Source organism: Aeromonas sp. s7(2024), assembly GCF_040907825.1.
Lineage (GTDB): Bacteria > Pseudomonadota > Gammaproteobacteria > Enterobacterales > Aeromonadaceae > Aeromonas > Aeromonas veronii.
Window position 1 is genome coordinate 1 of the sequence record NZ_JBFOCM010000022.1, and the last position, 56,507, is coordinate 56,507.

49 protein-coding genes (1 of these 49 running past the window's edge) are annotated in these 56,507 nt (G+C 59.0%); 28 read left to right on the forward strand and 21 right to left on the reverse strand.

What is annotated here, in order from left to right; translation table 11 throughout:
* Window positions 1-67: 67 nt before the first annotated feature.
* Window positions 68-1,030 (forward strand): IS1595 family transposase, encoded by a 963-nt coding sequence (locus AB5Y73_RS09425; protein WP_279499216.1) that lies wholly within the window; start codon window positions 68-70, stop codon window positions 1,028-1,030.
* Window positions 1,031-1,105: 75 nt separating this feature from the next.
* Here the strand turns inward: AB5Y73_RS09425 and AB5Y73_RS09430 are convergent, their stop codons facing one another.
* The gene (locus AB5Y73_RS09430; protein ID WP_042083356.1) at window positions 1,106-1,843 is read right to left on the reverse strand and encodes a TerC family protein; all 738 of its coding nucleotides are present in this window, start codon (window positions 1,841-1,843) and stop codon (window positions 1,106-1,108) included.
* A 120-nt stretch (window positions 1,844-1,963) separates the two neighbouring features.
* Between AB5Y73_RS09430 and AB5Y73_RS09435 the strand changes: the two genes are divergently transcribed.
* The 3 genes from AB5Y73_RS09435 to AB5Y73_RS09445 all read left to right on the forward strand — a co-directional run bounded on the left by AB5Y73_RS09435 (window position 1,964) and on the right by AB5Y73_RS09445 (window position 5,220).
* Window positions 1,964-3,079 (forward strand): ATP-NAD kinase family protein, encoded by a 1,116-nt coding sequence (locus AB5Y73_RS09435; RefSeq protein ID WP_181497254.1) that lies wholly within the window; start codon window positions 1,964-1,966, stop codon window positions 3,077-3,079.
* 99 nt (window positions 3,080-3,178) lie between these two features.
* Window positions 3,179-3,457 (forward strand): YfcL family protein, encoded by a 279-nt coding sequence (locus tag AB5Y73_RS09440; protein ID WP_005333639.1) that lies wholly within the window; start codon window positions 3,179-3,181, stop codon window positions 3,455-3,457.
* 98 nt (window positions 3,458-3,555) lie between these two features.
* Window positions 3,556-5,220 (forward strand): AMP-binding protein, encoded by a 1,665-nt coding sequence (locus AB5Y73_RS09445; RefSeq protein ID WP_005333638.1) that lies wholly within the window; start codon window positions 3,556-3,558, stop codon window positions 5,218-5,220.
* Between the two features lie 110 nt (window positions 5,221-5,330).
* Here the strand turns inward: AB5Y73_RS09445 and AB5Y73_RS09450 are convergent, their stop codons facing one another.
* The 3 genes from AB5Y73_RS09450 to AB5Y73_RS09460 all read right to left on the reverse strand — a co-directional run bounded on the left by AB5Y73_RS09450 (window position 5,331) and on the right by AB5Y73_RS09460 (window position 8,740).
* Window positions 5,331-6,494, reverse strand: a complete 1,164-nt coding sequence (locus tag AB5Y73_RS09450; RefSeq protein ID WP_118853719.1) for a PLP-dependent aspartate aminotransferase family protein — start codon at window positions 6,492-6,494, stop codon at window positions 5,331-5,333.
* A 137-nt stretch (window positions 6,495-6,631) separates the two neighbouring features.
* Entirely contained in the window at window positions 6,632-7,675 is a 1,044-nt protein-coding gene (locus AB5Y73_RS09455) for an isopenicillin N synthase family oxygenase (protein WP_118853720.1), read from the reverse strand.
* A gap of 426 nt (window positions 7,676-8,101) precedes the next feature.
* Window positions 8,102-8,740, reverse strand: coding sequence for an NAD(P)-dependent oxidoreductase (locus AB5Y73_RS09460; protein WP_118853721.1), 639 nt, complete (start codon window positions 8,738-8,740; stop codon window positions 8,102-8,104).
* A 101-nt stretch (window positions 8,741-8,841) separates the two neighbouring features.
* Here AB5Y73_RS09460 and AB5Y73_RS09465 point away from each other — a divergent pair, with 101 nt between their 5' ends.
* Window positions 8,842-9,732: a LysR family transcriptional regulator gene (locus AB5Y73_RS09465; protein ID WP_139731009.1), complete on the forward strand. Its 891-nt coding sequence runs from the start codon at window positions 8,842-8,844 to the stop codon at window positions 9,730-9,732.
* Window positions 9,733-9,856: 124 nt separating this feature from the next.
* On the opposite strand, the gene AB5Y73_RS09470 is transcribed toward AB5Y73_RS09465, so the two are convergent.
* From AB5Y73_RS09470 to AB5Y73_RS09485, 4 genes are all read right to left on the reverse strand, one after another.
* Window positions 9,857-10,759, reverse strand: coding sequence for a LysR family transcriptional regulator (locus tag AB5Y73_RS09470; protein ID WP_118853723.1), 903 nt, complete (start codon window positions 10,757-10,759; stop codon window positions 9,857-9,859).
* 100 nt (window positions 10,760-10,859) lie between these two features.
* Window positions 10,860-12,119 carry a CynX/NimT family MFS transporter gene (locus tag AB5Y73_RS09475; protein WP_118853724.1) on the reverse strand — a complete coding sequence of 420 codons (1,260 nt, stop codon included), beginning with the start codon at window positions 12,117-12,119 and terminating at the stop codon, window positions 10,860-10,862.
* The gene (locus AB5Y73_RS09480) at window positions 12,116-13,015 is read right to left on the reverse strand and encodes a pirin family protein (RefSeq protein WP_181497255.1); all 900 of its coding nucleotides are present in this window, start codon (window positions 13,013-13,015) and stop codon (window positions 12,116-12,118) included. Before AB5Y73_RS09480 ends, AB5Y73_RS09475 begins: the two co-directional genes overlap by 4 nt.
* A gap of 59 nt (window positions 13,016-13,074) precedes the next feature.
* Window positions 13,075-13,812: an isochorismatase family protein gene (locus AB5Y73_RS09485; RefSeq protein WP_041210334.1), complete on the reverse strand. Its 738-nt coding sequence runs from the start codon at window positions 13,810-13,812 to the stop codon at window positions 13,075-13,077.
* A 191-nt stretch (window positions 13,813-14,003) separates the two neighbouring features.
* On the opposite strand from AB5Y73_RS09485, the gene AB5Y73_RS09490 reads away from it, so the two are divergent.
* Window positions 14,004-14,939 (forward strand): LysR substrate-binding domain-containing protein, encoded by a 936-nt coding sequence (locus tag AB5Y73_RS09490; protein WP_118853727.1) that lies wholly within the window; start codon window positions 14,004-14,006, stop codon window positions 14,937-14,939.
* Between the two features lie 6 nt (window positions 14,940-14,945).
* On the opposite strand, the gene AB5Y73_RS09495 is transcribed toward AB5Y73_RS09490, so the two are convergent.
* The gene (locus tag AB5Y73_RS09495) at window positions 14,946-15,854 is read right to left on the reverse strand and encodes a LysR substrate-binding domain-containing protein (RefSeq protein ID WP_064337771.1); all 909 of its coding nucleotides are present in this window, start codon (window positions 15,852-15,854) and stop codon (window positions 14,946-14,948) included.
* Between the two features lie 276 nt (window positions 15,855-16,130).
* Here AB5Y73_RS09495 and metE point away from each other — a divergent pair, with 276 nt between their 5' ends.
* Together metE and AB5Y73_RS09505 are read left to right on the forward strand one after the other, a co-directional pair.
* On the forward strand, window positions 16,131-18,395 hold the full coding sequence (gene metE, locus AB5Y73_RS09500; protein WP_236095739.1) for a 5-methyltetrahydropteroyltriglutamate--homocysteine S-methyltransferase: 2,265 nt from the start codon (window positions 16,131-16,133) through the stop codon (window positions 18,393-18,395).
* 187 nt (window positions 18,396-18,582) lie between these two features.
* Window positions 18,583-19,320, forward strand: a complete 738-nt coding sequence (locus AB5Y73_RS09505; RefSeq protein ID WP_181497257.1) for an ABC transporter substrate-binding protein — start codon at window positions 18,583-18,585, stop codon at window positions 19,318-19,320.
* Window positions 19,321-19,356: 36 nt separating this feature from the next.
* Here the strand turns inward: AB5Y73_RS09505 and AB5Y73_RS09510 are convergent, their stop codons facing one another.
* On the reverse strand, window positions 19,357-20,220 hold the full coding sequence (locus tag AB5Y73_RS09510) for a LysR family transcriptional regulator (RefSeq protein ID WP_021231364.1): 864 nt from the start codon (window positions 20,218-20,220) through the stop codon (window positions 19,357-19,359).
* 166 nt (window positions 20,221-20,386) lie between these two features.
* On the opposite strand from AB5Y73_RS09510, the gene AB5Y73_RS09515 reads away from it, so the two are divergent.
* The 4 genes from AB5Y73_RS09515 (at window position 20,387) to pflB (ending at window position 27,333) form a co-directional block, all read left to right on the forward strand.
* Window positions 20,387-21,820 carry a glycoside hydrolase family 1 protein gene (locus AB5Y73_RS09515; RefSeq protein ID WP_181497258.1) on the forward strand — a complete coding sequence of 478 codons (1,434 nt, stop codon included), beginning with the start codon at window positions 20,387-20,389 and terminating at the stop codon, window positions 21,818-21,820.
* Between the two features lie 193 nt (window positions 21,821-22,013).
* Window positions 22,014-23,774 carry a 30S ribosomal protein S12 methylthiotransferase accessory factor YcaO gene (ycaO, locus tag AB5Y73_RS09520; RefSeq protein WP_103251413.1) on the forward strand — a complete coding sequence of 587 codons (1,761 nt, stop codon included), beginning with the start codon at window positions 22,014-22,016 and terminating at the stop codon, window positions 23,772-23,774.
* Between the two features lie 381 nt (window positions 23,775-24,155).
* Window positions 24,156-25,004 carry a formate transporter FocA gene (gene focA, locus AB5Y73_RS09525; protein ID WP_005333620.1) on the forward strand — a complete coding sequence of 283 codons (849 nt, stop codon included), beginning with the start codon at window positions 24,156-24,158 and terminating at the stop codon, window positions 25,002-25,004.
* Window positions 25,005-25,050: 46 nt separating this feature from the next.
* On the forward strand, window positions 25,051-27,333 hold the full coding sequence (gene pflB / locus AB5Y73_RS09530) for a formate C-acetyltransferase (protein ID WP_005352571.1): 2,283 nt from the start codon (window positions 25,051-25,053) through the stop codon (window positions 27,331-27,333).
* 647 nt (window positions 27,334-27,980) lie between these two features.
* Here pflB and AB5Y73_RS09535 read toward each other — a convergent pair.
* Both AB5Y73_RS09535 and AB5Y73_RS09540 read right to left on the reverse strand, forming a co-directional pair.
* Window positions 27,981-28,415: a YcgN family cysteine cluster protein gene (locus AB5Y73_RS09535; protein WP_005352569.1), complete on the reverse strand. Its 435-nt coding sequence runs from the start codon at window positions 28,413-28,415 to the stop codon at window positions 27,981-27,983.
* 412 nt (window positions 28,416-28,827) lie between these two features.
* A complete protein-coding gene (locus AB5Y73_RS09540) occupies window positions 28,828-29,313 on the reverse strand; it encodes a cell division inhibitor (RefSeq protein ID WP_005333614.1) in 486 nt (161 codons plus the stop codon).
* Between the two features lie 230 nt (window positions 29,314-29,543).
* On the opposite strand from AB5Y73_RS09540, the gene AB5Y73_RS09545 reads away from it, so the two are divergent.
* Entirely contained in the window at window positions 29,544-29,741 is a 198-nt protein-coding gene (locus AB5Y73_RS09545) for a DUF4250 domain-containing protein (protein WP_005333612.1), read from the forward strand.
* A 375-nt stretch (window positions 29,742-30,116) separates the two neighbouring features.
* Window positions 30,117-32,591, forward strand: a complete 2,475-nt coding sequence (locus AB5Y73_RS09550; RefSeq protein ID WP_279499566.1) for a glycogen/starch/alpha-glucan phosphorylase — start codon at window positions 30,117-30,119, stop codon at window positions 32,589-32,591.
* Window positions 32,592-32,655: 64 nt separating this feature from the next.
* On the opposite strand, the gene AB5Y73_RS09555 is transcribed toward AB5Y73_RS09550, so the two are convergent.
* Together AB5Y73_RS09555 and trxC are read right to left on the reverse strand one after the other, a co-directional pair.
* Window positions 32,656-34,038 carry a DASS family sodium-coupled anion symporter gene (locus AB5Y73_RS09555; RefSeq protein ID WP_005333606.1) on the reverse strand — a complete coding sequence of 461 codons (1,383 nt, stop codon included), beginning with the start codon at window positions 34,036-34,038 and terminating at the stop codon, window positions 32,656-32,658.
* Window positions 34,039-34,199: 161 nt separating this feature from the next.
* Complete coding sequence (trxC, locus tag AB5Y73_RS09560; protein ID WP_279499567.1) at window positions 34,200-34,634, reverse strand: thioredoxin TrxC; 435 nt, start codon at window positions 34,632-34,634, stop codon at window positions 34,200-34,202.
* A 187-nt stretch (window positions 34,635-34,821) separates the two neighbouring features.
* Here trxC and AB5Y73_RS09565 point away from each other — a divergent pair, with 187 nt between their 5' ends.
* The 4 genes from AB5Y73_RS09565 (at window position 34,822) to AB5Y73_RS09580 (ending at window position 41,917) form a co-directional block, all read left to right on the forward strand.
* On the forward strand, window positions 34,822-37,626 hold the full coding sequence (locus AB5Y73_RS09565) for a response regulator (protein ID WP_279499568.1): 2,805 nt from the start codon (window positions 34,822-34,824) through the stop codon (window positions 37,624-37,626).
* Between the two features lie 166 nt (window positions 37,627-37,792).
* Window positions 37,793-39,529 carry an ABC transporter transmembrane domain-containing protein gene (locus AB5Y73_RS09570; protein WP_120414116.1) on the forward strand — a complete coding sequence of 579 codons (1,737 nt, stop codon included), beginning with the start codon at window positions 37,793-37,795 and terminating at the stop codon, window positions 39,527-39,529.
* Complete coding sequence (locus tag AB5Y73_RS09575; protein WP_042083406.1) at window positions 39,526-41,277, forward strand: ABC transporter transmembrane domain-containing protein; 1,752 nt, start codon at window positions 39,526-39,528, stop codon at window positions 41,275-41,277. The genes AB5Y73_RS09570 and AB5Y73_RS09575 overlap by 4 nt, the downstream gene beginning before the upstream one ends.
* Window positions 41,278-41,443: 166 nt before the next feature.
* Entirely contained in the window at window positions 41,444-41,917 is a 474-nt protein-coding gene (locus tag AB5Y73_RS09580; protein WP_019446113.1) for a DUF4442 domain-containing protein, read from the forward strand.
* A gap of 33 nt (window positions 41,918-41,950) precedes the next feature.
* Here AB5Y73_RS09580 and ybcJ read toward each other — a convergent pair whose 3' ends face one another.
* Entirely contained in the window at window positions 41,951-42,184 is a 234-nt protein-coding gene (gene ybcJ / locus AB5Y73_RS09585) for a ribosome-associated protein YbcJ (protein WP_005361116.1), read from the reverse strand.
* Window positions 42,185-42,444: 260 nt separating this feature from the next.
* Here ybcJ and AB5Y73_RS09590 point away from each other — a divergent pair, with 260 nt between their 5' ends.
* The 3 genes from AB5Y73_RS09590 to pdxY all read left to right on the forward strand — a co-directional run bounded on the left by AB5Y73_RS09590 (window position 42,445) and on the right by pdxY (window position 44,906).
* Window positions 42,445-43,008 (forward strand): hypothetical protein, encoded by a 564-nt coding sequence (locus AB5Y73_RS09590; protein WP_005352548.1) that lies wholly within the window; start codon window positions 42,445-42,447, stop codon window positions 43,006-43,008.
* An 83-nt stretch (window positions 43,009-43,091) separates the two neighbouring features.
* Window positions 43,092-43,868: a DUF429 domain-containing protein gene (locus AB5Y73_RS09595; protein ID WP_279499569.1), complete on the forward strand. Its 777-nt coding sequence runs from the start codon at window positions 43,092-43,094 to the stop codon at window positions 43,866-43,868.
* Window positions 43,869-44,042: 174 nt separating this feature from the next.
* Window positions 44,043-44,906: a pyridoxal kinase PdxY gene (gene pdxY / locus AB5Y73_RS09600; RefSeq protein ID WP_019446110.1), complete on the forward strand. Its 864-nt coding sequence runs from the start codon at window positions 44,043-44,045 to the stop codon at window positions 44,904-44,906.
* Window positions 44,907-45,012: 106 nt separating this feature from the next.
* Here the strand turns inward: pdxY and AB5Y73_RS09605 are convergent, their stop codons facing one another.
* The 3 genes from AB5Y73_RS09605 to AB5Y73_RS09615 form a co-directional block, all read right to left on the reverse strand.
* Window positions 45,013-46,131 carry a glycerol dehydrogenase gene (locus AB5Y73_RS09605; protein ID WP_279499570.1) on the reverse strand — a complete coding sequence of 373 codons (1,119 nt, stop codon included), beginning with the start codon at window positions 46,129-46,131 and terminating at the stop codon, window positions 45,013-45,015.
* 297 nt (window positions 46,132-46,428) lie between these two features.
* Complete coding sequence (locus tag AB5Y73_RS09610; protein ID WP_279499571.1) at window positions 46,429-46,935, reverse strand: GNAT family N-acetyltransferase; 507 nt, start codon at window positions 46,933-46,935, stop codon at window positions 46,429-46,431.
* Window positions 46,936-47,026: 91 nt separating this feature from the next.
* Window positions 47,027-47,419, reverse strand: a complete 393-nt coding sequence (locus AB5Y73_RS09615; protein WP_236272498.1) for an NUDIX domain-containing protein — start codon at window positions 47,417-47,419, stop codon at window positions 47,027-47,029.
* Window positions 47,420-47,757: 338 nt separating this feature from the next.
* Between AB5Y73_RS09615 and AB5Y73_RS09620 the strand changes: the two genes are divergently transcribed.
* Window positions 47,758-48,603 carry a DUF5718 family protein gene (locus AB5Y73_RS09620; RefSeq protein ID WP_103251154.1) on the forward strand — a complete coding sequence of 282 codons (846 nt, stop codon included), beginning with the start codon at window positions 47,758-47,760 and terminating at the stop codon, window positions 48,601-48,603.
* Window positions 48,604-48,660: 57 nt separating this feature from the next.
* A complete protein-coding gene (locus tag AB5Y73_RS09625; RefSeq protein WP_279499572.1) occupies window positions 48,661-49,101 on the forward strand; it encodes an acetyltransferase in 441 nt (146 codons plus the stop codon).
* 78 nt (window positions 49,102-49,179) lie between these two features.
* Here the strand turns inward: AB5Y73_RS09625 and AB5Y73_RS09630 are convergent, their stop codons facing one another.
* The 3 genes from AB5Y73_RS09630 to AB5Y73_RS09640 all read right to left on the reverse strand — a co-directional run bounded on the left by AB5Y73_RS09630 (window position 49,180) and on the right by AB5Y73_RS09640 (window position 51,257).
* A complete protein-coding gene (locus AB5Y73_RS09630; protein WP_270905425.1) occupies window positions 49,180-49,500 on the reverse strand; it encodes a DUF4377 domain-containing protein in 321 nt (106 codons plus the stop codon).
* A 92-nt stretch (window positions 49,501-49,592) separates the two neighbouring features.
* A complete protein-coding gene (locus AB5Y73_RS09635; protein WP_005333572.1) occupies window positions 49,593-50,879 on the reverse strand; it encodes a citrate synthase in 1,287 nt (428 codons plus the stop codon).
* Window positions 50,880-51,056: 177 nt separating this feature from the next.
* On the reverse strand, window positions 51,057-51,257 hold the full coding sequence (locus AB5Y73_RS09640; RefSeq protein WP_124929313.1) for a hypothetical protein: 201 nt from the start codon (window positions 51,255-51,257) through the stop codon (window positions 51,057-51,059).
* Window positions 51,258-51,321: 64 nt separating this feature from the next.
* Between AB5Y73_RS09640 and sdhC the strand changes: the two genes are divergently transcribed.
* From sdhC to sucA, 5 genes are all read left to right on the forward strand, one after another.
* Window positions 51,322-51,699: a succinate dehydrogenase cytochrome b556 subunit gene (gene sdhC, locus AB5Y73_RS09645; RefSeq protein WP_005333571.1), complete on the forward strand. Its 378-nt coding sequence runs from the start codon at window positions 51,322-51,324 to the stop codon at window positions 51,697-51,699.
* Window positions 51,693-52,037 carry a succinate dehydrogenase, hydrophobic membrane anchor protein gene (gene sdhD, locus AB5Y73_RS09650; RefSeq protein WP_005333558.1) on the forward strand — a complete coding sequence of 115 codons (345 nt, stop codon included), beginning with the start codon at window positions 51,693-51,695 and terminating at the stop codon, window positions 52,035-52,037. Before sdhC ends, sdhD begins: the two co-directional genes overlap by 7 nt.
* 1 nt (window position 52,038) lies before the next feature.
* On the forward strand, window positions 52,039-53,805 hold the full coding sequence (gene sdhA, locus AB5Y73_RS09655; RefSeq protein WP_040066317.1) for a succinate dehydrogenase flavoprotein subunit: 1,767 nt from the start codon (window positions 52,039-52,041) through the stop codon (window positions 53,803-53,805).
* A 16-nt stretch (window positions 53,806-53,821) separates the two neighbouring features.
* Window positions 53,822-54,538: a succinate dehydrogenase iron-sulfur subunit gene (locus AB5Y73_RS09660; protein ID WP_005333549.1), complete on the forward strand. Its 717-nt coding sequence runs from the start codon at window positions 53,822-53,824 to the stop codon at window positions 54,536-54,538.
* A 115-nt stretch (window positions 54,539-54,653) separates the two neighbouring features.
* On the forward strand, window positions 54,654-56,507 hold the 5' portion of the coding sequence (gene sucA / locus AB5Y73_RS09665) for a 2-oxoglutarate dehydrogenase E1 component (protein WP_005333548.1). The gene runs 954 nt beyond the window's last position; the window shows 1,854 of its 2,808 coding nt (coding positions 1-1,854); it begins with the start codon at window positions 54,654-54,656; its stop codon lies off the right edge, out of view.

The window sequence follows — 56,507 nt, forward strand, 5'->3', positions numbered from 1 at the left end:
GGCTCTGTCCCAATTACGTGTTGAAAGGCTAATCTTGAAGTAGGCCATCACCTTGAGGTCTACCATCATGGATACCCCAGCCTTTCAACACCTGTTGTCCCTTTTTCCCCAGTTAACCCTGCGCCAGCGCCGTGTTGCTCAGCAGGAGCTTACTGCACCCCACACCATTACCTCGCTCAATACTCAGTTACCGGCATGCAGTGGCTGCCCCCATTGTCAGGCCGATGTTACCCAGCTGGCGCCTTGGGGATGGAGTCGGGGACTGCGCCGCTACCGTTGCAAACTGTGTCTGCGCACCAGCACCGTTCTGACCAAGACGCCCTTGGCCAGATTGCGTAAAGCACAGTGCTGGGAAGACTACGCGCAAGCTCTCATCGAAGGACTGACTGTCCGCCAGGCCGCGCGGCGCTGTGGGGTCAGCAAAAACACCGCGTTCCTCTGGCGTCACCGATTCTTGCGCGCGATGGCAACCCATCAGGCCACCCGGGAAGAGGGCATTGTTGAGGTGGATGAGACCTTCTTCCTTGAATCGTTCAAGGGGCAGCGGGGACTGCCGCGTCCACCACGTCATCGCGGTGGTAAAGGTCGAACTCGTGGAACCGGGCCAGATTACATCCCGGTGATGGTGGTACAAGACCGTGCAGGCCACCATGCGGATTTCCAGTTGGAGAAAATAAATGCCGATACGGTCATCGCAGTGTTGAAGCCGTTGGTGTCACCGGATGCGGTGCTGTGTAGCGATGGGGCGGGTGTGTATGCCTGTTTCAGCAAGGAACAGGGTATAACCCATCAGGTGGTGCGCAATCGTCAAGGCGAACGGGTAGTCGGTGCGTATCACATCCAGCATGTGAACGGATATCACCATCGGTTGAAAGAGTGGATGGAGCGGTTCCATGGCGTGGCGACGCACTACCTGAAGAACTACTTGGGTTGGCGCCGGATGCTGGAGCGTTACGGAAAAGGCGTAAATATCAAAACATGTTTGCATGAGGCGCTGGGGCGCCCCATGCAACACGTAATTGGGACATAACCTAAAAAAAGAGCGCCCGACCGGCGCTCTTTTTGATCGCGACAGCTGGGGTCGCGAGGGCATGTGCGGGCAGGGTTACTGCGCGCTATTTTGCCCGTTATTGTCGTGATGGCTGCGCAGGCGGATGTTGATCATCTCCACCACCAGCGAGAAGGCCATGGCGAAGTAGATGTAGCCCTTCGGAATATGCAGATCCATCCCCTCGGCCATCAGGGCGAAGCCCACCAGGGTGAGGAAGGAGAGGGCCAGCATCTTGATGGTGGGGTGGTTATCGACGAAATCACCGATGGATTTGGCGGCAAACATCATGATGAAGACGGCGATCATGATGGCCAGCACCATCACCGGCACGTGATCGGCCATACCGACTGCGGTGATCACCGAGTCGAGGCTGAACACGATATCGAGGATGGCGATCTGGATCAGGGTGCTGATGAAGCCCGAGGCCGCTTTGCTGACGCTTTCCGGCTCGGCCGCCCCTTCCAGGGTGACGTGGATCTCGTGGGCACTCTTGCCGATGAGGAACAGGCCCCCCAGCAGCAGGATCAGATCGCGGCCGGAGATGGCTTCACCCAGCACGGTGAAGAGCGGATCGGTGAGGCGCATCACCCAGGCCAGCGAGAGCAGCAGCAGGATCCGGGTACCCATGGCGAGCCCCAGACCCAGAATGCGCGCTTTTTGACGCTGCGCCTCCGGCAGGCGACCTACCAGGATGGAGATAAAGATGATGTTGTCGATGCCCAGCACGATTTCGAGCAGGGTAAGGGTGGCGAGTGCGACCCAGGCAGAGGGATCAAGAACCCATTCCAGCATGATTGAACCTTGGTTGAAAATTGGTTGGAAAATTGAAGCAGCGCATTCTAGCAGGGGCGCCACTGCTTGTCCCAGAGGGGGGAAAAGATAAAAATGGTGGCCATCGCAAGGGAGGCAAGCATGTTTCGATTAGGGTTCATCATTAATCCGGTCGCCGGGATTGGCGGCGCAGTGGGGCTCAAGGGCAGTGACGGTGTGGTTGCCGAGGCGCTGGCCCGTGGCGCTGTGCCCAAAGCGCAGGAGCGGGCGCGGCAAGCCTTGTTGCCACTGTGCGAGCTGAGCGTCCCGTTTGAACTGCTGACGGTAGCAGGAGAGATGGGGGAGACGGTGGCCCGCGAACTGGGGTTGCCCTGTCGGGTCATCTATCAACCGGCCGGGGAGAGCACCTCGGCCGATGATACCCGCTACGCCGCCGGGTTGATGCGCGAAGCCGGGGTCGATCTGCTGCTGTTTGCCGGTGGCGATGGCACGGCGCGGGATATCTGCGCCGCGGTGGGGGAGTCTTGCCATGTGCTCGGCATCCCCGCGGGGTGCAAGATCCACTCCGGCGTCTACGGGGTGACGCCCGCCGCCAGCGGGCGGGTGGTGGCGCGGATGATCGCAGGGGAACTGCTCAGCCTGATCGATGCCGAGGTGCGCGACATCGACGAGGAGGCGTTTCGCGCGGGCAAGGTGCGGGCCCGCCACTACGGCCTGCTGAAGGTGCCCGGCGATCTGCGTTACGTACAGGCGGTCAAGCAGGGGGGCAAGGAGTCCGAAGAGCTGGTGTTGGTGGATCTCGCCGCCGGTGTGGTGGAGCAGATGGAGCCCGATACCCTCTATCTGATGGGCTCCGGCAGCACGGTGGCAGCCTGTATGACAGAGCTCGGTCTGGAAAATACTTTGCTCGGTGTGGATCTGGTGGAAAATAGCCGACTTATCGGGCAGGATCTCAGCGCCGCCGAGATCCTGACCCGGATCCGCGGCCGTCGCTGCCGACTGATCATTACCCTGATCGGCGGACAGGGACATCTGTTCGGGCGCGGAAATCAGCAATTGAGTCCTGAGGTGATTCGGTGTGTCGGGCTGGAGAATATCCAGGTGCTGGCAACCAAAGCCAAGCTTGCCGCCCTTGCGGGCAGGCCGCTGCTGGTGGACACCGATGATCCCGAATTAAACCGGGCGTTGCGTGGTTATCTGCGAATAACCACGGGATACAAGGATCAGGTCATCTACCCGGTGGCCAACCCGGAATAGGACGCCAAGGACGCTGCTGGCCTGGCGCCAGAGAGCTGCAATCAACCGGATTGCGGTTCCATACCCCCGAATTTTTTGCCGCAAATGAGGCTGCGTTACATGACGATTCACGATTTTGAGCACAAGTTGTTGGGACTGATCGACAGCATGGTTGCTACCGCGACCGATGATGAGCTGTTTGCGGGGGGTTACCTGCGAGGTCATATCTCATTGGCCGTTGCCCGGGCCGAGCTGGAAGGCAAGACCCTGGTGCGGGACGTCAAGAGCTATGTGCTGCGCAGCCTCAACGAGGCGATCTTGCAAGGTGAGCTATCTGAAGAGGATGAAAAACTGGTGCAGGCGATGTGGAGTCGTTTGCAACAAGACGCAGAAGCTTGATCGGATACACAATTCAAACTGAAGTTTGAGTTTATTCTTCCCCTGAAGTTAGTGAAAGGTTAATAATAAGTTTCGCCTTTTGTTTCAGGGATTAAACTATGGCCTCCTCCTCACGCATTGCCAATAAACTGCCGCTCGAGATGCTCTATCACTGGGAGCGGCAGTGTCCTGATCGAACCTACCTGCGTCAAACCATCAACCGCGAATATGTCGATTTCACCTGGGGTGAAGTGGCCGATGAAGCGCGGCGGATGGTGACGGCCTTGCGTCACCTCGGTCTGGTGGCCGGTGACAAGGTGGCGCTGCTCTCCAAGAACTGCGCCCAGTGGTTTATCGCCGATCTGGCGATGCAGATGGGCCAGTATGTGAGCGTGCCCATCTACCCGACTGCCAACGTCGACACCATCGAATATGTGCTGCGCCACAGCGAGGCCAAGGCGATCTTCGTCGGCAAGCTGGATGACTGGAAGAGTCAGGAGGCGGGCGTACCCGCCGATCTGCTGCGCATCGCCTTCCCCTATGACACCATGCCGGCCAGCCACCAGTGGGACGATCTGCTGGAGGCGCATGAGCCGATCCCTGACAGCCCGGTGCAGGCCCCTGACTCCCTGCTGAGTCTGGTCTACACCTCCGGCAGTACCGGCAAGCCGAAAGGGGCGATGCTGAGCGTCGAGCGTTACGCCTGGTCGTGCGAGAAGCTGGTGGAGACGGTGAGCCTGAGCCAGGCCGATAGGGGTTTCTCCTACCTGCCGCTGGCCCACATTACCGAGCGGGTCTACATCTACGGCGGAAGTCTCTATGGCGGCGCTACCATCGCGTTCCCCGAATCCCTCGACACCTTTATCGAAGATGTCAAACGCTGCCGTCCCACCGTCTTTATCTCGGTGCCACGGCTGTGGGCCATGTTCCGCATCAAGATCCACGAGAAGCTGCCCCAGAACAAACTGGCGTTGCTGCTCAAGATCCCGCTTATCTCCGGTCTTATCAAACGCAAGCTACAAAAGGGATTGGGGCTGGATCAGGCCCGGGTACTCGGCTGCGGCTCCGCGCCTGTCTCCCCTGCGCTGCTTGAGTGGTATCTGAGCATTGGCCTCAAGGTGACGGAAGCTTGGGGCATGACCGAGAACCACGCCTACTCCACCATCAACTACCCATTCCGCGCCGACAAGATCGGCACCGTCGGCAAGGCGGGGATCGGGGTGACCATCAAGATCTCCGACGAGGGGGAGATCCTCTGCCGCTGCGAAGGGATGATGCTGGGTTACTACAAGGATCCCGAGCACAGCGCCGAGGCCATCGATGCCGAGGGGTGGCTGCACACTGGCGACATGGGCAAGCTGGACAAGGAGGGTTATCTCACCATCACCGGCCGGATGAAGGATGTGTTCAAGACCGCCAAGGGCAAGTATGTGGCGCCGGTGCCCATAGAGGGGCTGCTGGGGCAGGAGCCCATCATCGAACAGCTCTGCGTGATTGGTTACGGCATGCCGCAGCCCATTGCGCTGGTGCAGCTGGCCGAGAGCGCCATGAAGGGCAATCGGGAGGAGGTCAACGCCAGACTGGAAGCGGCGCGGGTTCGGGTCAACGATCAGCTGGAGTCCCACGCCAAGATCCGCGGCATTCTGGTGGTGAAAACCCCCTGGAATATCGAGAACGGCGTGCTGACCCCCACCATGAAGATCAAGCGTCACCTGCTGGAGCAAAAGTACGCCCAGGTCGGGGATCGCTGGCCCTCATCCCAAGTGGTGGTGTGGGAGGAGTAAATTCCGTCTTCCCATAGCGCACCAAACAACAACGGCTCTTGATGGGCCGTTGTTGTGTTTGAGGCATCTCACTCGCCGCTGTTTTGTCGGGGAGTAAAAACCGCGCCCGGTTAGATCTGCGCCAGCGCGGCGGCCAGATCGGCGATCAGATCGTCGGCATCTTCCACCCCGATGCTGAAGCGGATGAGGTTGTCATTGACTCCGGCGGCGAGGCGGCTCGCCTCGTCCATGGCGGCGTGGGTGGTACTGGCCGGATGGCAGGCGAGACTCTCGAGATCCCCCAGACTCACCGCCTGCACGAACAGTTGCAGGTTATCGAGCAGGGTGGCGCAGCGTTCAAACCCGCCTTCCAGCTCAATACTCACCATGCCGCCAAAGCCGCTGGCGAAGGCGCCGAGAGCATCGTGACCCGGATGGTTGGCAAGGCCCGGGTAGATCACCTTCTTCACCGCCGGGTGGGCGGCCAGAAACTCGGCCACTTTCTGCGCATTGTGCAGGTGGGCATCCATCCGCAGCGGCAGGGTCTTGACCCCGCGCTGCAGCAGGTAGGCCTCCTGCGGGCCGATGGGGGAGCCGATATGCTTGAGGGCCACGGTGCGGATCGACTTCATCAGAGCGTGGGAGCCCGCCACCACCCCGGCGATGATGTCGCCGTGGCCACCCAGATATTTGGTACCGCTGTGCATCACCACGTCGACACCGAGCTCCAGCGGACGCAGCAGGTAGGGGGTGAGGAAGGTGTTGTCACACACTGTGATGGCGCCCACCTTGCGGGCCGCTTCCACCACCAGCCGCGGATCCACCACCTTGAGGGTGGGGTTGGTCAGGGTTTCGAACAGTACCACCTTGGTGACGGGACGGATATTGGCCAGCAGCTCCCGATCGCTCTCGTAGGCGGTAACCTTGATGCCGGCACGGCTGAAGGTCTGCTTGAGAAACGCATCGGTACCGCCGTAGAGCGGGCCGATATAGGCCACCTCATCGCCGCTGTCGGCCAGGGCATACATGATGGCGCTCACCGCCGCCATGCCGCTCGCCACCACCAGCGCTTCGTCAGCCCCTTCCAGCGCCGCCAGTTTCTGCTCCAGCTCGGCGGTGGTGGGGTTGCCAAAGCGGCTGTAGATAAAGCCGGGGGCCTGACCTGCGAAACGATCCTTGCCCGCTTGAGCGTTGAAGTAGCTGAAGGTGCTGCTCTGGTAGAGCGGGGTGGTGAGGGCGCCGGTCTGGGGGTCGATCCGCTGGCCGCTATGTACGCTCATGGTCTTGAATTTCATCGTGTTGCTCCGTGATGGCCAGGCTCTGGCCATGACTGGTTGTGTTTTGTAGTTCGTTGCTTGTTGTTTAGTCAGGGCGGGTATATCCATGCTGCTTGTGGCTTATGCATATACCCGCCTGCGCATCTTTGCGCTGCTTAGGCCGGTATCGCTTCGCTTTCAGTGCGTGGGAGGCGAGTGGATTCCACCGGCCCATAGTGCCGCGCCGCCACATCCGGGTGGGAGCGCAACCGCCCCTTGAGCACGTTCTCCCCCACCTGATAGAAGAGCGGGTTGGTCAGGTCACTCTCCGGCCCTTGCGCCTGCGCTGCCAGCTCTGGGGAGAGGCTGAGCAGCGGCACGGTGGCATCGAGCCGCGCCGCCATAAAGAAGGCGCAGGAGAGGCGCGATACGCCGGGCGGCGGGCTCACCACCCGATGCAGGGTCGCCTTGAGATAGCCGTTGGAGGCCAGCTCAAGCAGCTCGCCGATATTGACCACCAGCGCTCCCGACAGGGGGGGCGCGGAGATCCAGCCGTTGGCCGTCTCGACTTCAAGCCCCGAGTGATTGTCCTGCATCACCAGCGTCAGGTAGCCGGGATCCTTGTGGGCGCCGACCCCCTGACTGCTGCCGCCCGCCTCTTGCCCCGGGTAATGAATCAGCTTCATGTGCTGGTAGGGGGCGCCGCGGATGCTGTCGTCAAACACGTTGGCCGGTTGCTCCAGCACCTCGGCAAAAGCGGCGAGCAGGGTGAGGGTGATGTCGCTCAGCCGCTCCTGCCACGCCAGCAGATGGCCTTTCATCTCGGGAAAAGTAGTCGGCCACTGGTTGGGGCCGATCAGCCGCTGCCATGGTTCACGGATCAGGGCCGCAGGCAGGGCTTGCGCCTCATTCATGATATCGAACTGCTCCCGCAGATCCGGCTGCTGGCGGGTCAGCTCGGCACCGACCCGGTTGTAGCCGCGAAAGTGAGGGCTGTTGACCATCTGCACCGCCAGCTTCTCCTGCTCCGGCAGGGCAAAGAAGCGCTCAGCCAGCGCCAGAGTCTCTCGCTGCTCGGTGTCACTCAGGCCATGTCCTGTCAGATAAAAAAAGCCGACGTCGCGGGCGGCCGCGGCAAGCCGGGCCAGCATAGGGCGACGCACCTCGGGCGCCCCGTTGAGGGCAGCCAGATCGATGATCGGCAGTGGTGAATGTTCCATGTGCACCTCCTCACTCTTTCGTTATCTCTGGCGCCATCTCTTGCACTGCCTCCGCTGTTGGCAGACCTGATAAGCGGCAAACGGGATGGTGCGACAGTGTGGCGCCATCTGGGATAAAGGGGATGCTACTGTTCGGTGTTATAAGACGGAAACAACAAATTATTCTTAGTTATATACAAAATTCGAAATGGAATTCGGCGCCTGATGGGCTGAAGGTTTTTTGCGCAGCCATTGCGGGGTAAAGGGGCAACGATGAGGGGGAGAGTGATAACCAGAGGCAAGCTACCAGCGGCCAAAAATGACCAAAACAGAAAATGGCCAAAACAGAAGGGAGGCGGATGCCTCCCTTCTGGTTGAGTGGTTTTTCACCTGACCGAAAGCACAGGCGAGTGACCGCGTATTCTGGCCTTAACCGCCTGCTGGCTCTCAGTAACCCAGGGTAAAGCGCTGGCGCTGGTGAGCCGGTTTTTCCACCTCGTTCAGCACGCCATCGGCCAGATCACCGGCGGTGATCCCGGCAGGCTGTTCGCCACTAAACAGCACCTGGTCGCCACCCAAGCGATAGCCACCACGCTTCTCGCCCGGCTCCAGGAACACCGGGGGAGAGACAAAGCGCCAGTCGAAGGTGGTTTCACGACGCAGGGCGGTGAGACCGTCGCGGGCCGCCAGTGCCCCCTGTTTCCACTCGGCCGGAAACTCAGGGGTATCCACCAGTTGCACGCCGGGGGCAACCTCCAGACTGCCGGCGCCACCTACTACCAGCAGCCAGCTGTTGGCCGCTTTGGCTGCTGCGACGATCGCGTTGGCGCCCTTGAGGTACTGGTCGTAGATATCCGGTGTGCTCCAGCCCGGGTTGTAGGCGCTGATCACCCGATCGTGCCCCTTGAGCACCTCGGCCAATGCCTGCGGGTTTTGGGCATCCACCGCCACGGCGGTGACCTGCGGATGGGCGGCCACCTTGCTGACATCGCGGACGATGGCGGTGACGTGATGGCCGCGGCTGATGGCCTCGTTCAGGATGGCTGAACCGACAAAACCACTGGCACCGATCAGGGCAATCTTCATGGGGAACTCTCCTTCACTGTTGGAATGGGGCTATCCTACGCCGCCATTTATGATTTAATAATCACCTCAAAAATGCATTCACTTATAAGCTGGATTTAATAATGGAACAGCTCAGACGTTACGCCATCTTCGCCGCTGTGGTGGAAGCGGGCAGCATGACAGGGGCGGCCAAATCCCTTGGCATGACCCCCTCCGCCGTCAGTCAGCATATCAGCCAGCTCGAAAGCCTGCTCGGACTGCCCCTGCTCCATCGCTCCACCCGTCGTCTCAGTCTGACCGAGGCGGGAGAGGTGGTGTGGCAAGGGTGCCGGGCGTTGCAGCAGACTCTGAGCGAGACCGAGCTGCGCCTCTCGGAAGTGCGCGACGCCCTGCTCGGGGAAGTGCGGATCACCGCCCCGGTGGGGATGGCGGGCCAGCCGCTGGCGCTGGCCCTCTCGCCGCTGTTGCAGGCCCATCCCGGCCTCACCATCCAGATCATCGCCGACGACGAGAAGCGGGATCTGATTGCCGAGCGGATCGACGTGGCGCTGCGGGTCGGCACCTTGCCTGACTCGACCCTGGTGGCCCGCAAACTGGGGCAGACCCGGATGCTGCTCTGCGCTGCGCCCGCCTATCTGGCGCGCAAGGGGACGCCGCGCACGCCCGCCGATCTGGCCACCCACGACTGGCTCTGCGGCGACATGCTGGGCAACGGTTTGCTGCTGCAGGATGAAAAGGGGGGCGAGCACAGGGTGAGGTTCAAGGCCAAGGTGCTCTGCAATAACGTGTTGCCCCTGCGCCAGTTTGCGCTGGCGGGGCAGGGGATCTCGCTGCAACCGGAGGGAGAAATTGGCGAGGATCTGGCGCAGGGGCGTCTGCTCGAACTGTTGCCCGGTTTTCGGGTGCAGCCGATGGAGATCCACGCCATCACGCCGCAGCGGGAGATCCCGGAGAAAGTGCGGCGGGTGGTGGAGGCGCTTCGCAGTTACTTCGGCACGACGATGTCGTCATGAGCTGCGCCTTAATGGTTGAGAAAAGGCCCCCGATTATCCTGAAGGAGGGATTATCCATAGGCGGTTTGTCGAGAAGAGCGATAGCCCGGATGAGGAGATGGGCATGCTTGACTGTTAAGCATACTTAAAACGAACTGACGGCCCGCATCTGATCTTTGAGCCAATTAAGCCCGGTATCCTGACCGGAGCTCTTGTGCCAACTCATGTAGACGGGGCAATCCTCCGAGAGCCAGGGGAGGGGATAGCTGGCCAGATCCAGCGCCTGCCCCAGCTTCTCCATGTGCCACTGGCTGGCGACGCAGAGCCAGTCGGTTCGGCTCACCAGATGAAGGGCGGTGAGCAGGGAGTCGCTCTCGTAGGCAATCTGGCGCGGCGGCAGCGGCGCCTTGGTCAGGGTGTTGAGCAGCAAGCTGTCGAGCCGCCTGGTTTGCAATACCACGTGCTTTTCGTTGAAGAAGGTGGCCATGTCGGGGGCCTGGCGGATCCTGGGGTGATCCTTGCGGCAGGCGATGCGCAGGGCCTGGGACATGATCTGCTCGTTTTCGATCCCCTGCTCCGCCATCGGCTTGGTGGCCAGCACCAGATCCACGCTGTGCAGATAGAGGCTGTTCTGGCGCAGGGCTTCGTCCTGCACCTGGGTGTTCCACTCCAGCTGACAGTTGGGGGCTTGGGTCTGCAGCAGGTTGTTGAGCTCCGGCAGGAAGAAGATATCGATATCGGGCACCCCCGCGATGCGAAAGGTGCGCCGACTGGTCTGGGGATCAAAGAGATCGGTGCGCTGCAGGCTGCGCTCCATGTCGTGCAGCGGCACCATGATCTCGTGGTGCAGACTGAGCGCTCGCGCCGTGGGGGTGATGCCGCGTCCCTGGCGGACAAACAGCGGCTCGCCCACCAGGCTGGTCAGGCGGCTGATGGCCTGGCTGATGGCCGAGGGGGTCATCTCCATCATCTCGGCGGCCGTGGTGACACCACCATAGCGGATCACCGCATCGAGGACGCGAAAGAGATTGAGATCGACTTGAGACATGGAAGCCACCGTTAAGCAAGATTAAACAGTTAACATACTGAACAGCCTCTTGTCCGGCCAGCATTCCCTGCGATAACTGTGATGTTTCCCTCTCTATTCGTCACCTTTCATCTTGCCGCGAATGCGATCGAGCCTGTTTTGCAGCCATGCTTGAGCCCGGCAGGTGGCCCGCGGCATAGAGTAGCGCGACCAGCAGCAAGCCGCCCAGAAAGAGCCAGCGAGCGCTTCCCCAATGGCCGCTGTCCGTCATCAGGGCCGCCAGCAACAGGGGGCCAAGCAGCTGACCGAAGTTGGCGAGCTGGACAAAAAAGCCTTGCACGATGGCCAGTTGCACCGGCCCCTGACTCACTCCCTGCGCAGACGAGAGGATGGCTGGCGGCGCCATACCGCCCACTAGGGAGAGGGCGAGGCAGAGCCCATAGGCCCACCACGGCGACAGGCCGGGCCAGAAGGCGAGCATGCCACACAGCGCCATCAGGCCCAGTGCCCAACTGATGAGCCGATCTCGTGCCATGCCCCGGCGCAGCAGCCATGCCCCCATCAGGTTACCGGGAATATTGGCGACCACCGCCAGCGCCGAAAGCAGGGCGATCTGGCTTTGGCCAATCCCGGGGCTGCCTTGCAACATGGTTGGCAGCCAGACAAAGAGCGCCCAGAGCATCAGGCTGTAGAGCGTGAACGCCAACCCGTAGCGCCAGAGTGCCTTCTGCCGGAGCACCGTGAGCTGGCGCAGCGGGTGGCCCGAGTTGATCGAGTTTTGGGGTGCCCAGACCCGCAGTTTATCTGCCGAGCGACTGGCGAGCAGAAGCAGCAGGGCAGAGAGTTGCGGGATCATCAGGATCAGCCAGGCCAGTCGCCAGCCACCTTGCGCCGTGAGCCAGGGGGTGAGCAGCATACCCGCCGCCGCCCCGAGGGGCAGGTTGACTGCCCACAGGCTTATGGCCAGCCGTTTATCCTCCTCCCGGGTCACCGCCACGATAAAGGCGGGCATGGCCACCGAGACCAGCAAAAAGCCAATCCCCTCGACAATGCGCGACAGCAGCATCATGGCCAGCCCGGTAGCGGGCAGCGCCAACGCACCGCCTGTGACGATAACCAAAAGCCCGACAACCCCGGTTTGCCGCCCACTCCAGCGGGTCAGCAACAGGCCGAGAAAGAGACTGCAGAGGATCGCCAGAGTATTGAAAGCTGAGGCGAGATAGCTGGCTTCGACCAGTGTCAGCCCCAGCTCGCTGCGCAGTATGCCGAGCACGGCGGGCACTTTGCCAAGGCAGAGAGCGCCGCTGGCACCGGCGAAAATGGCGAGGAAGACCAGAGGCCAGCGCGTGCTTTGTGGCTGGTAGCCAGCGAGCGTGCTCATGGCCGATATTGGCCGTTGCGCAGCCACTCATCGTTGAGCTGACCAAATTCGCCGCGCTGATAGGCATGCAGCCGATCTGCAATGGCGTCGTGGCTGTTCATGACGAAGGGGCCATGTTTGACCAGGGGGTCATTGAGCGCCTGGCCTGAGAGCAGCACGAAGTGGCAGGGCTCGGTGGCCTCCAGTTGCAGAGCCACCGCCTCGCCGCCATCGGCAGAGAGGCTGACACCCATCCCGTGACCTGCCGGGATGAGGTGCCGCTCTCCCTCCGCCTGCAGGGTCAGCGATCCGGTCAGGGGATAGATCATGGCATTCCAGCCTGCCGCCAGCAGATGGGTGAAGCGGCTGCCGGGCGCGCAATGGCCATCGAGCAGGGTAAAGGGTTGGGGTAGTTCTACCGAGTGTGGTGCCGTTATCCCGTTGCTGTGGCCTGCGACCACCCGTACTCGCACCCCTTCGCCATGAAACTCGGGGATGGTGGCAGCGGCTGCGTGGACGGCAAAAGGCGACGCCATCTTCTGACGGGCAGGCAGGTTGACGAAGATCTGCAGGGCGTGGACATAGGGCGATGTCCCTTCCGGCTGCTCGGTATGTACAGCCCCGCGCCCGGCCGCCAGCCAGTGGAGCGCGCCCGGTTCGATGGGGCCCTGATTGCCGAGGGAGTCGTAGTTGACGTGGGGGCTCTTCGAATCCTCGAACAGATAGGTGACGGCAGAGATCCCGGCGTGGGGATGGGGCTCGAAGGTGGGGGCGGTCATCTGGAAGTGATCCACCATCACCACGGGGTCTATCAGACCGTTGAAAAAGTGTTCGCCAAAATGGCTGGCTTCAAAGCCGCTGCCAATGCGCAGCGGTTGGCCTTTGACGGGGGCGGAGAGAGTCAGGCGTCTGGTCATCGATATAACCTCTTGAAGACAAAAGAAGCCTTCGGTCATCTGACCGAAGGCGGGGCGAGTTACGACTTCTTGGCACCCTCTTGCATCTGCCACACCAGGGTAGCGAAAGGCATGTCGAGGGCGCTGTAGACATCGTGCGCCTTGGGATCGACGTTGCTGCGCAGCATCTCGACCGCGGCAGAGGCGTAGTCGGTGACCGGGATACCGGCCCCCAGCAAGCGTTGCAGTCCAGTGGTGCGCTTGGCTTCGTTGAAGGTGCCGGAGGCATCGAGCACCACCCGGGCATCATAGCCGGCAGCCTTGGCAGAGAGGGCCGGGAAGCTGGCGCAGATCTCGAGGGATACCCCGGCGATGATCAGCTGTTTGCGGCCGGTCTTCTCAATGGCGGCGCGCACGGCAGGATCGTCCCAAGCGTTGATGACGGTGCGGTTGATCACCTTCACATCCGGCAGGGCACTGGTCAGTTCAGGCATGGTGGGGCCCCACATGCCATCGGGCATGGTAGCGGTCACGATCACCGGCACGCCGAGGGCGCGGGCGGCGTTGGCCAGCGCCACCACGTTGTGCTTGAGCTCGCCCACCGTGGTGTCGCGCACGCCGCTCAGCAAGCCGACCTGATGGTCGACCAGCAGCAGTACCGCATTGTCTCGGGAGAGCATCTCCAGATAGCGGTTGGGTGATACGGTCGGATGGCTGGCAGCCTCGGCGGCCATGGCCGGTGTCGCTGTGGTGGCCAGCGTGGCGGTCAGGGTCGCCAGACCGAGCAGGGTGGCAGAGCAGATTTGTCGCAGTTTCATGGTGAACTCCTTGTGATATTGGAACAGTCAAACGGCCCTTGCTGGTGGGGCGGATTGCCGCGCAGCAACCGTCTGATGGGGACAGGGCCATTATGATGGCTGCAAAAATAGCGACAATCTGGTGAAATAGGTTCTTATCGTTCCACCAATGGAACGATAAGAATGCTCCTCACCCTGACCAAGGCTGCCCGATGACACCACTGGAACTTGATTTGAATGATCTCTATCTCTTCACCCATGTGGTGCAGCGACAGGGATTCACTGCTGCCGCGCGGGCGCTTGGCGTGCCCAAGTCGCGGATCTCGCGCCGGATCCGGCTGCTGGAGGAGCGGCTGGATACCCGGCTGCTGCAACGTACCTCGCGCCAACTCAGCCTGACCGATGCCGGTGAGGTGCTCTATCGCCACTGTCAGGCGATGCTGGCCGAAGCGCAGGCGGGAGAGGCGGCTGTGCGGCAACGGCAGCAGGAGCCGAGCGGTCTGGTGCGGATCAGCGTGCCCATTACCATTGCCGATGCGCTGCTTGCCCGTTTGCTACCCGCTTTTATGGCGCAATACCCCAAGGTGAGGCTCGCCGTGCAAGCCAGCAATCGGCAGGTGGATCTGCTGGAGGAGGGGCTGGATGTAGTGATCCGCGGGGTGGCCTTCGAGCAGCCCCCTTCCAGCCTGGTGCAGGTGCCGCTCTGCACGGTGCAGTGGGGTGTGCTGGCGACCCCGGCGTGGCTCTCGCGCCACAATGCGCTGGCGCACCCTAGCCAGCTGGAGGGAGAGGATGCCCTGCTTTTCAGCACGCTGGAGCGTCAGGCCGATCTGCTGCGGCTGCGGCACGACAGTGGGGAGAGTGAGGAGGTGGCGGTCAATGTGCTGCTGCGTAGCGACAATGTGCAAACCCTCAAACAGGCGGCGCTGGCGGGGCTAGGAATGGTGGGCTTGCCACTTTACGCCTGCGTGAATGAGCTGGCGGATGGGCGGCTGCAACAACTGCTGCCCGAGTGGCGTCCCAAAGATGGCAAGCTGGTGATGCTCTATCCCGCGCGGCGCGGTCTGTCACCTGCGGTCAGGGCCCTCATCGACTTTATCAAGGCGCAGTTGCCTGCTCTGCTGGCAGAGGTCGGTCAGCCACGCTGAGGAGGGCTATCCCTCCATCTTGCGGCGAATGCGCTCGAACAGGCTCTGCAGGCAGGCTTGGTCCCGATCGGCGGCCCGTACCGCGCCGTACATATGGCGACGGATACCGCTGCCGAGGGGGCGGGCGCAGAGCATCCCCTGTCTGACAAACTCGTCGCTGGCCCAGCGTGGCAAAGCGGCGACGCCGAGGCCGGCGGCGGCCATCTGCAGCATCACCGAGGTGTTGTCCACCGGCTTGCAGCGGGCGGGCTCCACCCCGGCGGGTTGCAAAAAGCGGCTGAAGATATCCATGCGGCTGCGCTCCACCGGATAGACCAGCAGCACCTCCGGCCCCAGATCGCCCGGCTCGATGTGGCTCCGGTGGCAGAGGGGGTGATCCGGCGCCATCACCAGAGTCAGATCGAAGGCAAACAGTGGCTCGAAGTGGAGATCGCCGCGGGCCTGCACGTCCGAGGTGAGCAGCAGATCGAGCTGGCCGCCGAGCAGGGCATTGATGGCATCAAAGCCCGGCACCGACTCCACCTCCAGATCCACCCCAGGCCACTGGCGGCGAAAATCGGGCAACAGCGGCAACAGCCACTGGATGCAACTGTGGCAATCAAGCGCCAGATGCAGCCTGCCCGCATCGCCGCTCTGCAGGGCCTGCAGCTGTTTCTCGGTCTGGGATAGCGCAGGCAACACCTGACGGGCGAGGGCGAGCAGCTGGCTGCCGGCTGCGGTCAGCACCAGCGGGCGGCTTTTGCGCAGGTAGAGCTCCAGATTGAGGCGGGTCTCCAGCTCTTTGAGCTGGTGAGAGAGGGCGGACTGGGTGAGGTTGAGGGTCAGCGCCGCACCGGCCAGCGAGCCCTGCTCGGCCAGCGCGGTCAATGTTTTCAAGTGTTTGATCTCTATCCCTGCATTGCTTGGCACTGCCATAAGATGGCTCCTTGTGAGATTGCGTATGGCGCTGAGGTTGCGGCCGGCGGTGGCCTGCTGCGCTTCTTGACTCCGGCACCTCTTGCTCCTGTAAAAATCGGCCTCTGCATCCTCGCGGTGAACCTGACTGGCGGTCAGTTGAGGATTATTTGAGAGCCACTTGAAGAGGATTCAATAGCCAGCGTCACCTTATCTTGTCATTTTGGATGTGTAAACATCTGGATGGCTAAACCATCCAATTTCCCATCAGATGAATGAGCATAAGGAAATGAACCTATGACACGAGCACACACCCTGGGCTTCCCCCGTATCGGCGCCAAGCGCGAGCTGAAATTTGCCCTCGAATCCTACTGGCGTGGCGAGACCAATCAGGCCGAACTCGTTGCCGTGGGCAAGACGCTGCGTGAGCGCCACTGGCAGGCCCAGCACGGCGCCGGGGTCAATCTGCTGCCGGTGGGCGACTTTGCCTGGTACGATCAGGTGCTCGGTACCAGCCTGCTGGTGGATGCGGTGCCTGCCCGCCACCGCCATGGCGAGACCGATCTCGACACCCTGTTCCGGGTGGCCCGCGGCCGTGCGCCGACCGGCCCGGCGGCGGCCGCCGCCGAGATGACCAAATGGTTCAACACCAACTATCACTATCTGGTGCCGGAATTCAGCCGTGATCAGCGTTTCAAACTGGGCTGGAGCCAGCTGTTTGAGGAGGTGGAAGAGGCCAAAGCACTGGGGCTGCCGGTCAAGGCGGTGCTGCTGGGACCGGTCTCTTATCTGTGGCTCGGCAAGGAGAAAGAGAGCGGCTTCTCCCGCCTTGAACTGCTCGATCGCCTGCTCATCGTCTATCAGGAGATCCTGGCCAAGTTGGCCGCCCAGGGAGTGGAGTGGGTACAGATCGATGAACCTGCGCTAACGCTGGACTTGCCGGACGAGTGGCGGCTGGCCTACCTCAACGCCTACGAGCGCCTGAGCGGCCCCTGCAAGCTGTTGCTCACCACCTATTTCGGTTCGGTGGCCCATCAGCGCGACATCATCACCAGCCTCAAGGTAGATGGCCTGCATCTGGATCTGGTGGCCGCCCCCGAACAGCTGGAGACCCTGGTGCCGCATCTGCCCGCCCAGTGGGTCATCTCCGCCGGGGTGATCAACGGCCGCAACGTCTGGCGCGCCAATCTGGCCAAGCTGGCGCCGACCCTGAAGGCACTGAAAGCCAAACTCGGCGAGCGGCTCTGGGTGGCCTCATCCTGCTCATTGCTGCACAGCCCGGTGGATTTGACCCTGGAGCAGGAGCTGGATCCCCAGACCCGCAGCTGGTTCGCCTTCGCCTTGCAAAAATGTTTCGAGTTGGGACTGCTCAGAGAGTATCTGGATGGGGGCGAGCTAGACAAAATCGCCGCCTACAGCCAGCCCATCGTCGATCGGGAGTCTGACAGCCGGGTGCACAAGAAGGCGGTGCAGTCACGACTCGCCAGCCTCACCAACAGCGATTTTGATCGCCACAGCCCCTATCCGGTCAGGGCCGAGCTGCAGCGCTCGGATCTCAAGCTGCCGCTGCTGCCGACCACCACCATCGGCTCCTTCCCGCAGACCTCGCAGATCCGGGTATTGCGGCAGGATTGGCGCGCCGGTCGCATCGATGACTGCGCCTATGAGGCGGGCATTCAGGCGGAGATCCGCGATGCCATCGCGCGTCAGGAGGCCATCGGGCTGGATGTGTTGGTTCATGGTGAGGCCGAGCGCAACGACATGGTGGAGTATTTCGGTGAACTGCTGGATGGCTTTGCCATCACCCGTTTTGGTTGGGTACAGAGCTATGGCTCCCGCTGCGTCAAGCCGCCGGTGATCACCCGTGACATCGACCGCCCGACCCCCATGACCCTAGCGTGGACAAAGTTTGCCCAGAGCTTGACCGACAAGCCGGTCAAGGGGATGCTGACCGGCCCTGTGACCATCCTCTGCTGGTCCTTCCCGCGCGAAGACGTGAGCCGCGAGCAATCCGCCCTGCAAATCGGGCTGGCCATTCGCGACGAGGTGGCAGATCTGGAATCCGCCGGCATCAAGATCATCCAGATCGACGAACCGGCGATCCGCGAAGGGCTGCCCCTGCGCAAGCAGGATCATCAGGCCTATCTCGACTGGGCGGTGCGCGCCTTCCGTCTGAGCGCCAGTCCGGTGGCGGACAGCACCCAGATCCACACCCACATGTGTTACAGCGACTTCAACCTCATCATTGAGGCGGTGGCGGCGCTGGATGCGGATGTGATCACCATCGAGACCAGCCGCAGCCAGATGCAACTGCTCGAAGCGTTCGAGCGCTTCAACTACCCCAACGAGATTGGCCCGGGCGTCTACGACATCCACTCGCCGAACGTGCCGAGCCAGAGCTGGATTGAGGGGTTGCTGCGCAAGGCCGCCAAACAGATCCCGGCCGAGCGGCTGTGGGTCAACCCGGATTGCGGCCTCAAGACCCGCGGCTGGGAAGAGACTGAGGCCGCCCTCAAGGTGATGGTCGATGCCACCAGGGCGCTGCGGGCCGAGCTGGCGTAACCGGCAAGCCGTGACCGCCATCGGTAAGGTGGCGTGCTGACAAACGAACGAGAGAGGGGAAGCCACTGCTTCCCCTCTCTTTTTCTGTGGCCACTTTTTCCACTGGATCCTGAACCTTGCTGCAGCCTGCTTTGCACTAGGCTCAGAGGTGGCAGAAGTGGATGGAGTCGCGGCCATGGGTGTTGGTATGAGGATCGTAATCCTTTGGGGATTGCTGATATGGCAGAGTGCATGGGCGGCGCCAGCGGCCGAGTTGAAGCTGGTCTACTTTGACGACTTTGCCCCATATTCGTGGCGTGACGAACAGGGCAAGATGCGCGGGCTGATGATCGATGTGATGGATCGGGTGGCTGCGCAGATGGGGCTGCGGGTTCGCCATGAAGGTTATCCGTGGCAACGGGCGCAAAAACTGGTGCGGATGGCGCAGGCCGATGGCTTTGTCACCATCGCCACTCGGGAACGGCGCAGCTATACCCTGATTGTGGAAGAGCCGGTCACTACTACTGTGCTAACCATTTTTACCCAGCGTGCCCATCCCCGCATGGCGGAATTTCAGCGTGCCAGCCGCTTGAGCGACTTCAAATCGCTTACCTTTCTCGACTATTTCGGTAACGGCTGGGGCAAGGAGAACCTGGCGGGCTTTACCGTTCATCACACCATCAATGTTGATAATGTCTTCAAGATGCTGGCGGCGGGGCGGGGGGATCTGATGGTGACCGACCCACTGGTGGCACGTTTCAAACTCAACCAGCTGGGATTGTCCGGGCAGGTGGTCGAGGTGCCGCTGCAGCTTGCCTCTACCCCGTTCAATCTCTGCATCGGCAAGCACTCTCGCTTTAATACCCGGATAACCGAGTTCAACGGTGCCCTGCAACAGCTGCGACAAAGCGGCGAGTTGGCGCGTATCGTCGAACGCTATCGTTGATGCGCGGCCGCCATCTGCGGTTTGCCAACGGTGTGTCTATCTTGGCGTCATATCGGCGATGGTTGCCCAGAAGGCATCTATCAAGGGCCCCTTGCTGTGGGGCGGACGGATAAGGCCAATGGTCCAGCAGGCTTCCCCATCTCTAAGGGGTAGGGTGAGTACATCCGGGTGCTCTATGGTGGTGGAGGAGGGGACCAGGGTCCAGGCGATCTCTGCCGCCGCGGTGGCGACTCCGGCGGCGAAGTCGTTGACGTACTGGATATCGCGAAAACGCAGCCCGCTCTGGGCCAGATAGTTCATCAGGTGATCGTAAAAGGATGGGGCCTTGTCACGACGCAGGATCGCCAGCGGCTTGTCCACCAGATCCGCCAACTCCCTCACATCGCGGTAGCTGGCGGGCAGCACGGCGACAAAGTGGGCCTCGACCACCGGCAGAGCGTGCCACCCCTTGGGGGCGGGCAGGCGGCAAAAACCAAGATCCAGCTTGCCTTCACTGAGCGCCAGCAGTTGGTGGTGAGTGGAGAGATCGTTGAGCTCGATAGTCACCTGCGGCCGCTCGGCGCGAAAACGGGCGATGGCGGCGGGCACCAGGATCTTGGTGGCCACGCCAAAGCCGATGCGCAGGGTGCCGACATTGCCCGCTAGCACGTCGCGGGCGGTGCGCGACAGCTGCTCACTCTGGATGACCACAGCGCGGGCATCTTCATACAGCGCCCTGCCCAGTCCGGTGAGGCGAGTGGTACTGGCGTTGCGCTCGAACAGCTCGCCGCCCAGCTCCTCCTCCAGTCGCCTTATCTGTTTGCTCAGGGCCGACTGGGTAACGTGCTGACGTACCGCCGCCTGGCCGAAGTGCAGCACCTCCCCCAGAGTGACGAAGGCTTTCAGATCCCGTAGCTCCATCAGGGCTCCTTTCATTCCTGTTGGGAATGTTGAGTGGTTATATTTGTCATTGGACGGAATTTTAGAAGTGATAGATGCTTATGCCAATTCATTTCGGATGCCCCGACAGGGGGCGCCGAGTTATCAGAGATGGCCGACACCATCAGCGCAGAAGGAGCAACACCAGATGCATCACCACAAGTTCAACGACTTCCCGAGCGATTTTCTGTGGGGCGCCGCCTCCGCCGCCTATCAGGTTGAGGGGGGCTGGAATGCCGATGGCAAGGGACCCTCGGTGTGGGATCTCTTCACCAAACTGCCGGGCAAGACCTTTGAGGGGAGCAACGGCGATGTGGCGGTGGATCACTACCACCGCATGGAAGAGGACGTGGCGCTGATGGCCGAGATGGGGCTCAAGGCTTACCGTTTCTCGGTGAGCTGGCCGCGCATCTATCCCACCGGTCGGGGGGAGGTGAACGAGGCGGGGCTGGCCTTCTACGAGAAGCTGATCGACACCCTCTTGGCACACAAGATCGAACCGGTGCTGACCCTTTATCACTGGGATCTGCCGCAGGCGCTGCAGGATGAGTACGGCGGCTGGGAAGACCGACGCATTATCGAGGATTTCGAGCGCTACTGCGTGACCCTCTATCAGCGTTTTGCCGGCAAGGTGAAGTACTGGGTGTCGCTTAACGAGCAGAACTACAACCTGACCAACGCCTATCAGCTCGGCACCCATCCGCCTGCTGTGCAGGATCGCAAGCGCTTCTTTGCCGCCAACCATATCGCGTTTCTGGCCAACGCCCGGGTGATCAAGGCCTTTCGCCAGCATGTGCCAAATGGCCTCATCGGCCCGAGCTTTGCCTACTCCCCTGCCTATCCGGCGTCGTGCGACCCGAAAGATATGCTGGCCTACGAGAACGCCGAGGAGTTCAACAACCTCTGGTGGCTGGATGCCTACTGCTTTGGCCGCTATCCCCAGGCGGCGCTCGCTTACCTGCGAGAAAACGGCGATGCGCCGGAGATCCTGCCGGGCGATATGGAGTTGCTGCGCGAGGGGACGCCCGACTACATCGGCGTCAACTACTACTATACCCTGACCTACACCGATAACCCCTTGGGCGGTCAGACCCTACAGCGGATCAACACCACCGGCAAGAAGGGCACCACGCCATCGAGCGGCATCCCCGGCCTCTACAAGACGGCGCCCAATCCGCACCTGGAAACCAGCAACTGGGACTGGGCCATCGACCCGACCGGGATGCGCATCGCGTTGCGTCGCCTCTCTTCCCGCTATGGTCTGCCGCTGATGATCACCGAGAACGGTCTTGGCGAGTTCGACAAGCTGGAGGCGGGCGACAAAGTGAACGATGAGTACCGCATCGATTACCTGCGCAGTCACGTCAAGGCGTGCCAGGAGGCGATGCAGGATGGGGTGGAGCTGCTTGGCTACTGCGCCTGGTCGTTCACCGACATCCTGAGCTGGCTCAATGGCTATCAGAAGCGCTACGGCTTCGTCTATGTGGAGCGTGACGAGCAGGGGGGCTCCCTTCGCCGGATCAAGAAGGCGAGCTTCCACTGGTACAGCCAGGTGATTGCGAGCCAGGGCAAGCAGCTCTGACGGTTTATCGCGTCGCGTAACCAGCGGGCCCGGGCAATCCCCGGGCCCGCGCTGTTTGTGGCGGGGGATAGGGGGCAAGCCGGTTTCTCACCGTGCGACTCATCCCTGTTTGCTGATTTTTGTCCTGCCAAAGTCGGCGACCCCTGCTATTATCTGCGGCCGAACATGAGCCAATAAAAATCAGGATATCGTGATGACTGACCACACTTTTATTCCCGGCAAGGACGCGGCGCTGGAAGACTCCATCGAACGCTTCCAGACCAAGCTGCAAGCCTTAGGGTTTGATATCGAAGAGGCCTCCTGGCTCAACCCCGTGCCGAACGTCTGGTCGGTGCATATTCGGGACAAAGAGTGCCCCCTCTGCTTTACCAATGGCAAGGGTGCCAGCAAGAAGGCAGCCCTCGCTTCCGCCCTTGGCGAATATTTCGAGCGTCTCTCCACCAACTACTTCTTCGCCGACTTCTATCTGGGCGAGCAGGTCGCCAACGGCGATTTCGTTCACTACCCGAACGAAAAGTGGTTCCCCATCGAGGGTGACCAGTTCCCGGCCGGTCTGCTCGACAGCTTCACCCGCAAGTTCTACAACCCGGACGGTGAAGTGACCGCCGATATGCTGGTGGATCTGCAGTCAAACAACGAAGAGCGCGGTATCGTCGCCCTGCCGTTCGAGCGTCAGTCCGATCACGAGACCGTCTACATCCCGATGAACATCATCGGCAACCTCTATGTCTCCAACGGCATGAGCGCTGGCAACACCAAGACAGAAGCGCGCACCCAGGCGCTCTCCGAGGTGTTCGAGCGCCACGTGAAGAACAAGATCATCGCCGAGGCCATCAGCCTGCCGTTGATCCCGGACGAGGTCATTGCCCGTTATCCGGGGATTGCCGCCTCCATCGCGGCGCTCGAAGCGGAAGGCTTCCCCATTTACAGCTTCGATGCCTCTCTGGGGGGCCGTTATCCGGTCATCTGCGTGGTGCTGCTCAATCCGAGCAATGGCACCTGCTTTGCCTCCTTCGGTGCCCACCCGCGCTTCGAAGTGGCCTTCGAGCGTACCGTCACCGAGCTGCTGCAGGGCCGCGGTCTCAAGGATCTCGACGTATTCGTGCCACCGTCATTCGATAACGAGCAGGTGGCGGATCACCACAACCTCGAGACCCACTTCATCGACTCCTCCGGCCTTATCAGCTGGGATCTGTTCAAGCAGGATGCGGACTTCGAGTTTGCCGATTGGGACTTCCGTGGCACCTCACAGGAGGAGTTCGATCACCTGATCGGCATCTTCCACGAGCTGGAGCAGCCGGTCTATATCGCCGACTACGAGCATCTGGGTGTCTACGCCTGCCGCATTCTGGTGCCGGGCATGTCCGACATCTATCCGGCCGAAGATCTGCTGCTGGCCAACAACAACATGGGCGCCAACCTGCGCGAAGTGATCCTGGCACTGCCATCACTGGATTGGGATGCCGAGCAGTATATGGCGTTGTTTGATCAACTGGATGAAGAGGGGCACGACGAGCGTACCCGTGTACGCGAGCTGCTGGGCATCGCCGCTGCCAAGGGTACCGCGCTGCACACCCTGCGCGTTGGCGAGCTGAAAGCCATGCTGGCGCTGGCCGCCGGTGAGCTGGAGACTGCTCTCGATCTCATCGATTGGACCATGGAGTTCAACCAGTCGGTGTTCACTGCCGAGCGTGCCAGCTACTACCGCGCTTTGCGTGCCTGCGTCGAGTTGTTCCTCGACGAGGAGCGCGACCCCGAGCAGTATCGCGCCGTCTTCACTCGCATGTATGGTGAAGAGACGCTGGCACAGGCATGGGCCAACGCCACTGGCGAAGCACGCTTCCACGGTCTGGAAGCGGCCGACCTGTCGCTCTCCCAGTTCCCGCTGCACCAGAAGCTGCTGGCTGCTTACGAGAAGCTGCAGAAGGCCAAGCGAGCCCATCACTGGGCGTGATTGTTGCTGTAAAGGAAGGGGCCGTGTGGCCCCTTCTGTTTATGGTGCGGCAAGGCAAGGGATTGTTATTCAAAGATGAAATAAAAAACAAAAAATACCCCTAAGGGGGTTGATGGCAGGGCAGGGGATGTGCTGTTGAACTGCAAAGATATCTTGCCAATACCATATTTCCATGCTCTGGAATAAATTCTTTAAAATCATTGCATTAAAAATGTGATATTTCTGTTTCAGCTGATACCTGGTGTAAAGTGGCGTAGCCATCGCACTAAAATATTTGTAGTAAAATTACATTCGCACTCTGATAAACTTGATCAATGTCAATTTTGGCTATTTGGCCCTTTGTTATGATTTCAACAGGCAAAACATTCAGGTAGAAAATAATTGAAAGCTGAATCTCCATTCGATTGTCTCAAGCCCGAAGCCATCGCTGCACTGGCTGAAGACATCACCTATGCCAAAGCTACCAAGCCGGCATACAAGGTCATTCCACTGGCCATCACCGCAGGCGCTTTCATCGCCATCGCATTTATCTTCTACATCACAGTGACTACCGGAACCGGTTCCATGCCTTGGGGTATGGCCAAGCTGGTTGGCGGTCTCTGCTTCTCTCTCGGACTTATTCTCTGTGTGCTGCTCGGTGCCGAGTTGTTCACCTCCACCACCCTGACGCTGGTGGCCAAGGCTGCCAATCGCATCAGCTGGGCTCAGCTGCTCAAGAACTGGGGTCTGGTTTACTTCGGCAACCTGATTGGCGGTCTGCTGATGGTGGCGCTGATCATCGTTTCTGCCGAGTACACGGCCGCAGACGGTCAGTGGGGTCTCAATGCCCTCAAAGTGGCCCAACACAAAATTCACCACACCTTCTTTGAAGCGGTGGCGCTGGGTATCCTCTGTAACCTGATGGTATGTCTTGCTGCCTGGATGGCTTTTGGAGCCCGCAGCGCGACTGACAAGGTAGTGGTTATGCTGCTGCCGGTTGCTATGTTCGTTGCCTCAGGTTTCGAGCACAGCATCGCAAACATGTTTATGATTCCGGTTGGTATCGCTATCCACAGCGTGGCTAGTCCGGAATTTTGGCAGGCCATCGGCCAGGATCCGGCAACCTTTGCTGACCTGACCGTATCCAACTTCGTCCTACACAACCTCATCCCCGTGACCATCGGCAATATCATCGGTGGTGGCGTGATGGTTGGTCTGACTTACTGGTTTATCTTCCGTCGTCATCATTAAGGATGATTGCGGGATACTACATCAATACCGTGTGAGGTAATGAAAAATGGCAGAACTTAACGAACAGTTCCAAAAAGCATGGGAAGGCTTCGCGGCCGGTGAATGGCAGACCTCTGTCAACACCCGTGACTTCATCCAGAAGAACTACACCCCGTATGAAGGTGACGAGTCCTTCCTGGCTGGCGCGACCGAAGCGACCACCAAGCTGTGGGACAAGGTCATGGAAGGGATCAAAATCGAGAACCGCACTCATGCGCCGGTTGATTTTGATACTGACCTGCCCTCCACCATTACCGCACACGATGCCGGTTATATCGATCAGAGCCTGGAGCAGATCGTTGGTCTGCAGACTGACAAGCCGCTGAAGCGCGCCATCATCGCCAACGGCGGTATCAAGATGGTTAAAACTTCTTGCGAAGTGTACGGTCGTCAACTGGACCCGATGGTCGAGAAGATCTTCACCGAATACCGCAAGACTCACAACCAGGGCGTGTTTGACGTTTACACCAAAGACATCCTGAACTGCCGCAAGTCTGGTGTTATCACCGGTCTGCCGGATGCCTACGGCCGTGGCCGTATCATCGGTGACTACCGTCGTGTTGCCCTGTACGGTGTTGACTTCCTGATGGCCGACAAACTGGCCCAGTTCAAGTCCCTGCAAGCTGACCTGGAAAACGGCGTCAACCTGGAAGCCACCATCCGTCTGCGCGAAGAGATCTCCGAGCAGCACCGTGCCCTGGCACAGATGAAGGTGATGGCTGCCAAGTACGGTTGCGATATCTCCGTACCGGCCAAGAACGCTAAAGAAGCCGTACAGTGGACCTACTTCGCCTACCTGGCGGCAGTCAAGTCCCAGAACGGTGCAGCCATGTCCTTCGGTCGTACCTCCAGCTTCCTGGATATCTACATCGAGCGTGACCTGCAGAAAGGCCTGATCACCGAGCAAGAAGCACAGGAGCTGATGGACCACATGGTCATGAAGCTGCGTATGGTTCGCTTCCTGCGTACTCCGGAATACGATTCACTGTTCTCCGGCGACCCGATGTGGGCGACCGAGACCCTGGCTGGTATGGGCGTTGACGGCCGTACTCTGGTCACCAAGAACAGCTTCCGTATGCTGAACACCCTGTACACCATGGGCCCGTCCCCTGAGCCGAACCTGACCATCCTGTGGTCCGAGAAGCTGCCGGTCGGTTTCAAGAAGTACTGTGCCAAGGTATCCATCGAGACCTCTTCCGTTCAGTACGAGAACGACGATCTGATGCGTCCGGATTTCAACAACGATGACTACGCCATCGCTTGCTGTGTATCCCCGATGATCGTTGGTAAGCAGATGCAGTTCTTCGGTGCTCGTGCCAACCTGGCCAAGACCATGCTGTATGCAATCAACGGTGGTATGGACGAGAAGCTCAAGATCCAGGTCGGTCCGAAAACCGAGATGGTCAAGTCCGAGTACCTCGACTACAACGACGTAATGGATCGTCTGGACCACTTCATGGATTGGCTGGCCAAGCAATACGTTGCTGCGCTGAACATCATCCACTACATGCACGACAAGTACAGCTACGAAGCCTCTCTGATGGCGCTGCACGACCGTGACGTATATCGCACCATGGCGTGTGGTATCGCTGGTCTGTCTGTAGCGGCTGACTCCCTGTCTGCCATCAAGTACGCCAAGGTCAAGCCGATTCGTGACGAAGATGGCGTTGCCATCGACTTCGAAATCGAAGGCGAATACCCGCAGTTCGGTAACAACGACGCTCGCGTCGATGATATCGCCTGTGACCTGGTTGAGCGCTTCATGAAGAAGATTCAGAAGCTGAACACCTACCGTGGTGCTGTTGCTACCCAGTCTGTTCTGACCATCACCTCCAACGTGGTATATGGCAAGAAGACCGGTAACACCCCGGATGGCCGTCGTGCTGGTGCTCCGTTCGGTCCGGGTGCAAACCCGATGCACGGTCGTGACCAGAAAGGTGCTGTTGCTTCCCTGACTTCCGTAGCCAAGCTGCCGTTCGCTTACGCTAAAGATGGTATCTCCTATACCTTCTCCATCGTTCCGAACGCACTGGGTAAAGATATGGAAGCCCAGAAAGCCAACCTGGCTGGCCTGATGGACGGTTACTTCCACCACGAATCCAACGTAGAGGGTGGTCAGCACCTGAACGTTAACGTGATGAACCGTGAAATGCTGCTGGACGCCATGGAAAACCCGGAGAAATATCCGCAGTTGACCATCCGCGTATCCGGTTATGCCGTTCGCTTCAACTCTTTGACCAAAGAGCAACAGCAAGACGTCATCACCCGTACCTTCACTGCTTCTCTGTAATCGAGAGATAGTGAGCAAAAACCGGCGCCAAGGCGCCGGTTTTTTTATGCGTGCGATTCAGGGGGAGTAATCATCCCCTGTGAATCGCCTCCAGTTTCATCGCAACCACAACAGTTGTTACTGGGTATTCGAAGAGGATTAAGGGGAGGGGCTCACCAGGATTGACCTAGGCCCCGTCTGTAATGCGATTATGCTTTATTAGCGCTCTAAGGGGATAGGCGGTTGCTTTGCCTGCCATTTCATCAGTGTTGCTATGGCTCGTGGAACAGCTGATCAGGTTTAAGGGGTGAACAGAGGCGCCATCGCGGGTATCAAGCAATACTCATAAGCCTGTGACTATGGAATCATTCTCTGCCTCTGCCTCTGCCTCTGCCTCTGCCTCTGCCTCTGCCTCTGCCTCTGCCTCTGCCTCTGCCTCTGTCTCTGTCTCTGTCTCTGTCTCTGTCTCTGTCTCTGTCTCTGTCTCTGTCTCTGTCTCTGTCTCTGTCTCTGTCTCTGTCTCTGTCTCTGCCTCTCTCAATGCGCAGCTGGGAGGGTGTCTGGTTTAGCCAGCCAGATATGTGTGAAGCTACAAACCCTGCTTGCAGAAACAACAAGGGCTGCACATTGTGCAGCCCTTGTCTCTGGAAAATAGCGGGTTGAGCGCGTTAGCTGGCCCAGGTGATGATGTGATCGATCCATTCACCCGCCTGATCCTCGTGAATGACCTTGCCACGGACGGATTGACCAGCCTGATGCATCGCGGAACGACTGCCGGTCAGCAGAGGATGCCACTCTGGAAGAGCGTCACCTTCAGACAGCAGGCGATATGCGCAAGTTGAGGGGAGCCAATCATATTCGGCGATCTTGTCATGGGTGATCTGCAGACAGTCAGGCTCTTTTTTGAAACGATTGGCGTAATCAGAGCACTGACAGGTCTTGGTGTTAAGCAAATTGCAGGCGACATTGGTGAAAACCAGTTCGTCGGTATCTTCATCGATCAGCTTGTTGAGGCAGCATTTTCCGCAACCATCGCAGAGGGATTCCCATTCGGATTCAGTCATCTGCTGCAGACTCTTGGTCTGCCAAAAGGGGGCTTGCATCATACCGCTCACTTATTACACCTGATAAAACGCGTGGTTATACCCCTTGTTACCCGGTATTTCAAGGAGAGGGTCACTCCGGTGGGCAAATTGTCGTGATCAGCTCAAATGAATGCAATGACTTTCAGCCTCATCATATTGCTCAAACGGGTTCGCTGGTGGGCAGGAAGTCCCGCAGGTTTGAATACTTGGGCTGCATGATTGTCCAGTTCAGGTTTTATTTTCTGCTTCTTTATCCGTTACATCTTTTGATGTTTGTCTGCTTGCAGCAAGCAGGGTCAAATGATCTCCGATGCCTACCGTCAGGCTGTTGCACGCTTGTCTTTCAAATAAAGCCGCTGGCCACATATTGTTTGCGCCCTTCTGTCACTGCGACCCGCGGGAGAGCCTGCGTAGGCGTTCGTTTTTTGTCTTAATGGTTGAGATAGATATCTTGCTCTGCATAGGCCAGCAGAGGTGTGCCGAGGTTAGTCCGTTTCGCGCCAAAGAAGCGGGTGAGTACACCAGATTGCTGTCCCAGTCGCTGCAGCTTGACGTGATCCAGCTCGATCTGCTCGGGTAGCCAGGTAAATACGGCGGCGCAGTGACCATTGCCCAGACTGCGCTCCAGGGTTTGCTGCCAGTTCTTGATTTTGGGGCTATGTACCACCAGCACTCTCTTGGGATCGATACCTCGCTCTTCCAGACGGCTGACTGTGGGGCGTCCCGGCGGGGCGATCAACAAGATCCAGCCGGTATGAGCCTCCCCAAGCTTGGTCAGCTCGCTCAGAAACTGATCATCAGACTGGATAGTCACACCATAATGAGCCAACTCCGCTTTGCAGGCGGTTCTGGTTGGCCAGGGCTTGCTCATGACACGATTCATCGCAAAGGGCAGTGAGTGCAGGGGCTGGTTCATATATGGGGTTCCTGTATGAATATCCAAGCTGTATGTGCATACAGTAGTTCTATCCTGTGGCAGTGACAAGGTGTTTTTGCTGAAAAATGTGATGGTGTTGGCATGTGTCGTTAGTAAGGTTATGTTTTTAAACACTATTTAATATAAAGCTGGTTGGGTATTTTTCGTACTATGGACAAATCTTGCGTAACCGCCCATGGTTATACAGGTCATTTACAGGAGGTGCCGCCATGGATATCAGTACCTTGCAACGTCTTGATGCCAACATCTTGCTGGGCATCATCAATGAGAAGCTAAGGCTTGAGTGTGACGGGTTGGAGGAGCTGCTGGCCTATTACGATATGAGTGAAGAGCAGTTGGCAGGACGTCTGGATCAGATTGGGTACCATTACGATCCATTGAGTAATCAGTTCAAGGCACATCTTTAAGGGTGCAATGATTGCTTCATATTTATACGGTAATTTTTCAGGCACATTGAAACCGGTTTCAATGTGCCGTCTTGCTGCCTATTTTCAGGGATTTTCAAGGCTTGGCAATCTCTGAAAACCTATTCATGCCAGAATATTTTTATTGTTTCATTAAGCTTATGATAATAAAGGGAATGTTTGTTTTGGTGCGATCAATTAAAGGAAAGGGTTTTCAAGCTTTTCAGGCTGTTTTTATCGGTTAAAGTGTGACTTGCGTTAACTTTTAATTCTGCCGCTTTAGTTAGTATTCTCACGCCGGTACATATTTTGAGATAACAACAGCGCCGGTCCCGCAAGCGGGATAACAATTTTATTTGTAACGAAGGAATATGGTTTATGGCTACCAAGAAGAAGACAGACCAGGATCTCCAACTGGATAAAGATCAGCTCAAGGCGAGTATCGTGCGTCACCTGCGTTCTACCTTGGGAACAAGCGAACAGAAAGCCTCTCCCGAAGCGTGGTGGAAAGCCACTGCTGCGGCTGTCAATGAACAGGTGTACGAGCGCCTGACCCGCACTCAGCAGACTCATTTCAAGAAAGATACTCGTGCGATTCACTATCTCTCTGCTGAATTCCTGATGGGACGATTGACTTCCAACAACCTGCACAACCTCTCCCTCTACAAGACTTGCGAAGAGGCGCTGGGCGAACTCGGTCTGGAACTGACCGACCTGTGCGAACAAGAGCCGGACATGGCACTTGGCAACGGCGGCCTGGGTCGTCTGGCTGCCTGCTTTATCGACTCGCTGGCCACTCTGAACTATCCGGCGGTTGGTTACGGTATCCACTACGAACACGGTCTGTTCCGTCAGGAAATTCAGGATGGTCGCCAGATTGAGCGCCCAGACTCCTGGCGTGAATATGGCAACCCCTGGGAGATCTGCCGTCCCGAGTCGGTGCAAGAAGTGCCGCTCTATGGCTACGTCGAGACCGTGTTTGGTGACAATGGCGGCCTGAAGAAGGTATGGCACGCCGGTCGCAAGATTAAAGGGGTGCCTTGGGATATTCCGGTGGTCGGTTTTGGCGGTCACACCGTCAACATCTTGCGTCTGTGGGAATCCCGCGCCTCCGAGTTTTTCGACTGGGACGTGTTCAACGCCGGTGGTTACATCGACTCCCAGGCTGAGAAAGCCCAAGCCGAGACCATCTCCAAGGTGCTGTATCCGAACGATGAGACCGATGCAGGTAAAGAGCTGCGTCTGATCCAGCAGTACTTCTTCTGTGCTTGCTCCATCAAGGACATCATGCGCCGCTACAAGCGGGTCCATGGCAGTGACTTCAGCAACTTTGCCGCGCAAATTGCCATTCAGCTTAACGATACTCACCCGACTGTCGCCATCCCGGAACTGATGCGGGTGCTGGTTGACGAGGAAGATCTGAACTGGGATGCCGCTTGGGCTATTTGCTATCAGGTCTTCTCTTATACCAACCACACTCTGCTGCCGGAAGCGCTGGAGAAGTGGTCGGTCAGCCTGTTCGAGAAAGTACTGCCTCGCCATCTGGAGGTGATTTACGAGATCAACGCTCGCTTCCTGAACGAGTTGGTGGAGCCCAAGTGGCCGGGCAACGACGCCATCAAGGCCAAGCTCTCCATCATCGAAGAGGGGGCCGTGCGCAAGGTTCGCATGGGCAACCTGTGCGTGATCGGTTCGTCCAAGGTGAACGGTGTGGCCGAGATCCACTCCAAGCTGGTGAAGGAAGATCTCTTCCCCGAGTATGCCGAGCTGTGGCCGGAAAAAATGTGCAACGTGACCAACGGGGTAACCCCGCGTCGCTGGCTGCTGGCCTGCAACCCGGAGCTGGCGGGTCTCTACAACGAAGTGGTGGGCAAGGAGTGGCCGCTGCAACTGGACAAACTGCGTGGCGTGGTGAAATTTGCCGACGACAAGGCGTTCCAGCAGCAGTTCATGACCATCAAACGTCATAACAAAGAGAAGCTGGTCAAGGTCATCAAAGACGAAACCGGTATCGATGTCAGTGCCGAGGCGATCTTTGACGTTCAGATCAAGCGTCTGCACGAGTACAAGCGCCAGCAACTGAACCTTATTCACATCATGGCACTCTATCGTCGTCTGCTGGCCAACCCGGACTATGACATGCATCCGCGTGTGTTTATCTTCGGCTCCAAAGCGGCGCCCGGTTACAAGCTGGCCAAAGACATCATCTATGCCATCAACAAGCTGGCGGATCGGGTCAACAACGATGCTCGTATCCAGGGCAAGCTGAAAGTGGTGTTCATGCCGAACTACCGCGTGAGTCTGGCCGAGAAGTTGATCCCGGCGGCAGATGTCTCCGAGCAGATCTCTACTGCTGGTTACGAAGCATCCGGTACCGGCAACATGAAGATGGCACTCAACGGTGCAATTACCATCGGGACGCTGGATGGGGCCAACATCGAGATCGCCGAAGAGGCGGGTGCCGAAAACTGTGCCATCTTCGGTCTGAACGTGGACGAAGTGAAGTCGCTTAAGGCGCGCGGTTACAACCCGTACGACTTCTACTATGCCAACTCCGAGCTCAAAGCCGTGCTGGACTGGTTTGATACCGACTACTTCACGCCGGGTCGTCCGGGTGAGCTGGCCTCCATCAAGCGCTCCTTGCTGGAAGGGGGAGACCCTTACCTGACCCTGGCGGACTTCCAGTCCTACTCGGATGCACACAAGCTGATCGATACCTGGTATCGGGATCCTGCGCTGTGGGCGAAGAAGGCCATCATCAACTCGGCCACCATGGGCAAGTTCAACTCCGACCGCTCTATTCAGGACTACGTGGATCGGATCTGGGATCTGCAGGCCTGCAACATCGGCTAAGCGGATTCATAAATGAGAAAACCCCCGCAATACGGGGGTTTTTGTTTATTGGGGGGGAGGTGGATCAGAGGATATCGCCAACGAAGTAGGCCAGCAGGGCGAGCAACACGGTAAAGACCACGTTCAGAGCCATACCGGCTTTCATCATCTCCCTCTGGCGGATGTGGCCACTGGCAAAGACGATGGCATTGGGCGGCGTGGCGACCGGCAGCATAAAGGCACAGGAGGCACCGATAGCGATCAACACCGACATCACCACAGGTGATACACCCAGCGCCTCGGCGACACCGGCAAACAGGGGAACCAACAGCGCGGCGGTGGCGGTGTTGGAGACCAGCTCGGTCAGGAACACTACGAAGGCGGCCAGCATAAGCAACACAACAAAAATGTTGGCGTTGGAGAGTACGGCCGACAGATGGCTGGCCAGGAATGCGCTGGTACCGGTAGCCTTGAGAATGGCGCTCAGGGTCAGGCCGCCGCCAAACAGCATCAGCACGCCCCAGTCGGTGTTCTGGTTGACGTCATCCCAGCTGGCGACACGGCTGACCACGATGGCCACTATGGCGCCCATGGCAATCAGGGTGTCGAGTTGCGGAATACCGCCAAAGGCGTTGGAGATGGGTTGTGAGCCGATCCAGAGCACAACGGTGGTCAGGAAGATTGCCAGCGTCACTTTACGCTCGCGGGTCCAGTTGATGGTGACATCCTGGATCTCGACGCGGTGGCTGAGACGCGGGCGGGTTACCAGATAGAGCAGGGCAATGCCGCAGGGCATCAGGATCAGCACGACTGGAACACCGAATTTCATCCAGTCAGTGAAGCCAATCCCCATCTGGGCGGCTGCGATGGCGTTGGGTGGGCTACCCACCAGGGTACCGATGCCGCCGATACTGGCGCTGTAGGCGATCCCCAGCAATACGAAGACGAAGGTGGCGCGCTCTTTTTTGCTATCGAGGCGTGCCAGCATACCGATCGCCAGTGGCAGCATCATGGCGGTGGTAGCGGTGTTGCTGATCCACATCGACATGGCGGCTGTGATGGTAAAGAGCAGGATGACGCCCCAACCCAGATGACCATTGGCCAGGTGCATCACCTTGCCTGCCATCAGGGTATCCAGTCCCTGTTTGGAGAGGGCTGCCGCGAGGGCGAAACCGCCAAAAAAGAGGAACAGGATCGGGTTGGCAAAATCGGTGAGGGATTTGCTCATGTCAAACACCCCGAGCACGGTAGCCAGCAGGGGTACCAGCAGCGCGGTGATGGTGACGTGCAGCGCTTCGGTCAGCCAGAGGATGGCAATAAAGACCAGAATGCCCAGCCCCTTGTTGACCATGGGGTCAAACGGGAGCCAGGCGAGCATGGCACAAAGTAGCAAAACATCCAGGATGACGATCCCTGATTTGATGTCCAGCCAGCGAGATGGAGCAGAGGGTACAGCTGATGTGTGCATAATGTTCTCTCGGTTAATTTATGGTTGTTTTTGTGTTGCCGAGATTACATCCATTCACTTGTTTGAAACAGACTCACATGTTGAAAATCAGCCTCTACTCACATACTCATTGATAAAAATGAGGAAATGAACACATAAATAAAACATGTGCGAAATATAAATCAAACATCCATGAACTGTTCCAGCCATTGCTTGAACATGCTCTTGGGCAAGGAGCCATTTATTTGGTTCACCAGTTTGCCCTGTTTGAAGACCATCAGGGTGGGGATGCTGCGAATGGCGTAACGGGCGGCAATGGTGATCTGTTGCTCGGTATCGACTTTGACAAAGCGCATCCGTGGTTCGAGTTCATGGGCAACCTCATGAAATACCGGAGCAAACTGCTGGCAGGGGCCGCACCAGCTGGCCCAGAAATCGACCACGACCGGGATATCTGAGTTGATCAGGGTATCGAAGTTATCCGCCTTCCCGAGGCAAGGGGTCTGGCTGAACAGGAGGGCTTTGCAGCGCCCGCATTTGGCAGATGTATCGATATGGGTAACGGGCAGGCGGTTCCTGGTAAAGCAGTGGCTACAATAAGTAGTGATAAATGACATAATTGGTTCCTTCTAAATCAGCTCTGGCCGGGGATATGATGAGAAGCCAGAATGAAGCAATCGCGAAACAATAGCGAAATATCAGAGCAATAACGGTAACACAGTGCCCAGCGGGAGTGGATAATTCCCCCAGGGGTCATTGCCTGACCGGATAATTCAGCGACCACCAGATGAGAGTCGAGACGGGATGAATAAAGGATCACGGAAAAACCGTGCTGTGCCAGGGCTGATCGTTGCCTTGCTGCTCGCCTTTTCGGGCTACTGCTGGCAGTCGCTCAGTCAGCAGCAACAGGCCCACGACCTGAACGACGCGGCCGAGGTGGTGCTGAACCGGATCAACGCCGATACCGTCTATCTGCTTGGGCGGGAGAAGGCCAATGACAGCAATGTCCAGCAGCGACTGAACCAGTTATCCATCACCCTTGACGGTTTTGTACGGGAAGTCAGAAGCGATCCCGAGCTGGTGCAAGACGACCTTTCCCAGGCTCTGCTTGATGACATGGACACCTATCTGATGGCGCTGGCCAGGCTTCATGCCATTGAGATGGCTATCGAGTACCTCAATGCGCCCCTGCAGGCCCAGATTAAAAAGGTGCGGGGGATAAGCCCGTCAGACAGTGCGCTTCATCGCGACCTGGAGGAGCTGGCGCAACTGAGCAACTATCTGCAGCGCAGTTGGGACAAACGTGAACAGACTACGCTGGACCAGCTGCAACAGCAGTTGCAATCCCGTTATGGCAACTTGCCGGAGATCGCTACCCTGATCCGCCTGAGCAAGGAGATGAGCCAGCAGGTGATTGCCTATCACACCTTGCGTTACCAGCTCATCGACATGCATGTGATCGAGAGTCTGGTGCGCTGGAAACTCGACAAGCTGGAGCGCGCCTCCTCTTTGATGAACCGCTTCTATCTGATGGTGCTGTGCGGGGCTTTGATCTGCTTTGCGCTGGTGGCCTTCACCCTGTGGCGCCGCAATCAGAAGCTGAGCGAGTTGTCGCGCCAGACCGGCTTGCTGGCCCAGGCCAAAAGCGATTTTCTGGCCAACATGAGCCACGAGATCCGCACCCCCATGAATGCCATCATAGGTTTTAGCTCGCTGGCACTGCAGACCGAATTGGATCAACAACAGCGGGACTATCTGGGCAAGATCAAATCCTCATCCGATACCCTGCTGCTGCTGATCAACGACATCCTTGATTTGACCAAGGTGGAGTCCGGCAAGCTGACGTTGGAGGAGATCGACTTCGATCTCAGTGAGCAGCTCGATTCGCTGGCGGGCATGTTTGCCGATCTGGCGGAGCGCAAACACGTGGAAGTGGTTATTCGCAAGTCACCGGAGGTGCCGGTCTTCTTGCGTGGGGATCCCTTGCGATTGGGACAAGTGCTGGTCAATCTGGTGAACAACGCCATCAAGTTTACCGAACGCGGTGAAGTCGAAGTCTGCATCGAGCTGGCCAATCCTCACCCAATGCGGATCCGCTTCAGTGTGCGCGATACCGGCATCGGCATTGCCGAAGAGAAGCAGACCCAACTGTTTCAGGCGTTTACCCAGCTGGAGGCGGGCAATACCCGCAAATATGGCGGCTCGGGGCTCGGGCTCAATATCTCCCAGCGGCTGGTGGAGCTGATGGGGGGGCGGATCACCGTAGAGAGCAAGCCTGGCGTCGGCTCTCTGTTCAAGTTCGATATCCCGATGGCGCAGGCGGTCTACGGCGTGGCTGGACGGAAAGTCTTCTTCGAGAACCAGCCGCTGGTGATGGTGATGGATGACAACGAACTGGTGCTGGATCTGGCCCGGGACATTCTGACTCGCGCGGGAGTGCGAGTGCTGCCGGTTAACTCCCTTTCCCGCGCCCGTCAGCTGCTCCGTGAAGAGGGACCGAATCTGCGGTTGGCGATCCTCGACTGGCGCATGGGTCAGGAGGATGGGCTCGATCTGGCGCTGGAGATGTATCAGCACAGCCAGTGGCGGCGGATCCCCATCCTGATGATCAGTGCCTGGGCCAGAGAGGGGCTACACGCCCGGATGGATAACATGGGGCTGACCCATTTTCTGCCCAAACCGATGACCGAAAATGCCCTGCTGGCCAAGGTGGACGAGCTGCTCAACGGCAGCTCCTACGAGCTCAACCTGCGCAAGGCCGAGGCACAGGGGGATCAGCAACACTTCAAATCCCTGTTGCAGGGTACCCGAGTGCTGTTGGCGGAAGACAACCGGGTCAATCAGCAGCTCATCATTGAGTATCTGCGGCGCGTCGATGCGGTGGTGTGTGTGGTCAGCAATGGTCGGGAGGCGGTGGAGCGGGTCGCCGAGCAGCCTTTTGACGTGATCCTGATGGATTTGCAGATGCCGGTGCTGGACGGACTCGATGCCACCCGCCAGATCCGCAAGATGGTCGACAAACACGATGTGCCCATCATTGCCCTCACCGCCAGTGCCATGCCCGGTGACAAGGAGCGTTGCCTGGGGGTGGGGATGAATGGCTATGTCACCAAGCCGGTGAGCAAGCTGGATCTCTACAACAACCTGCTGCAGTGGGTAAAGCCGCAAGGGGTGGAGCAGGCGGGGATCATGGAGGTGAAACCGCCGGATATGATCGGGATCCTCGATCTGCAGGATGCACTCAAGCGGCTGGAGCAGGACAAGGAGGCGTTGCAGATCCTGTTCAAGCTGTTCATGTCGGAGCACAAGGACGATCTGTGGGAGATCCGCTCCGCCCTGCGCCGTCAGCAGCCCGAGGTGGCCAGCAAGCTGCTGCACACCCTCAAGGGGGTGTCTGCCAATATCTCGGCGTCCCGTCTGCAATTGGTGGCTGGCGAGCTGGAGTGGCGCCTGCGGCAAAACGAAGTGCTGAGCGAGACGGATCTGGAGCAGTTGCAACAGGTCTTTAGCCAGACCCGGGAAGAGGTGTCACACTTCCTGTTGACCGGTGAGCAGCATGAAAATTCGTATAATCCCTATTCATCAGGGGATGATCGCATGTCACAGTGAATTAAATAGTAATTATTCTCAACCATCCCGGTTCGGGATATGATGAGCTTTCGTTCGAATCGCCTCCAGCCGGAGGCGATTGTTTTCATTCTTCTATTTCTGCGTGGCTTCTCTGATGGCCGCTCCTTGGAGCGGTCACGGGCAGAGAGCGCTAAAGGTTGGTGGTGTGAGCGTATTTCTACGATTGAGCTGGTTTTTCAAGGAGCAGTGGCCCCGTTATCTGGCCGCCATCTCCCTGCTGCTGATGGTGGCCCTGTTGACCGTTATTCCGCCCAAAGTGGTGGGCTGGGTGGTGGATGGCATCACCAGGGGTGGTCTCGACAATGGTACCCTGATGCGCTATCTGGCGGGGCTGTTTGGTCTGGGTGTGCTGATTTATCTGCTGCGCTACGTCTGGCGGGTGATGCTGTTTGGTGCCTCTTACCGTCTGGCCTATGTGTTGCGCAATCGCCTTTTCAGCCATTTCACCCGGATGAGCCCCGATTTTTATCAGCGCCACCGTACTGGCGATTTGATGGCCCATGCCACCAATGACATTCAGGCTGTGGAGATGACCGCTGGCGAAGGGGTGCTGACTCTGGTGGACTCCATCATGGTCGGGGTATTGGTGCTCTCCATCATGTGCAGCCAGTACTCCTGGCAGTTGACGCTGGTCTCCTTGCTGCCGCTGCCGGTGATGGCCTATTTCATGAACCGCTTCGGCACCCAGATCTATACCCAGTTCAAGGCGGCGCAAGGGGCCTTCTCCAGGCTCAACAACAAGACCCAGGAGGCCCTTTCCGGCGTGCGGGTGTTGAAATCCTATGCGGTTGAATCGCTGGAAGATGAAGGCTTTGCCGAGCTGACCAAACAGGCGGGGGAGCGCAATATGGCTGTGGCCCGCATCGATGCCAAATTCGATCCGGTCATCTATCTCTGTATCGGTTGCTCCTACTTCCTCGCGGTGGCGGGGGGCAGTGTGCTGGTGCTGCGCGATGAGTTGACCCTGGGTGAGCTCACCAGCTTCACCATGTACCTTGGCCAGCTGATCTGGCCGATGTTTGCCATCGCCTGGCTGTTCAACATCATCGAGCGGGGCAGCGCCGCCTACTCCCGTATCGAAAGCCTGCTGGGGGAGCGTAGCGATATCGAAGAGCCCGCCCAGCCTGCCGCGTTTACCTCTGCCTTTCCTTTGCAGATCAAAGGGGTGAGCTATCAACTTGAGCAGCGCACCCTGCTTGCGGATATCGACGTTACCCTCAAGCAAGGGGGGATGCTTGGGGTGGTGGGGCGCACCGGGGCAGGCAAGAGCTCCCTGCTCAAGCTGTTGATGCGCCTTGCCAATCCGACTCACGGTTCGATAGCCATGGGGGGCGTACCGATTGACCAGTTGCCGCTCGCCACACTGCGCAGCCAGTTTGCCTATGTGCCGCAGGAGCCATTCCTGTTTTCCACCACTATCGCCGCCAATATTGCCCTCGGCAAACCCGATGCGAGCCGCGAGGAGGTCGAACGGGTGGCGCGCATTGCCTGTGTCCACGATGATATTGTGCGTTTCCCCAAGGGCTATGAGACCGAGGTGGGGGAGAAAGGGGTGACCCTCTCCGGCGGTCAGAAACAGCGGCTGGCCATTGCCCGCGCCCTGCTGCTGGATGCGCCCATTCTGGTGCTCGATGATGCGCTCTCGGCGGTGGATGCCCACACTGAGCAGCAAATTCTGCATGCCCTCAAAGCCCATCGTCGCACCCTGATCCTGGTCAGCCATCGCATGACGGCGGTGGAGCAGGCCGACGAGATCCTGGTGCTGGAGCAGGGGACCGTTAGCGAGCGGGGTCATCACGGTGCCCTGATGGCGCACAATGGCTGGTATGCAGATATGGTGCGTTACCAGCGTCTCGAAGAAGCGGTGGAGGAGAGCCTGTGAATCCGACCATTAAACGACTGCTCGCCTACTGCGCCCAGTATCCTCGCTGGCTTATTCAGGCGGGGATCTGTTTGCTGCTTGCCACCGGCGCCGAAGTGGCCGGACCGCTGCTGATCAAGCTTTTTATCGATGACTATCTGGCGCCTCGCAATATCGTGCTGCCCACCATAGCCCTGATTGCAGCGGGCTATCTGGGTTTGCAGGTGCTGTCGGCGGCGGGCTTCTATTTGCAATCCCTGCGCTTCAATCGCATTGCTCAGGCGGTGGTGCAAACTTTGCGCGAGCAGGTATTTGCTACCGCCATCCGTTTGCCGGCCCGCTACTTTGACAAGCATCGCTCCGGCTCGCTGATTTCCCGCATCACCAACGACACCGAGGCGATCATGAACCTCTATGTGCAGGTGATTGGCTTGCTGGTGCAAAAGGTGGTGCTGTTGTGCGGCATCCTCATCTCCATGGCGCTGCTGGATCTGCGGCTGATGCTGGTCTGCTCCCTGTTGCTGCCCGCCGTGGGCGGGGTGATGTGGCTCTACCAGAAACTGAGTGTGCCAGTGGTGCGAGCGACTCGCAGCCTGCTCTCCGACATCAACAGCCGCCTCAACGAGTCGCTGCAGGGGATGCCGGTTATTCAGGCGATGGTGCAGGAGCGCCATTTCGCCAAGGCCTTTGCCGAGGTGAACCAGCAGCACTGGTCGGCACGGATCAAGAGCCTCAAGATCAACGGCATTTTGCTGCGCCCGCTCATTGATCTCTTCTACATGATGGTGCTGATCGGTCTGTTGGCGCTGTTCGCCCATGAGGGGGTGAGCCACGCCGGTGCCATTCAGGTGGGGGTGCTCTACGCCTTTATCAGCTATCTGGGGCGGATGATCGAGCCGCTCATCGAGATGACCAACCAGCTCAACCAGCTGCAGCAGGCGATGGTGGCGGGGGAGCGGGTCTTTGCCCTGCTCGATGAAACCCGCGAGAGCACCGAGGGCGAGCTGCGCCCGCTGGAAGGACGGGTCAGTTTCGAGCGGGTGAGCTTCTCCTACGATGGTGAGCAACAGGTGCTGCGGGAGGTCAGTTTTTCCGCAAAACCGGGCCAGATGCTGGCACTGGTGGGCCATACCGGCAGCGGCAAGTCCACCATCATCAGCTTGCTGATGGGCTTCTATCCGCTGGATCAGGGGCAGATCCGCTTCGATGATCACGCACTGGATACCCTGTCGCTGGCGGCGGTGCGCCGCAGCATCGGGCTGGTGCAGCAAGATCCCTTTATCTTCGTCGGCACCCTGGCGGAGAACCTGCGTCTCGGCCGCGCCGGAATAGACGAAGCGCGGCTCTGGCAGGCGTTGAGCGAGGTGCAGCTGGCCGAGTTTGTGCGCAGCTTGCCACAGGGGATCAACACCTTGATGGAGGAGGGGGGCAAGAACCTCTCCGCCGGCCAGCGGCAACTGCTCTCCTTTGCCCGCGCGCTGGTGGGGGATCCGCGCATCCTCATTCTGGATGAAGCGACGGCCAGCGTGGACTCCCAGACCGAGCTGGCGCTGTCGCAGGCGATCTCTGCTGCCCGTCGTGGCCGCACTACCATCGCCATCGCCCACCGCCTCTCGACCATCGTCGATGCGGACGAGATCCTGCTGCTCTCCCGTGGTCAGGTGAATGAGCGGGGTACCCATGGTGAGTTGATGGCCCTCGGCGGTCACTATGCCCAGCTGTTCGAGATGCAGAGCCAGGGGGCTTGGTTGGAAGAGAAGCGCGCCTGAGCGACACATTTGCTGTAACGGCGACATGAACGAAAAGAGGGAACCGGTGCGGTTCCCTCTGTTTTTTTGCGTTGGGCAAAGGTCGTAACCGTGATCCCTGTGCTTGTCGAATGGCGCAGATGCAGGCAACATGTTGTTTACATTAACTCATCGGATCAGTTCGCATATGGATTTGCAACGCTTCAAAGCCAATCTGGCGCTTCGGCTGTTTGCCTGGCGCTATATTCCCGTCATCGGGTTTTGTGCCCCGATCATCGAAGAGATGAACGCCAAAGCGCTGCGCATTCGCATTCCCCTTGGCTGGCGTACCCGCAACCATCTGGGCAGCATGTATTTTGGCGCGCTGGCGACCGGCGCCGATCTGGTAGGTGGTCTACTGGTGATGGAGAAGGGGCGGCAGCGGCGCAAGAAGGTGCACTTCGCCTTCAAGGATGTGCAGGGGGAGTTTTTGAAACGACCGGAGGGGGATGTGCAGTTCGACTGCGCAGCGGGGGAGGAGATTGACGCCATGATCGACGAATCGCTGGCAAGCGGTCAGCGCATCAATCGCCCCATCCAGGTGGTGGCCACCTGTCCGTCATTGAACGGGGATGAGGCGATGGCGCGTTTTGTGCTGACCCTGTCGATCAAGGCCAGCTAGCGGGTTGCCGGACAGTGGCTCCCCAAGACGGGATTAGCCAATCTCCGGGCTGACGCCCTCTTTCACCACGACCTTCATGCCGTTGAAGTTGACCACCTGTTCGGCCACGATCTTGCAGCGCTTGCGAGTCTCGACCTGACCGTCCACCTCGACCAGCCCTTCGGCAACGAGGGCTTTGGCGGCGCCGCCACAATCGGCCCACCCCTGATGTTTGATAAGGTCACACAAGGCAACGAAGGGGTGACCTTCGAGCAGAAACGTCTCCATGGGAAATCCTCTAGATGGATGAATGCCGGATACAGCAGGGCGACTATTTTAGGCAGTTCGCTCAGGCAAAGAAAGGAAGAGGGACTACTCGCTGTGAAAAAGTGGCCGATTGTTCTTGAGGTGGCGCTTTCGCAAGTCCTGATGGAGAGGTGAGAGGGCCAACCGTGACGTATCGTGACGCACCTCGTCCCTGCTGGTGTGCCCACACTCTCCCCTGACTGTTAGGATCGGGCCACTCTCTATGGCCCAAGGAACTTCCCATGACACTCTCCCGCCTGCTGCTGGCATGCAGCGCCCTTACTCTGTGCGGTGTCGCGCAGGCCAGTACTCCGGTGCAGGTCTCGTTGCCCGGGGTCAATTTGCCCGCGTCCCATCAGGTGGAAGGGGCGCGCGCCTCGCTGCTCTACGGTCGGACCGGTCAGGTGAAGGGCATTGATCTGCCGATCTTCGCCCTCTCCGATGTGGATCAGTTCAGCGGCCTGCAGCTCGGGGTATTCCTGGGTGCTGGTCGGGTGCGCCACCAGTTTGGCGGGGTCGCCATCAACGCCATCAACTGGCACGAAGGGCAGGATACCGGCGTCAATCTGGGGCTGGTCAACCTGACCAACAATGTACAGGGGCTTAACTGGGGGGCGGTCAATATCGCCAAGGGCAATGCGCTGGCCAACGTCGGCTTCGTCAACTATGCCGAGCGTACCACCTTCCAGATTGGCTTTATCAATGCGACCAAGCACCTCGATGGCTTGCAGATCGGGCTGGCCAACTATGCCGCCAACGGTGTTTTCCCCATTTTGCCGCTGGTGAACTTCCAGAAATCGTTCTGAGTGGGCGGTTCGCTTTGCGTTAAAGGCATCTGCTGATTACCCTGTGCCTCTTGCAACTTGTGACAGGCGAACAGAGGTAATTGATGACGGCAGGGCAAATGAGTGCAATCGGGATCGGCTGGGATGTGCGTGGCTGGCAGGGCAGTGCCCAAGCGGTGGCCGTGGTGGGCTGGCAGGCCGACTCCAACCGCCTGCACTGGCTCGGGGTGTCGCCGCTGTTTCGTCTGAGCTCGCGGGTGGCGCCGGATCTGGCCGCCCTGTTGCGTCCGGCCCTGCAAAACGAGCTGACCCTGATGCAGGTAGAAGCCTGCCCGCAACTGGCGTTCGGTATCGATGCGCCGCTCGCCTTTCCCCGCGCCTTGCGGGATCTGCTCAACGGCCAGCCACATAGCTGCGCCGCTCCCGAGCGGGAGATAGATAACCCCTACGCCTATCGCGACTGCGAGCGCTGGCTGTATCAGCAGTACGGCAAGAAGCCGCTGTCGGCTACCTTCGACCGGCTTGGCAACAACGCCACCCTGGCGCTCTCCATGCTGCCGCGGCTCTCGGATCTGCAACTGGTGCCGACCGTTGCCCCGAAGGCCAGTCGTGCCGTGCTGGAGGTCTATCCGGCATTGGCCAAAGTGGGCGGCAAGGCCTCCCCGGCACGGCCCGAGCTGGCGGCGCTGCTGCCTGCGGATGTGCTGGTCGGCACCGATCGCTACGATGCGGCGCTCTGCGCCCTGATGGCGCTGCAATATGCCGCTGGTGGCAAGGTGACGGTATTGCCTGAGCTGATTTCGCCACCCAGTGACATGCCGTGTGATGAGGGATGGGTCTATCACTTTGCCCGTCATGGCGTTGAGCACAACGGCATGTGATGGACGGTGACGCGGCGGATCATGGCGCCGCTCATCCTGTCGACGCGGGCCAAATGGCGCAAAAAACCTGTCTTTAGTCAGGAAATTGCCTGTTCATCCCGCGCCAAGGTGGCGCATCGTTATCTTCATCCGATATATTGCCCACCTTGCTGATCCTTTGCTGTGGTATTCCCGATGAAATCCGTTCTCTCTATTCAGTCCCACGTGGTCTTTGGTTGTGCCGGCAACAGCGCGGCCGTCTTCCCCATGCGCCGCCTTGGTATGGATGTATGGCCCATCAACACGGTGCAGTTTTCCAACCACACCCAATATGCCCAGGGGTGGCAGGGGATGGCGATGCCGGCGGGTCATATCAGTGCGCTGGTGAAAGGATTGGGCAATATCGAGGTGTTGAGCCAGTGTGACGCCGTGCTGAGTGGCTACCTTGGCTCCGCCGAGCAGGGGGACGAGATCCTGACCGTGGTCAACGCCGTCAAGGCGGCCAACCCCGATGCCATCTACTTCTGCGACCCTGTGATGGGTCACCCGGAGAAGGGGTGCATCGTTGCCCCCGGCGTCACCCGTTTCCTGACCGAGCAGGCGCTGCCGGTGGCCGACATGATGGCCCCCAACCTGCTGGAGCTGGAGACCCTCTGTGATACCCATCTGGCTGATCTGGATCAGACCCGCGCGGCTGCCCATCAGCTGCTGGCCCGCGGCGTCAAGCTGGTGCTGGTCAAGCATCTCGGTCGTGCGGCGCAGGACTCCAGCCGCTTCGAGATGCTGCTGGCAACGCCGCAAGGGGATTATCTGATTGCCCGTCCGCTCTATGACTTTGCCCGCCAGCCGGTGGGGGTGGGCGATCTTATCAGCGCCCTGATGCTGGCCAATTTGCTGGCCGGTCACGATGCGGTCAGCGCGTTCGAGCGCACCAACGCCTCGGTGGATGCGGTGCTGCAGGAGACCTGGCGCCAGCAGGCTTACGAGCTGCAACTCATCGCCGCGCAAGATGCCTTCGCCCTGCCAGAGGTTGCAGTGCGAGCGGTGAAACTGCCCTGATACTGCGCAGGCTTTCGTCTATCTAGACAAGCGATGGGCTGCAGATAAAAAAGGCTTGCCAATGGGCAAGCCTTTTTACTGTTTGCCTATTTAGTGCGGCAAGCAATCAGATGCGGGGATGGCGGAGGCGATAACGCTCAGCCATGGCATTGGCCGCTACCACGGCGGCGTAGACATCCTGTTCACTCACTGTCATCGGCATGTTGCCCATGGTATCGAGGGGATCGCAGGCCAGCTGCGCCACCTTGCGCCACTCGCTTTCATCAACGTGGGTGAGCCCCAACTCTTGCAGTGTCATGGGCAGGCCTGCACAGTCGATGATGCGAAACACCTCATCAAGTTCATGTTGCGGGGCGCGCTCAAGCACAAGTTGGGTCAGCAGGCCGAAGACCACCTTCTCGCCATGCTGGGCACGATGGAGCTCCGGGATCAGTGACATGCCGTTGTTGACGGCATGAGCGGCGGCCAGTCCACCGGCTTCTGCGCCGACCCCGCTGAGGTAGATGGTGGCCTCGATGACCTGCTCCAGCGCCGGAGTCGAGACATGGTGGCGTATTGCATCCATGGCCAGCTCGATGTTCTCACCAAGCAGCTCGTAACAGAGCTGTGCCAGACCAAGGCCAGTGCGTGAAGGACGCTTGCCGACTAGATTGAGTCCGTCTGCCCGATAGCAGGCGCGCGCCTCGAAATAGGTGGCCAGGGCATCGCCAACGCCTGCGGAAAAGAAGCGGGGAGGGGCGGCGGCAATGATGGCCGTGTCAGCCAGCACCACGTCCGGATTTTGCGGCAGGAACAGATAGCGTTCAAATTCACCCGCCTGGTTGTAGATCACTGCCAGCGCCGTACAGGGGGCATCCGTGGAGGCAATCGTCGGGAACAGCACAACCGGACGGCGCAGATAGAAGGCCACGGCCTTGGCGACATCCAGCGTCTTGCCGCCGCCGATCCCGACAATCACGTTCGCACCATATTGCTCTGCAAGGTGGGTCAGGCGGTGGATCTCCTGTTCGGTGCATTCGTAGCGAAACTTGTCGACCACTCCCCTGAGACCTGCCTGCAGGAGCCCCGCCAAAGCTTCTTCCCGTACCCGCTCCAGAATGAACTCATCGCTGATGAGCAACGCATAGTCACCAAAATCTTTAACGTGCTCATGGAGTTGCGGGAGAAGGTGTTGACCGATGATGAACTTTTTGGGGGAGGTAACTGTACGGGGCAAAGTGGGCATCCATTATTCCTCAAGGCAGTGAATAACATAAGATTGATTATCAAATGGGTCTCTTACGATACGCCTGATGAGGCAATAGATGAAGAAGAAAAGGGGGGCGTTTTAATCATTAATTAATCTTTCTATTTGTTTGGCTGTATTTTGGGGCGGCGATTGGCGGTGTTGAGGCATACAGGAGCACTGGCCGTATCGTGGCAATCCGTCGCAAGCCAAATTGCTGCAACAAACAGTCACGCGGGCAACAAGCAGGGCCGCTTGGTGCGGCCCTGCTGTATGTGGATAAGAGATAGGGGATGGTCAGAGCGGTTTATAGAAGATGACGGTCGCAGCAAGAGAGCCATCGGCGTTGCGCGCAAAGCTCGGGATCTGGCCCGCCTCCAGATAGCCGAGTTGACGATAGAGGTGGGAGGCCACATCACCGGCGCGAGTATCGAGCACCAGCAGCGAACGGCCCGCGGCATGGGCGCCTTGTTCCATTGCCTGCATCAGCGCATGACCGACACCTTTGCCTCTCGCCGTTTGCAGTACCATCAGTTTTTCCACCTCGGCCCGGTGGCGACCGTTGGCCTTGCCACAGAGCGCGAGCTGAACCGCTCCCACGAGCTGTTGTTGCTCAAGGGCAAGCCACAGCTTTCGGTGACCTGCCACAAGATCCGCTTCAACTCCTTGCCAGTAGCGGGTAGATTCCTCCGTGGTCAGCGGCGGTAAAAATCCGACCGAGGCGCCGCTATCGACACAATCTTGCAGCAGGGTGATGAGCGCACTTTGGTAGGTCGCTGCGCTATTAACTTCCACAATGTCCATCTGACATCCTTGTCGTTGCGTTGCTATGTGGCTGATTGCCACCGTTGGTTCATATGAGGTGGGTACGTATGCTCGCCGCGAGTACGGCTTGTCAGCGGATCAGCCCCTGCTCAACCAGCCAGACAAACAGCAGGCGGGAGACGGGGGAGAGCTCATCGAGGTGAGAGCTGTCGAGCCAGCGCAGTTCGGCAATTTCGGCCGATGCGATCGGGGTGCCGCTCGCTTCGCCGGTGTAACAGCGCAGTCGCACCTCGACTCCTGCCGGTTTGCCATCGGCCTGGGCGCTGAACTCGCAGGCAAAGCGCAGGGTATCGGGCTGCAGGGTGACAGCCAGCTCCTCCTCAATCTCGCGGATCAGCGCCGCCTCGTCGCTCTCGCCCGGTTCCCGCTTGCCGCCTGGGATGTAATAGATGCCCTTGCCGTGGGAGCGGGCGCAGAGCAGTTGCTGATCTTTAAAGGTGAGCCAAGCGAGTTTGTCGATCATCTGTTTTCTCTCCAATGGGGTTGCCGTGATGAGCAGTGGCGCACTCAAGCGCACAGTTGTTTTGCATGCCGGCAGCCTAACAAAGATGAAGTTGAGTCCCAAGGAGAAAGAGGGGAGATGCCGGAAACGCACTGTTTCCAGCGCGGTGACCGCGTAGCTGAATGAGTGCGCAATGGCTGGTTCACCACAGCCTTCTCGTCCCTAAAAAAGCGGACTGGCGCACATCACTACAGGGCCGGACTGGGCGAAGGCGGGGTCCTTGTGGTTTAATCTTGCCACTTTAGCGGTAGTAGGCGACGAGCCTGCTACCTTGCGTTGGCAAGATGCAGGTGAGCAAGATGCAGATAGCAGCAGAGAGCAAGTTTATCGGACTCGGGGTCGCGGGCAATTTCGCCGGTCATCTGGAGCAGGCGGGTGAAGCGTCGGATTTCGTGGCGGTCGTGGTGCGTGACACCACGGCGCCCAAGGCGCTCTTTCCCTTCTTCGTGCCGGGCCATCCGGGTCAGCTCGGGGTATTCCCGTTGAGCGACAAGGCGATCTTCCTGCCGGAAGCGGCGGTCAGTGGTGACGAGAAGGTGCAGATCGAGCCGGAAGTAGCCCTCTGGTGCGAGCTGGAGTATGCCGACAAGCAGGTGGTGGCGATCCATCCCCGCGCCTTTGGCGCCTATAACGACTGCTCCATCCGTCGTCCCAACGCCAAGAAGATCAGCGAGAAGAAGAACTGGGGCGAAGAGAGCAAGGGGCTGGCGGACAAGCTGCTGCCGCTTTCCGGTTTTGCCGCCGGTTGCGAGCTCGATGACTATCGTATCGCCTGCTATCTGGAGCGGGACGGTGAGCTGCACGCCTACGGGGTAGACAGCGCCGCCATCGACTACAGCTACTTCCACGGCAAGCTGCTCGACTGGGCCATCGACAAGTTCAATCATCAGCAGGATGAGGGGCCGGCGGAGCACATTCAGGGACTGCTGGCGCAGGCGGGACATCCTCCCCATGCGCTCATCAGTATCGGTGCCACTCGCTATACCCCGTTTGGCGAGACCCACTTCCTCAAACCGGGCGACACTTCCTGCGTGGTGGTCTACCCGGGCAGCCGTTATAGCGAAGCGGATATTCGCGAAGCGATCCGCAGCCGCAACTTTGGCGCTGATATGTCGGTGCTGCTGCAGGCGGTGCAGGCGCGCTAATCACAGTTGCCAGCGGGAAGATGTCTCTTCCCGCTGGTTATCATATCGAGTCATTTCATGACTATTGTTCCGGTATCCCGGGCCGATTATCCGGCCCTGATCGATCTGTGGGAGGCCTCTGTGCGGGCGACCCACCACTTCCTGCCCGAGGCCGAGATCCTCGCGCTTAAACCGCTTATTCTGGAGCACTACTTCGATGCGGTGACACTGCACAGTGCACGCACAGAAGAGGGGCAGATTACGGGTTTTAGCGGAGTGTACGAGGGCAAGCTGGAGATGCTGTTTGTGGCTCCCGAGGCGCGCGGCAGTGGCGTGGGTCGCTGGCTGGTGGCGCATGCCATCAGCCAGTGCGGCGCGACGCAGGTTGACGTCAACGAGCAGAACGAACAGGCGGTGGGCTTCTATCTGAAGATGGGATTCACCGTGACGGGTCGTTCGCCGCTGGATGGTCAGGGCAAGCCCTATCCGCTGCTGCATATGACGCTGGCGCCGACCTGATCGTGCCTGATGAGGCGCAGTCCCCATAAACCAACGGGGGATGGCATCAGCCATCCCCCGTTTTTTTGATCGTGTTTGTTACTTGCTGGCGACCTTGTTCACCACCTTGATCAGCTGATAGCGCAGGGAGGGGGCATCGGCCGGCACATCGGTGAGCTGCTCCTTGCTGACAGCGAGCTGGTAGCGATAGCCAGGCTCGAACTGGAAACCTTCAATATTCTGGTAGAACAGCGTCCAGGGCTGCTGCTCATCACTGCGAACCTGCATGCACTGCATCGGGCCAACTCCGACGCAATCGACCAGCTGGCTGTTGATATAGAGGGTCTCCCCCTGTGACGGGGCGGGGGCGCTCTGGCAGGCGGTCAGCAGCAAGGCTGCGCTGATAAACAGTGGTTTCATAATGGACTCCTTAACGCGAAAGGGGGCATTAGAGCGGCAAACAAAAAGGCGGTCAATGACCGCCTTTGTAACAAACCATATCAGCGCAGTGGTTAGCGCTGCTCGAGCGGAGTGAACTCGCGCAACGGGTGACCCACGTAGAGCTGGCGTGGGCGACCAATCTTGCTGTCCGGGTCTGAGTGGAACTCGTTCCAGTGCGCAATCCAGCCGATAGTGCGGGAGATGGCGAAGATCACGGTGAACATGCTCATCGGGATGCCGATCGCCTTCATGATGATGCCGGAGTAGAAGTCCACGTTCGGGTAGAGTTTCTTCTCGACGAAGTAGGGGTCGGAGAGCGCAATACGTTCCAGCTCCATGGCCACGTCCAGCAGCGGATCCTTGATCTGCAGCTCGGTCAGTACTTCGTGGCAGGTTTCGCGCATCACGGTGGCACGGGGGTCGTGGTTCTTGTAGACGCGGTGACCGAAGCCCATCAGGCGGAACGGATCATTCTTGTCCTTGGCCTTGGCGATGTACTCGGGGATGCGATCCACCGAGCCGATCTCTTCCAGCATGCGCAGGCAGGCTTCGTTGGCACCACCGTGGGCCGGTCCCCACAGGGAGGCGATCCCCGCGGCGATACAGGCGAACGGGTTGGCACCGGAGGATCCAGCCAGACGAACGGTGGAGGTGGAGGCGTTCTGCTCGTGATCCGCATGGAGGGTAAAGATACGATCCATGGCGCGTTCAACGATGGGGTTGACCTTGTACTCCTCGGTCGGCACGCCAAACATCATGTGCAGGAAGTTACCGGCATAGGAGAGGGCGTTACGCGGCTGCATGAACGGCTGGCCGATGGAGTACTTATAACACATGGCGGCCAGAGTCGGCATCTTGGAGAGCAGACGGAAGGCACAGATCTCGCGATGCTGCTCGTTGTTGATGTCGAGGGCATCGTGATAGAAGGCGGAGAGGGCGCTGACTACACCGCACATGATGGCCATGGGGTGGGAGTCGCGACGGAAGCCGCGGAAGAAGAAGGCGATCTGCTCGTGCACCATGGTGTGGCGGGTGACCAGGCGTTCGAATTCGGCATATTGGGCCTTGGTCGGCGCTTCGCCGTACAGCAGGATATAGCAGACTTCCAGATAGGTGGCCTGGGTGGCCAACTGGGCGATGGGGTAACCACGGTGCAGCAAGACACCCTGATCCCCGTCAATGTAGGTAATGGCAGATTTGCAAGAACCGGTGGCCATAAAACCGGGGTCAAAGGTGAAATACCCCTGTGATCCCAATTTTCTGACATCGATGACATCCGGGCCGATGGTGCCGGAGAGGATCGGCAGTTCGACCGGATCTTTTCCGGGCAGGTGTAGGGTGGCTATCTTATCAGCCATAGCACGTCTCCTTTGCTCTTTATAATTTGGTTCCAGTCCTACTCTATTACGACTTTTATGACGCTGGCAAAGGTTGTTACCCATACCGAAGTGGCTGGAGCGCCTTATTTGAAACAGAGTTCCTTATCAATGTCAATTTTGCTGGAACCCCATTAATGGCATTAATGAAATGTTAAATTAAATATGCGATCGAGTTTGCGGTTTTGTGTTTTCTTTGTAGCTAATTGATTGTCTTCGGTTAAGGCCGCCGATATACTGCGCCACGTGGGTCATGGCTGCGGGTGTTTGAAACGCTTTGGCAAAGCCTGATGTGAAACCGAAAACTCGCGTTTTGGCTTTTTCAGAGTGTTTTGGTAACAAAAAACCAACAATCACCATTCCGTGCCCTCAAGTGTGAGTTAAAACAATAACTAACGTGCTCAATGGAGCTGAGTGGGCAAGCGTGAAAAACAAACAGAGACCGGTCAACCTCGACCTACAGACGATCAGCTTTCCTGTCACTGCCATTGCATCCATCCTGCACCGTGTTTCAGGGGTCATTACCTTTGTTGCACTGGGCATCTTGCTGTGGATGCTTGGTACTTCACTCGCCTCTCCCGAAGGGTTTGAAACCGTGGTTGCCATCATGGACAACTTCCTGGTCAAACTCGTGCTGTGGGGGATCCTGACTGCGCTGGCATACCACATTGTGGGCGGCTTGCGTCATCTGGTCATGGATATGGGCTATTGGGAAGAGCTGGAATCCGGCAATCAGAGCGCCCGCGTGGCCTTCGTGATCACCGCGATCCTGGCTGTATTGGCGGGAGTGCTTGTATGGTAACCAATTCTGCAACCTTCGGGCGCAGCGGCGTTCATGATTACATCCTGATCCGCGCCACCGCCCTCATCATGACCTGTTATGTCCTCTATCTGGTGGGCTTTGTCGCGTTCAACGACATCACCTACGAGGTGTGGGCAGGCTTCTTCGCCAAAACATTCACCAAAGTATTCACCCTGTTGACCCTGCTCTGCGTACTGATCCATGCCTGGATTGGTCTGTGGCAGGTGCTGACTGACTATATCAAGCCGGTAGGGCTGCGCGGGGCGCTGCAATTTGCCCTGGTCGTGGTGCTGTTTGTCTATCTGATGACGGGTTTCGTCGTGCTGTGGGGTGTGTAAGGTGACTATTCCAACTCGTGAATTTGATGCGGTGGTGATTGGTGCCGGTGGTGCCGGTATGCGCGCCGCGCTGCAGATTGCCCAGTCCGGCAAGAGCTGTGCTCTGTTGTCCAAGGTTTTTCCAACCCGTTCTCACACTGTTTCCGCTCAGGGCGGGATCACGGTTGCGCTGGGCAATGCCCATGATGACAACTGGCAGTGGCATATGTATGACACGGTAAAAGGTTCCGATTACATCGGTGATCAGGAAGCCATCGAATACATGTGCAAAACCGGTCCCGAGGCTATCTATGAGCTGGAGAACATGGGGCTGCCCTTCTCCCGTTTCGATAACGGGTCTGTCTACCAGCGTCCGTTTGGTGGTCAGTCCAAGAATTTCGGTGGCGAGCAGGCTGCTCGTACCGCAGCTGCCGCCGACCGTACCGGTCACGCCCTGCTGCACACCCTTTACCAACAAAACGTCAAGAACAAGACCACCGTCTTCTCCGAGTGGTATGCGCTGGATCTGGTGAAAAACCAGGATGGCCATGTGGTGGGTTGTACCGCCATCGACATGGAGAGCGGTGAAGTGGTCTACTTCAAGGCCAAGGCCACCGTGCTGGCGACTGGCGGTGCCGGTCGTATCTACCAGTCCACCACCAACGCCCACATCAATACAGGTGACGGTGTCGGTATGGCGCTGCGCGCTGGCGTCGGCGTGCAGGACATGGAGATGTGGCAGTTCCACCCGACCGGCATCGCCGGGGCAGGGGTGCTGGTAACCGAAGGCTGCCGTGGTGAAGGCGGCTATCTGCTCAATAAAGATGGCGAGCGCTTCATGGAGCGTTACGCCCCGAACGCCAAGGACTTGGCCGGTCGCGACGTGGTGGCCCGCTCCATCATGATCGAGATCCGCGAAGGCCGTGGCTGTGACGGTCCCTGGGGTCCACACATCAAGCTCAAGCTGGATCACCTCGGCAAAGAGGTGCTGGAATCCCGTCTGCCGGGGATCTGCGAGCTCTCTCGCACCTTCGCCCACGTGGATCCGGTCAAAGAGCCGATCCCGATCATCCCGACCTGCCACTATATGATGGGCGGCGTGCCGACCAACGTGAATGGCCAGTGCCTGACCCAGGACAAGAACGGCAACGATGTGCCGGTAGTCGGTCTGTTTGCGGTGGGCGAGATTGCCTGCGTCTCCGTACACGGTGCCAACCGTCTGGGTGGCAACTCCCTGCTGGATCTGGTGGTGTTCGGCCGCGCGGCCGGCATGCATCTGGTCAACACCCTGGGCGAGATGGATCACGGCCGCGATGCTTCCGAGTCGGATCTGGATGCCGCACTGGCCCGCTTCAACCGCTGGGAAAATTGCCGTGACGGGGAAGACCCGGTGCAGATCCGCAAAGACCTGCAGCGCTGCATGCAGAACAACTTCTCCGTATTCCGCGAAGGTGCGGCGATGGCAGAAGGGCTGGCCGAGCTCAAGGTTATCCGCGAGCGCCTCAAGTCAGCCCGTCTGGATGACACCTCCAAAGAGTTCAACACCCAGCGCATCGAGTGCCTGGAGCTGGACAACCTGATGGAGACGGCGTTTGCCACGGCGGTTGCCGCCAACTTCCGTACCGAGAGTCGCGGTGCTCACTGCCGCTTCGACTTCCCGGATCGCGACGATGAGAACTGGCTGTGCCACAGCCTCTATCATCCGGACACCGAGTCCATGACCCGTCGCGCTGTCAACATGTCACCCAAGACCCGTGAGGCGTTCCCGCCCAAGGTCCGGACTTACTGATTGCGGAGCCAGCCCTATGAACGTCACATTCTCTGTCTACAGATACAATCCGGATGTTGATAACGTCCCCCATATGAAGGAATATCGTCTTGATATTCCTGAAGGTTCCGACATGATGGTGCTCGACGCACTGATCCAGTTGAAAGAGCTGGATCCCACGCTCGCCTTCCGCCGCTCTTGCCGCGAAGGGGTCTGTGGATCAGACGGTCTCAACATGAATGGCAAGAACGGTCTTGCCTGTATCACCCCGCTCTCCGACCTGCTGAAGAAGGGCAATAACGTCGTTATCCGCCCCTTGCCCGGCCTGCCGGTGATCCGTGATCTGGTGATCGACATGACCCAGTTCTACACCCAGTGGGAGAAGGTCAAACCCTTCCTCATCAATGATGACAAGTTGCCGCCGGTGCGTGAGCACCTGCAATCCCCCGAAGAGCGCGCCAAGCTTGACGGCCTGTACGAGTGCATTCTCTGTGCCTGCTGCTCCACTTCGTGCCCCTCCTTCTGGTGGAATCCCGACAAGTTCATCGGTCCGGCCGGGCTGCTCGCCGCCTACCGCTGGCTGGCTGACAGCCGCGACACCGCGACCACCGAACGACTGGGAAATCTGGACGACGCATTCAGCGTGTTCCGCTGCCATGGCATCATGAACTGCGTGAACGTCTGTCCGAAAGGCTTGAACCCGACCAAGGCGATTGGTCAGATCAAGTCGATGTTGCTCAATCGGGCTGTTTAGTATCAGGGCCGGCCACGTGCTGGCCCGACCTCTGGATAGCCATCCCACCCGTGGCAGGATGGCTATTTGACCCCTACAAGCTGCGCAGCAGTAACAAGAAGTACAAGGGATAGAAATGCATAACGGCGTGATGAAGGCCTGGTTGGAGTCATCTCACCTGGCTGGTGCGAATGCAAGCTATATCGAGGATTTGTACGAATCCTTTCTGGAAAATCCTGACTCCGTGTCCGACGAGTGGCGCAGCCTGTTTAGCGAGCTGCCCCAGGTCAATGGCCATGCGGTTGAACAACCCCACTCCCAGGTCCGCGATTATTTCCGTCGTCTGGCCAAGGATCCTTCTCGCTACAGTGCCCCCGTCTCTGATCCGCAAGTGGATGCCAAGCAGGTGCGGGTATTGCAGCTGATCAACGCCTTCCGTTTCCGTGGTCACCAGAATGCCAATCTGGACCCGCTGGGCCTGTGGCAGCGTGAAACCGTTGCCGAACTGGATCCTGCGTTCCACAACCTGCAGGGCGCAGATATGGAGGCCACCTTTAATGTGGGCTCCTACGCCATCGGTCGCGAGACCATGGTGCTCTCCGACCTCTACGCCTCGCTGAAGAAGACCTATTGCGGCTCCATCGGCGCCGACTACATGCACCTCACCTCCACGGAAGAGAAGCGCTGGCTGCAACAGCGTCTCGAATCCATTGAAGGGAAGGGGAGCTACACCCTCGAAGAGAAGACCCGTTTCCTCGAGAGCCTGACCGCCGCCGAAGGGCTGGAGAAATATCTGGGTGCCAAGTTCCCGGGAGCCAAGCGCTTCTCGCTGGAAGGGGGCGACGCCATGATCCCCATGCTCAAGGAGCTGATCCGTCGCGCCGGTGAGCAGGGCTGCAAAGAGGCCGTTATCGGTATGGCCCACCGCGGTCGTCTCAACGTGCTGATCAACGTGCTGGGCAAGCGCGCTCAGGATCTGTTCGACGAGTTTGCCGGCAAGCATGGCGAATCCTGGGGTACCGGTGATGTGAAGTACCACATGGGCTTCTCCTCCGACTTCGCCACCCCGGGTGGCAACGTCCACCTGGCGCTGGCGTTCAACCCCTCTCACCTCGAAATCGTCAACCCCGTGGTCATCGGCTCGGTGCGTGCCCGTATGGATCGTCGCGGTGACAAGGATGGCTCCAGCGTGCTGCCCATCACCATTCACGGTGACTCGGCCATGGCAGGTCAGGGCGTGGTGGCCGAGACCTTCAACATGTCCCAGACCCGTGCCTATGGCGTCGGCGGGACGGTGCGCATCGTCATCAACAACCAGGTGGGTTTCACCACCTCCTATATCCGTGACCTGCGTTCCACCGAATATTGCACCGACATCGCCAAGGCGGTGCAGGCGCCGGTGCTGCATGTCAACGGGGATGATCCGGAAGCCGTGGTGCTGGTGACCCAGATTGCGCTGGATTACCGCAACACCTTCAAACGCGACGTGGTGATCGAGCTGGTCTGCTACCGTCGTCACGGTCACAACGAGGCGGATGAGCCGAGCGCGACCCAGCCGCTGATGTACCAGAAGATCAAGCAGCACCCGACCCCGCGCAAGATCTACGCCGATCAGCTGGTGGCCGAGGGGAGCCTCGCTCAGGAGCGGGCGACCGAACTGGTCAACGAGTATCGCGAAGCGCTGGATCGCGGCGAGCGGGTGAGCAAGGAGTGGCGGCCGATGGAGTTGCACTCCGTCGACTGGACCCCTTATCTGGGCCACGACTGGAACATGGCCTATGAGAGTGCCGTGCCGATGGATCACCTCAAGAGCCTCGGCGAGCGGGTGAGCCAGTATCCGGCGACCCACGTGCTGCAGCGTCAGGTCGAGAAAATTTACGAAGACCGCCGTCTGATGGCCGCTGGCGAGAAGCTGGTGGATTGGGGCTTTGCCGAAACCCTGGCCTACGCCACTCTGGTGGACAAGGGGTCCCGCATCCGCTTTACCGGT

Excerpts from the sequence above, each read along its gene's own strand:
- AB5Y73_RS09515 (WP_181497258.1), top strand. The coding sequence starts at position 20,387 with ATGCATCACCACAAGTTCAACGACTTCCCGAGCGATTTTCTGTGGGGC.
- AB5Y73_RS09605 (WP_279499570.1), bottom strand. The coding sequence starts at position 46,131 with ATGCCCACTTTGCCCCGTACAGTTACCTCCCCCAAAAAGTTCATCATC.
- AB5Y73_RS09490 (WP_118853727.1), top strand. The coding sequence starts at position 14,004 with ATGACACCACTGGAACTTGATTTGAATGATCTCTATCTCTTCACCCAT.
- AB5Y73_RS09495 (WP_064337771.1), bottom strand. The coding sequence starts at position 15,854 with ATGGCAGTGCCAAGCAATGCAGGGATAGAGATCAAACACTTGAAAACA.
- ybcJ (WP_005361116.1), bottom strand. The coding sequence starts at position 42,184 with ATGGAGACGTTTCTGCTCGAAGGTCACCCCTTCGTTGCCTTGTGTGAC.
- AB5Y73_RS09635 (WP_005333572.1), bottom strand. The coding sequence starts at position 50,879 with ATGGCTGATAAGATAGCCACCCTACACCTGCCCGGAAAAGATCCGGTC.
- AB5Y73_RS09435 (WP_181497254.1), top strand. The coding sequence starts at position 1,964 with ATGTTTCGATTAGGGTTCATCATTAATCCGGTCGCCGGGATTGGCGGC.
- AB5Y73_RS09590 (WP_005352548.1), top strand. The coding sequence starts at position 42,445 with ATGACACTCTCCCGCCTGCTGCTGGCATGCAGCGCCCTTACTCTGTGC.
- pflB (WP_005352571.1), top strand. The coding sequence starts at position 25,051 with ATGGCAGAACTTAACGAACAGTTCCAAAAAGCATGGGAAGGCTTCGCG.
- AB5Y73_RS09615 (WP_236272498.1), bottom strand. The coding sequence starts at position 47,419 with ATGATCGACAAACTCGCTTGGCTCACCTTTAAAGATCAGCAACTGCTC.
- sdhD (WP_005333558.1), top strand. The coding sequence starts at position 51,693 with ATGGTAACCAATTCTGCAACCTTCGGGCGCAGCGGCGTTCATGATTAC.
- AB5Y73_RS09660 (WP_005333549.1), top strand. The coding sequence starts at position 53,822 with ATGAACGTCACATTCTCTGTCTACAGATACAATCCGGATGTTGATAAC.
- AB5Y73_RS09580 (WP_019446113.1), top strand. The coding sequence starts at position 41,444 with ATGGATTTGCAACGCTTCAAAGCCAATCTGGCGCTTCGGCTGTTTGCC.
- ycaO (WP_103251413.1), top strand. The coding sequence starts at position 22,014 with ATGACTGACCACACTTTTATTCCCGGCAAGGACGCGGCGCTGGAAGAC.
- AB5Y73_RS09485 (WP_041210334.1), bottom strand. The coding sequence starts at position 13,812 with ATGAAACTGCGACAAATCTGCTCTGCCACCCTGCTCGGTCTGGCGACC.
- AB5Y73_RS09595 (WP_279499569.1), top strand. The coding sequence starts at position 43,092 with ATGACGGCAGGGCAAATGAGTGCAATCGGGATCGGCTGGGATGTGCGT.
- AB5Y73_RS09505 (WP_181497257.1), top strand. The coding sequence starts at position 18,583 with ATGAGGATCGTAATCCTTTGGGGATTGCTGATATGGCAGAGTGCATGG.
- AB5Y73_RS09640 (WP_124929313.1), bottom strand. The coding sequence starts at position 51,257 with ATGGTGATTGTTGGTTTTTTGTTACCAAAACACTCTGAAAAAGCCAAA.
- AB5Y73_RS09460 (WP_118853721.1), bottom strand. The coding sequence starts at position 8,740 with ATGAAGATTGCCCTGATCGGTGCCAGTGGTTTTGTCGGTTCAGCCATC.
- AB5Y73_RS09545 (WP_005333612.1), top strand. The coding sequence starts at position 29,544 with ATGGATATCAGTACCTTGCAACGTCTTGATGCCAACATCTTGCTGGGC.
- AB5Y73_RS09455 (WP_118853720.1), bottom strand. The coding sequence starts at position 7,675 with ATGGAACATTCACCACTGCCGATCATCGATCTGGCTGCCCTCAACGGG.
- AB5Y73_RS09480 (WP_181497255.1), bottom strand. The coding sequence starts at position 13,015 with ATGACCAGACGCCTGACTCTCTCCGCCCCCGTCAAAGGCCAACCGCTG.
- AB5Y73_RS09475 (WP_118853724.1), bottom strand. The coding sequence starts at position 12,119 with ATGAGCACGCTCGCTGGCTACCAGCCACAAAGCACGCGCTGGCCTCTG.
- trxC (WP_279499567.1), bottom strand. The coding sequence starts at position 34,634 with ATGTCATTTATCACTACTTATTGTAGCCACTGCTTTACCAGGAACCGC.
- AB5Y73_RS09620 (WP_103251154.1), top strand. The coding sequence starts at position 47,758 with ATGCAGATAGCAGCAGAGAGCAAGTTTATCGGACTCGGGGTCGCGGGC.
- AB5Y73_RS09565 (WP_279499568.1), top strand. The coding sequence starts at position 34,822 with ATGAATAAAGGATCACGGAAAAACCGTGCTGTGCCAGGGCTGATCGTT.
- AB5Y73_RS09470 (WP_118853723.1), bottom strand. The coding sequence starts at position 10,759 with ATGTCTCAAGTCGATCTCAATCTCTTTCGCGTCCTCGATGCGGTGATC.
- metE (WP_236095739.1), top strand. The coding sequence starts at position 16,131 with ATGACACGAGCACACACCCTGGGCTTCCCCCGTATCGGCGCCAAGCGC.
- AB5Y73_RS09555 (WP_005333606.1), bottom strand. The coding sequence starts at position 34,038 with ATGCACACATCAGCTGTACCCTCTGCTCCATCTCGCTGGCTGGACATC.
- AB5Y73_RS09425 (WP_279499216.1), top strand. The coding sequence starts at position 68 with ATGGATACCCCAGCCTTTCAACACCTGTTGTCCCTTTTTCCCCAGTTA.
- AB5Y73_RS09445 (WP_005333638.1), top strand. The coding sequence starts at position 3,556 with ATGGCCTCCTCCTCACGCATTGCCAATAAACTGCCGCTCGAGATGCTC.
- AB5Y73_RS09510 (WP_021231364.1), bottom strand. The coding sequence starts at position 20,220 with ATGGAGCTACGGGATCTGAAAGCCTTCGTCACTCTGGGGGAGGTGCTG.
- AB5Y73_RS09625 (WP_279499572.1), top strand. The coding sequence starts at position 48,661 with ATGACTATTGTTCCGGTATCCCGGGCCGATTATCCGGCCCTGATCGAT.
- AB5Y73_RS09465 (WP_139731009.1), top strand. The coding sequence starts at position 8,842 with ATGGAACAGCTCAGACGTTACGCCATCTTCGCCGCTGTGGTGGAAGCG.
- AB5Y73_RS09540 (WP_005333614.1), bottom strand. The coding sequence starts at position 29,313 with ATGAACCAGCCCCTGCACTCACTGCCCTTTGCGATGAATCGTGTCATG.
- AB5Y73_RS09450 (WP_118853719.1), bottom strand. The coding sequence starts at position 6,494 with ATGAAATTCAAGACCATGAGCGTACATAGCGGCCAGCGGATCGACCCC.
- AB5Y73_RS09630 (WP_270905425.1), bottom strand. The coding sequence starts at position 49,500 with ATGAAACCACTGTTTATCAGCGCAGCCTTGCTGCTGACCGCCTGCCAG.
- AB5Y73_RS09430 (WP_042083356.1), bottom strand. The coding sequence starts at position 1,843 with ATGCTGGAATGGGTTCTTGATCCCTCTGCCTGGGTCGCACTCGCCACC.
- AB5Y73_RS09440 (WP_005333639.1), top strand. The coding sequence starts at position 3,179 with ATGACGATTCACGATTTTGAGCACAAGTTGTTGGGACTGATCGACAGC.
- AB5Y73_RS09535 (WP_005352569.1), bottom strand. The coding sequence starts at position 28,415 with ATGCAAGCCCCCTTTTGGCAGACCAAGAGTCTGCAGCAGATGACTGAA.
- AB5Y73_RS09610 (WP_279499571.1), bottom strand. The coding sequence starts at position 46,935 with ATGGACATTGTGGAAGTTAATAGCGCAGCGACCTACCAAAGTGCGCTC.
- pdxY (WP_019446110.1), top strand. The coding sequence starts at position 44,043 with ATGAAATCCGTTCTCTCTATTCAGTCCCACGTGGTCTTTGGTTGTGCC.
- AB5Y73_RS09550 (WP_279499566.1), top strand. The coding sequence starts at position 30,117 with ATGGCTACCAAGAAGAAGACAGACCAGGATCTCCAACTGGATAAAGAT.